Consider the following 57671-nt stretch of genomic DNA (forward strand, 5'->3'; position numbering starts at 1 on the left):
TATTGGTTATTGGTTATTGGTTATTGGTTATTGGTTATTGGTTATTGGTTATTGGTTATTGGTTATTGGTTATTGGTTATTGGTAGGGGCGAAGCATTTGGGGAGCAATCTGATGATACTTGTCCAAAATGTTTGACCCAAATGCTTCGCCCATTCAAGGGACGTTGTTAAAGATAATGTTTTGATAAAAAAACCGTCACCTCCGCATTCCCGGACTAGGACTAAAGTCCTACCTCAAATCAGGACGTTTGCCTCAAGTCGTTTAACCCCTACAGTTTCTAGGATAAAGACATCAAACACCAAATCGTTGACCACCTTAACATCATGAACATCAAAGTCTTTCCTCTATTCGCCACCATCGCTGCAATTACCCTCGCGGCTGCACCCATGGCAGCATTTTCCCAACCCAAATTCGCGGAGGAACTCAACCTAACAACCGACCAACAAACGCAGTTAGAACGCATCCGGGATAACAAACACTCGCAAATCGAACAAATTCTCACCCCCCAACAACGGGAACAGTTCCAAGAATTGCAGGGACAACGCCAGCGACACCGGGAAGGGATGCGGGCGCTAAATCTAACTGAAGCACAACGAAACCAAATGCGGGAGATTCACCAATCCGCACGGGAACAGATGCAGAATGTCCTAACCGAGGAACAACGGGAACAAATGCGTCAAATGTGGGAAAATCGTCGGGGTCAAAGAGGAATGGGACGCCCAAATCAAGCCCAATAGATAAAAAGTAACCCGAAATCCCCGTAGGGGCGCACTGACCTGCGCCCTTTGTCACGCTCCGTGCGTCCCAACACTGCTCGGTTAAGAAAAATTGTAGGTTGGGTAGAGCGCAAGCGTTACCCAACAAACCCAGTAAAACGTTGGGTTTCACGAAACCTTTATATAAAATTCACATCAACTTAATAAAGCGTCAAAATTATACGGTTATATTTAATTTGTAAACCAATAAATACAGTAAAACCACACCTAAAATACTATTCAACGTTTTAACCAAGGATAAACACCTATGGCAACTTATATCGTCAATCAACTCGGTGACATCGATGATGGTAATCTTAACAATGGTCAAACCAGTTTACGCGAAGCCATTAACGCCGCCAACGCCTCAGCAGGAGACGATACCATTCAGTTTGCTTTGGGTGGCGGTGCAAAAACCATTCACCTCACCGAAAGGCTCAGGATTACCGATAACCTGACAATTGTTGGTTTAGGTGCAAACCAATTAACCCTTCGTGGCGACTCAACCTTCGACCTATTCTCAATTAGTCCTGGAGTAGCCGCAGAATTTAATGGACTCACTTTAACCAACGGATTAGATGGAATTAATCTCGAAGGAGATAATAGCCTCACCGTAACCAACAGCGTGATTTATGGGAACAGCGATGATGGGATTGATGCGGGTGACGAGGATGGTAGTGATCCGCTCAGTGATAACAATACTGTAATAGTAACGAATACGACCATCCGTGATAACGCGGATGATGGCATTGATCTAGAAAACAATAGCACGCTGACCCTAAATAACAGTACGTTTACCAGTAACGGTGATGATGGCGTTGACCTAGAAAACAATAACACTGTTACCGTAAATTACAGCACGTTTACAGGTAACGGGGATGAAGGCATTGACCTAGAAAACAATAACACTGTTACCATAGATCACAGCACTTTTACCGATAACGACGCTGATGGCATTGACTTAGAAGACAATAATACCCTGACCGTAAAAAACAGCACGATTATAGATAACGATGCTGAAGGCATTGCGCTGACCGACAAAAACACGCTGATAATAGAAAACACCATAATTACAGATAACGGTGATGATGGTATTGACGTAGAAGACAAAAATACAATCACCGTAACCAACAGCACAATTACCGATAACGGCGATGATGGCATTGGTGTGGATGACAAAAATAATCTAACCGTAACGAACAGTACAATTATAGGTAACGACGCAGATGGAATTGATGCAGATGACGAAAACAAGCTAACAATAACCGATAGTACGTTGAGTAATAACGGTGATGATGGCATTGACATTTCTGGAGACAACACCCTAACCGTAACCAATAGCACGTTTAGTGATAACAATTCTCAGGGAATTGAAATCAGCGACGGAAATACTGTGATGGTGACTGACAGTAACATCAGTGGTAACGGTGCCCCTGCTGTTACTCTCACCGGAACTTCAAATAATGACATGCTTGTCGGTGGCGCAGGCGACGATATCCTAACTGGACTCAATAGTCAAGATACTCTCAAAGGTGGCGCCGGTAACGATACCCTCGACGGTGGTAACGGTGATGATCAACTTTATGGTGGTGCGAATAATGACCTCCTAAGTGGGGGTCAAGGTCAGGATATCCTCAAAGGTAGCGGAGGTGAGGACTACCTCGATGGGGGTCAAGGTGACGATAAGCTGTATGGCGGTGCTGATGATGACACTCTCCTCGGCGGTCAAAGTAATGACCAACTCTGGGGTGGTGCTGATGATGACCTTTTAGAAGGGGGTCAAGGTGACGATAAACTGTATGGCGGTGCTGATGATGACACCCTCCTCGGCGGTCAAAATAACGACCAACTCTGGGGTAATTCTGGAGATGACCTCCTCTATGGTGGTGCGGGGGATGACCAGCTAACCGGTGGGATTGGTAGTGATACCTTTGTTATTGTCGCCGGGGAAGGTAAGGATATGATTACCGACTTCAGTTTAGGTCAGGGTGATGTGATTGGTTTATCTGGCGGTTTAGGATTTGGAGATTTGTTCTTCCAAGGAAACGAGATTCGGTTTGGCGGTCAAACTTTGGCAACACTGACTGGGTTCGATACAACCACTCTCACAACGGAGAATTTCGCAACTGTAGTCGTGTGATACGCTTAATGCTTTGTAATCAGGGCTTTAGTCTGAGATTTGGTTAAGTTTCCTGGCATCCCAGTAATTATAGCAACCGCCAAAACGGTTAGGACACATCAGAATTTAGTAGAGACTCCTCCGGCGGAGGAGTCTCTAGCACAGTTCGTTTGCTCTCAGGTATGTGTCTACACAAAAGTCCAACCAAAGCAGACTAATATCAGCATATTGGCAATGTTGGACAACTTAACCTAAATATGCATCGACTTAATTTCCTCAAAGCATTCCGAATTCCCCTAGGCGCAGGAATTATCAGCTTTTCCTTTGCCACAGGTAAACTTCTCCCCCAAACTTTGCCTCTATCCCAGGATTTGATTAACCTCAACTCCCAGGATGGAGAAGTCTTACTGATTGAAAGTAATGCTCGCCAGGACTATTTTCCCTTAAGTATTCATTTTGAAACCCAGGATAATTTAGCTTACTGTGGTGTTGCCAGTATGGTGATGGTACTCAACGCCCTCTCTATCCCTGCACCCCCAACCGCTAACTTCGGGGAACATCATATTTTTACTCAAAAAAATGTTTTAAATGAACAAACCGAAAAAATTCTCCCCGCCGCCGTCATTGCTCGTCAAGGAATGACCCTAGACCAATTGGGTCAACTCTTAGAAACCTATCCCCTCAACGCCGAAGTTTACCACGCCAGTGAGGTGACTCTGGCGGAATTCCGCCAGATGGTGGTAGAAAATTTACAGGACCCCAATAATTTCGTCTTAGTCAACTACTTAAGAAAAACCATAGGTCAGGAACGCGGTGGACATATTTCGCCGATCGCGGCTTATAATCCACAAAGTGATCGCTTTCTGATTTTGGATGTGTCCCGCTACAAGTATCCGCCCATTTGGGTCAGGGCTGAAGAAATCTGGCAAGCCATGGGAACAATAGATTCTACCTCAGAAAAGACAAGAGGCTTTGTGGTGATTAATCGCCGTTAGTCGGGGTAATTCATGAATTGCCCCAACAAATGAGAATCTGCTAAGATTGCCCCTTGGCATCTTAAATTCCTCCCGAATGTCTATCCATTCTCCCGTAACCGTTACCGTTCCCGCGACAACCGCCAACTTAGGTCCCGGATTTGATTGCATTGGCGCCGCCTTGACCCTGTACAATCGATTTACATTTACTCGCCTGAGTTCGGATACCCCCTGGGAAACGGAACGGGCGGTGAGAATTCGGGTGTCTGGTGTTGAAGCAAAACAGGTGAAAACTGATGAAACGAATCTGGCTTACCAAGGGTTTCTGAAATTATACGACCATATTGGTCATACACCTCCCCCAGTCCAACTCAAGATTGATTTAGATGTCCCCCTCGCCAGAGGGTTAGGAAGTTCCGCCACGGCGATTGTCGGCGGATTAGTTGGCGCAAACCAGTTAGCCGGGGAACCCCTGAGTCAAACGGAAGTGATGCAATTAGCGATCGCGCTGGAAGGACATCCAGATAATGTCGTCCCCGCCTTGTTGGGTGGCTGTCGTCTGGCGGCGCGGGGGGATGCGGTTCTCAAGGAATGGGAGATTTGTGATATTCCCTGGCATGATCAAATTGTCCCCGTTGTCGCTATTCCTAATTTTGAACTCTCCACCCAAGAGGCGCGACAGGTACTCCCCACCCAAGTGAGTCGGGCGGATGCTATTTTTAATATTGCCCATTTCGGGTTATTGGTACGCGCCTTGACAACGGGACGCCGTGATTGGTTACAAACTGCCCTCCAAGATAAGTTACATCAACCCTATCGACAAGGGTTGATTCCGGGGTATGAAGCCGTAAAAAGCGCCGCCTTAAAAGCTGGCGCTTATGGAATGACGATTAGTGGCGCAGGTCCTACTCTGTTGGCGCTTGTCGATCGGATGCAAGCCGCAACCGTAGCCACCGCCATGGCTGAGGCTTGGCAACAAATGGGAATTTCTGCAATAGCGCGATCGCTAGCGATTGAAACTCAGGGAACCCAAACCGCAGTAGCACCCACTATTTAACACCCCTGATGTTGAAACTGACTCCGCAGAGACGTTGCATGCAACGTCTCTACAGTCGGGGCGGGTTTCCAATCACCAATCCCCCAATTTATCGCTATGCCATAGATAATCCTCTATGTTTTCACCAAGCATTTCTTATCCGATAATCTGAACAAGGTCTTAAAGTTTTGTTACATTGATCGATGAAACCCCTATTTGTTTAATCACCCATTTCTAGCATAAACTCAATGTTAGTCACTTAATTCAACAGCAATCACAGCAAATTTTATGACTCCAACCAACTTTAGTGTTACCCCCTGAATCATTCAGAAAATTCTGATATCAAAACGATACTTAGACCAAGTTTAAATTGGAGGAGTCATACAAAATGGCAAATACGAACGATATACTTGTCCTCAAACAAGGTGTTGAAAATTGGAATCAGTGGCGACTGCAAAATATTAACTTCAATCAAAATCCGAGTAAAGCTAATGTCCTCAAACTTAACTTTAGCAAAGTTGATCTGAGTGGCTCTAACCTCAGTGAGTATAATTTGCAAAACTTCAACCTGAGTCGAGCTAACCTGAGTCGAGCTAACTTGAGTCGAGCCAACCTGAGTCGGGCGAATCTCTGTGAAGCGATTTGCCATACGACAAACCTAAATCAAGCCATTTTAATTGATACCAACCTTATCGCTGTTTTCTTAAGAAATGCTGACCTCAGAGGCGCAAACTTGAGAGGAGCGGATTTAACCGATGCGAATCTCAGTGGTGCTGATTTGACAGGTGCGAATCTCAGTGATACAAATTTGAAAGGGGCAAACTTGAGAAATACCAATTTAAATCAGGCAAACCTAAATGGTGCGAATCTGAGTGGGGCAATTTTGAAAGGTGCGATTATCTCTCAAGTCTAGGTTGATTGATAAATTTTGAATTTCTAGTCCCCCATTCCCTGACCAATAGCACTCCTCACCGTGAACTTTATTCGGTAAGCTCCTGAAGATAAATTTCTTTAACCAGCATTTGCCAAAACAGAGACTGTATCGGTAAAATGCTGGTTATATTCACAGACCCTGAAAGCGAAACTTATTTCTCTGCATAGAGAAATAAGAGCATAGTTTTGGCATGATTTTTCTCTGAAAAAATTAATTAATACCGATTTTAGTTTGTCAAAAAATATCATTATTTTTTAAAATTTCGGACAAATATAAATTATACCTGAATAAGTATTTTACAGTTTAACACGAATCAGAGTTTTTCCAGTTAAACTCTACCCTTTATGATGAAATTATCGATACAACAAAAAATCGTCGTAGGATTTGGACTAACCTCTAGCCTTATCGTTATCGTTAGCTTGAGTGGTTATTATAGCGCATTTCGCCTGAGAGAGGCAAATCACAAAGAACTCCATGCCAAAAAAGTATTAACTAAACTTGAAGAAGTCTTAGCTGAAATTACGGATGCAGAAACGGGACAACGGGGTTATCTCCTAACTGGCAAACCGCGCTATCTCGAACCCTATAAAAAAGCCATTGATAAAGTCGAAGATGATCTCAAGCAGCTACAAGCATTGACAGCAGACAACCCTTACCATCAAAAAAAATTAGACATCGTGGTTCCTTTAATTGATGAAAAGTTTACCGAACTTCAGCAAACAATTAACGTAAGAAACCAGCAAGGATTGGACGCGGCTTTAGAGATTGTCAACACGAACCAAGGTAAACTGATCATGGATCAGATCCGCGAAGTCTTCAGTAAGATGAAGGCTGAAGAAGAGCGGCTATTTCAGGCGCGAGCGCAGCGAACTCAAGGAACAGTCCATACGACAATCTGGATTTTCTCCATTGGACTGGCTTTTGATTTAGGTATTCTTGTTTTTGTCTATTCTCATATTTATCGAGAAATTCATCAACGGCTACAGGCTCAAGATCAATTAAGAGATAGTGAGAGTCGGCTAACGCAATTCTTAGAAGCGATACCCGTCGGCGTCTTTGTCGTTGATCACCATGGTACACCCTACTATGCAAATCAGACAGCCAAAAAACTTTTTGGTCAAGGTATTATCCCAAAAACTTCTGCAAATCTGTTCCCAGAGGTTTATCCAGTTTACTCTGCCAAAGCAGAGAAAGTCTATCCCCACAATCTTGAACCAATTATCCAAGCGCTTAACGGGAAAAGTTCTATCCATGATGGTATAGAGATTCATCAACCCGACAAAATAGTGCCAATTGAGATATTAGGAACACCCATCTTTGATGACAAAGGGAATGTTACCTACGCCATTGTCGTGCTGAATGATATTACTGAACGCAAATGGGCAGAAGCCGAACGACTTAAGTTTACCTGTCGTCTCAATCAACTCAATCAAGCTTTCTCTCGCTTTGTTCCCGGTCAATTTCTCCAGTTATTAAACAAAGAGAGTATTGCCGATGTTAAGTTAGGCGACCAAGTAGAAAAAGACATGTCCATTTTATTTTCAGATATTCGTGATTTCACGGCTCTTTCAGAAGGCATGACTCCCGAAGAAAATTTCAAGTTTATTAATTCATATTTATCTCGAATGGAGTCAATTATTATTAGAAATAAAGGATTCGTTGATAAATATATTGGCGATGCCATTATGGCACTATTTAGTGGTAGTGCTGATGATGCAGTTAAAGCTGGAATTGCTATGTTGCATCAATTAGTTGAATATAATCAACATCGTGCTAACTGTAATTATCGGGCGATTAAAATTGGCATGGGCATTAATACAGGAACGTTAATGCTAGGTACAGTGGGCGGATATAACCGAATGGATACAACTGTGATTAGTGATGCCGTTAATTTAGCGGCTCGTCTGGAAGGTTTAACCAAAAATTATGGCGTATCCCTGTTAATTTCTCACCACACGTTCAAGGAATTACAAAACCCCTCTGACTACGCTATCCGCATGATTGATCACGTCAAAGTCAAAGGTAAATCTGAATTAGTCACCGTCTATGAAGTCTTTGATGCTGACTTACCAGAGGTTCGAGAGGGCAAGTTAGCAAACCAAGATCAGTTTGCCTTAGCGTTGTCCCTGTATAGTCAACAGGCTTATGCAGAGGCGCTACAACTGTTTGAAGCCTGTTTGGGTCAAAATCAAGCGGATCAGGTGGCGCAAATTTACCAGCAACGCTGTCATCTGAGTTCTAATACCAATGCTGTCTGAAGTTGCACTTTATCTACCCCACCGCCTACAACACCTCCCCTGGCTAAGAGGAGGTTGGTAGGGGTGAATATTAAGAGGCAAACATCACAATCTCCCTTTGTTTCACTCTATTTTCCTGTTCAACTTGCAATACATGGGCATAAAGATTGGCAATAATCTGTTGACCCGTTACAGTTACCTCTAAGTAACGCAAAGCAGGTTGAATATAGGGCAAAACAACTGACCAGAAAAAATTAGGGTAGTTTTGTCGTAGTTGACCAGGATTGTGATAGCCTAAAATTTTACTCGCGCCACTTTCTTCAAACTCGCCAAACAATGCTGGAATCTTTTGTAAGTAACGCGGATCACTGAGTTGACCAATCAAATCAGCCGCACGAGTCAAACCCGGATAATTAATCGTATCCTGATAAGCTTCATCAGCAGGTACTGGGAAACGGGTTAACTCAATATTGCGTTTGACGGTAGCACAATCAATGAATGAATGAGCGCTAAAATACTCGTCCACAAACCGCTTTCCTCGGTCAACATGATACGAGGTCAAACTCGCATCGGTTGCGCCCCGGGGTAAGGAGATCATCATATCATCTAGACCAATCACGTACAATCCTTGATCGGGTTGGTCATCTTTGCAAATCCCCTTAATATAGCCAATGTCATGGCATAACCAAGACACGATTAAGGTGAGCCAGTCTTGAGGGGTAACGCTCCCTTCTAGGATATGTTTCCCTCGGAGGGTTTCTTGTCCGACTAGGGCGACTAAGATAGTATGTTCAACATTGTGGTATAGAGCATCACTCTGGGCAATCCGTTCTAGAGCCACTTGAGCCACCCCAGCAATGACTTCAGCATAATCAGGTTGACAGTTGCCGTAAGTTTGGCGGTAGCCGGCTTGTAGACGTTCAACACAATCGTGAACTAGCACCCCTGTTAAATTAAACATTGTTCTTCCCCTGTAACACAATCTAAATTTATATCCGAGTTGGGTATTACCACCCGGATTGGCGGCTTCACCCTGGTAGATTCACAGATCAATCGGTGGGGAACACCTATTTATTAGTTTCGTTGATAATTTGGGTAATGTAAACCATAAAACCTCACAAAAATGAAATCATTGTTTGGTGGGAGTCAAAATTTAGATATATTTTATTTTGTAATTAACAAAAAACCTCATGAAACCTCAGGACTATAAAGTTTAACTTGACAAATAGGTTAAAAACTTATGAATTATCAGGTAAAATTTTCCAATTGCTACAGTAATAAAAAAGAGGGTATGGATTATAAAGACGCCTTGAATTTCATTGATCGCTTGACCTATCTGAAGACGGGAAAGCACCTGAATGACCTAGAACGTCAGGTATTTGTTGGCTCATGGGAAGGACGCTCCTATAAGGAGATTTATCCGCAAAATCCAGACTATGTGGAAAAATATGTGGGCTATAAGTTATGGCAAAAGCTTTCCCAGGTATTGGGGGAAAAAGTGAGCAAAAAAAAGATTCACGGTGCGATCGCGCGAGCCAAGACGCAGCAGCCGCAAGTGTTTCTCAGTTACCGCAACCAAGAGCCTGACGGGAGTTTAGCGATTCAGTTAGAGGAGGCGATCGCACAAGCGGGATATCCAGTCTTTAGAACAGGGGTGGGAGAGGGTTCGAGCCATTCCTCTGGTGTAGCCCAGGCTGAATTAGCTCAGATTGATCGCCAACTGGCGCAATGTGATTATTTTATCCTGCTCTTGTCTCCCCAAGCCGCTCTGAGTGAAATGGTGATTGAAGAGTTACGACGGGTTCAGGAGTTACGGGATGAGAGTCAAAACGCCAAACCCGTTGTCTTAGCAATTCGGGTGAATTGTCCTCCCCATACCCCTCTCAACCACGATTTACGCAACTATCTCCAGGGAATTGGCTATCAAGAATGGAACGCTCCCCCTGATACACCAACTATAGTTCAGGCGGTGTTGCAACGGTTGTCGGGGAGTGAGGATTGGGAAACTCAAGCTGGGGAAGCGAGCGATGTAGCGGAGGACATCAGAAGCTATCAAACTCCGATCAACCCCTTACCCCCTTTACCTGTGGCTGAACCGGAATTACCCAAAGGTCAAGTTCGGTTAGCTTCCGCCTTCTATGTCGAACGAGTTCCCGATGAAGCCCAATGTTATCAAGAAATCCTCAAACCGGGAACCTTGATTCGCATCAAAGCGCCGCGACAGATGGGAAAAACATCGTTAATGGCGAGAATTTTGTATCAAGCTAGAGAACAAGGCTGTCGCACCGTTCCCTTAAGCTTTCAACATGCGGATAAAAGCGTGTTTACCAATCTCAATCAACTCTTACAGTGGTTATGTGCCAAAATTACCCGCAAGCTGCGTTTACCCCATCAAGTTGAGGCGTATTGGACGGATACATTTGGCAGTAAAGATAACTGCACCGCTTATTTTGAGGATTTTTTATTATCCGAAACCGATTCACCGTTAGTATTAGGATTGGATGAAGTGGATCGGGTGTTTCAACATCCAAAAATAACCGATGACTTTTTTGCCCTCTTACGCGCTTGGTATGAAGAAGCAGGCTATGGGGATAGCGACAGTGATTTGTGGGCAAAATTGCGTTTAGTAGTGGTTCATTCGACGGAAGTTTATATTCCATTGGATATCAATCAATCCCCGTTTAATGTGGGTTTACCGATTGAATTATCAGAGTTTAGTCGAGAACAAGTCACGGATTTAGCCCAACGTCATGGACTCAATTGGCAAACTGATCAGGTTGAGCAATTAATGACAATGGTAGGTGGACATCCTTATTTAGTCCGAGTGGCTTTTTATTATATTGCCAGAGGCGAGTTAACCTTAGAGGAATTGGTGGAGATGGCGCCGACAGAGGCGGGAATTTATGGGGATCACCTACGCCGACATTTATGGAATTTGCAACAGCACCCAGAATTAGCAACAGCATTTGCTCAGGTGCTAGTAGCGCAAGAACCCGTTGAGTTAGAGTCAGTGCTGGCGTTTAAGTTACACAGTATGGGGTTAGTACAGTTACGAGGAAATGCGATCGCACCCCGCTTTGAATTATATCGCCAGTATTTTCGCTGGCGGGTTAGATGACTTGTAGCGATTCCACCTGGGGAGCCTCGCGATCGCGCCTACATAGAACAGTTCTACTATTATATAGAGAGACGTTGAGGTGGGAAAATCATGATGCCAGTGCCAGAAACGAACCAACAGACAGCAATACCTACACCCAACCTCTACGAAACCGATTTTTATGCTTGGACGCAGGAACAAGCATCGTTACTCCGCCAACAGCAGTGGAGTCAGCTTGATTTGGGCAATCTGATTGAGGAGATTGAATCCTTGGGAAAACAGCAACGCCAGGAATTGCGAAATCGGTTGACGGTGCTGATTGGACATTTGTTGAAATGGGAGTACCAACCGCAACGCCGGAGTCGGAGTTGGCTGGCGACGATTCGCGTACAGCGCCGTGATACGTTAGAGTTGCTCAAAGACAACCCAAGTCTAAAGCCTTACATTGAGGATGCACTGGTTTTAGCCTACGAAAATGGCAGAGATATAGCAATGGGAGAAACTGACTTGCCAGAACAAACCTTTCCCCAGACGTGTCCCTACAGTTTGGCGGAAATTTTAGAGGATAGCTTTTATCCAGGTGAACCGAGTGAGTTGGTTAATGAATTGGAGAGATAAACCGACTCCTAATTATAATTCCCGTAGGTTGGGAAAACGCAAGGAAACCCAACATCTATTCCCGTCCAACATCAACACCAAATGTTATCGCCTCCTCTGCACCCCAATCCGCCGCATAAATACCATCTCTAACATAATAGTGAAAACTTGAATACGCCCAATCTTTTGGTGCTTTTACTACAATATAAGATAATATGTCACCTTTGTAGCCATTTTTGTAGGTTAGTCCCTTGGAACGTAGGCGAAGTTATCTTAGTAGGTTGGGTTTCGCTGTCGCTCAACCCAACCTACTTGTACTATCAACGCCTGAAACCGCTGATCTTCCCGAATACTATTAAAAACTGAGTCGGTTTTAGCTATTTCTCTGCATTTGTCAGGATTTAGATAGATTCGTTGAGTGTTAATTGTGTAGGGGCGGGTTTCACGACTATCTTTTCGGTTGCACCCAGATGTGACTAAACCCGCCCCGACTCATAGACTTCCTGTGAAGAGTCAGATGGTGTTGGGTTTCGTTCCAAGGACCCAACCTACTTCACTAATCGAAATTTACAGGAGTTGCGATCGCGTCAGATTGATACACCTCAAGTTGAGAATGTGTTATACAGCTTTTCTGGGCGCAAGACGAGACGCCCCTACAAGGTTACTAAACGAATATTAAAATGGATTGAAACTCTTATCCAGTCGTCTTTAGACGACTTGAGCTTTTAGCCTTGGGTTTAAACCCAAGGCAGTTTAATTCAAATCCCTAATCTGGTGTCTTCTACCTCCTCTTGCAATCCCCATGAGTAAAGCCCAACCCATCACCTCCCCCTACAAAGTTGGGGGTCATCTCCCACTCAACGCCCCTAGCTACGTGGTGCGACAGGCTGACACGGAACTTTATCAGGGGTTAAAGGCGGGGGAATTTTGTTATGTTCTTAATTCCCGCCAGATGGGTAAAACCAGCTTGCGGGTGCGGGTGATGCATAAGCTGCAAGGGGAGGGTTTTGCTTGTGCGGCGATTGATTTGACTAAAATCGGTTCCCAGGATATCACAGCCGATCAGTGGTATGCGGGGATGATGAGACGGTTGGTGACGAGTTTTCCGGCGCTACGGGGGTTTAACTTAAGGGGATGGTTGCGCGATCGCGAATATCTACCCCCGATCCAACGCTTGAGTGAGTTTATCGAACAAGTGCTGCTGGAGTCTATCCCCCAAAGGGTGGTAATTTTTATTGATGAAATTGATAGTATCCTCAGTTTAAACTTTCGCACCGATGATTTTTTTGCGGTACTGCGGGCTTGTAATGAATATGATCGCCTCACATTTGCCCTGTTTGGTGTAGCCACTCCTTCAGATTTAATTCAAGATAAAAAACGTACCCCCTTTAACCTGGGTCATGGGATCGAATTGCATGGGTTTAAATTGGCTGAAGCTCAACGATTAGCCGCTGGATTAGCTGATAAATATAACCAAGCCCCAACTATCTTAGCGGCTATTTTAGAGTGGACGGGGGGACAACCCTTTCTCACCCAAAAACTCTGCCATTTAATTATCAATAGTGACTCATCCCCCACGCCCGGAAAAGAAGATGAATGGGTAGCGCAAATAGTCCAGCAGCGCATCCTGGAAAACTGGGAAGCCACCGATGAACCGCCCCATCTGAAAACCATCCGCGATCGCCTGTTCCGAATTGGACAGCGGAATCGGGGACTCTTGGGGCTTTATCAGCAAATTTTACAACAGGGGGAGCTTCACGCCTCAGATAGTTCTGAACAACGGGAATTGTGTTTATCTGGGGTAGCGATTAAGCAGGGGGGAAAACTGAGAGTCTGTAATCGCATCTATGCCGCCATTTTTAATGACAGTTGGGTAAACAAAGCTTTAGCGGATTTGCAGGCTAGCTTTGAGCAAATTGTTACCCAACAAGAGCAAAAACTCCTGTCTATGCTGAGTTTTATGGAGGGGAAGGATTTTGCCGATATTCTCCATGAAATTTTAGGCTCAGTTACCCTAAAAATGGGAGAAGCCTTAAGCGTGGATCGGACGACGATTATCTTTATTGATGATCAGCAAAATCAGATTTGGTCGATTATTGCCCGGAATGAAGGAAAAACCTTTCCTGATATTCAAATCCTCACCAATAAAGAAACAGAAGCCCGCCTGACTAACTTTAAGAAATTTAGTGAGATTCCCTTTAACTTTCGCCAAGAGAACCCCGACACCATTCCCGATAAACTCAATCAAACGAACGGCTATGCAATTTACAATGAATTGGTCTATCCCATCGCCAATCAACAGCATAATTTGATTGCTGTGATTCAACTGATCAATAAACTGAAACGGTTTAACAATCCCCAAGCGCCTCTATCGGAACGCATTGATCAACAGGGGTTTACCCTCACCGATCAAACTCAGTTAGATGAATATGCGCCAACTATTTTACGCATTTTAGAGCGATGCCAATACTGTTATAAATTAACCCAACGGTTACAAGCCGCTGAAGCCCTAACTGAAGCCACTCATTCCCTGTCTCATAGCAGTTTAAATTCCGAAGAAATCCTGGGACGAGTTATGGATGCGGCGAAGAAATTGATGAATGCTGATCGCAGTACCCTCTGGTTATTAGATGCAGATAAGCAGGAGTTGTGGACAAAGATTCCCTTTGAAGATGGTTCGATGAGGGAACTACGAGTCCAAGTCGGTCAAGGGTTTGCGGGGAAAGTTGCCCAAACTCAGGAACCATTGAATATTGCCTTTGATTTGTACGATCATCCTGATTCAACCACCGCCCAGGAAACGGATCAAAAAACAGGCTATCGCACCTGTAGTTTACTCTGTATGCCTGTCTTTAGTCCCGATGGGGAGTTACTCGGTGTAACCCAGTTGGTCAATAAACGAAAACCGGGACAATTTCCCGATTATAACCCCGCCGATTGGCCCCAAGCACCGGAATGTTTTCAGGCAAGTTTTGACACCAATAGTCAAAAATATATGCAGATTTTCAACTCCCAAGCGGGGGTAGCGCTGCAAAATGCCCAGAAATTTGAGCGGATTATGCAAAAAGCCGAGAGTCAGCAGCAAAATGTGGTCAGTCAAACCCTGGCGATGCTGAATGCGGTGATGGATAATCAGGGGTTTGATGATATTCTTGATGGTACGTTGCGTTCAATTACGTTAAAGACAGGGAAATCCTTATGTGCCGATCGCACGACTATCTTCTTACTCGACGAAGAAAAGAAAGAATTTTGGTCAATTGTTGCTGAAGATGAAGGGAGTGGTTCCCTGGAAATTCGCATGAGTGCAGATAAAGGAATTGTCGGGGAAGTGGCGCGGTTACAGCAAACCATTAACATTTCTTTTGACTTCTATGATGATCCGCGATCGCAGATGGCAAAGGAACAGGATAAAAGAACCGGATATCGTACTTATACCATGCTGGCTATTCCCCTTTTAAATGAGCAAGGGGAGTTAGTCGCCGTTGTTCAGTTACTCAACAAATTAAAGCGGGTGGCTAATCCCACGGCGGCTTTATCTGAACGCATTGATAAACAGGGATTTACCAGAACCGATGAAGAACGATTTGCCGAAAATGCGCCCTTGATTCAAATGATTTTGGAAAGCTTCCGTTCCTATCATAAAACAGCACGCGGACAACGAGTCGCCGCCGCATTGATGGCAGCTGCCCGTTGTGTTCAAGGTTCTCTAGAGATGGAAGATATTTTACAACGGGTAATGACAGCAGCTAAACAATTATTAAATGCTGATCGCAGCACGTTATGGTTAGTTAACCGTTTAGCGGGAGAATTGTGGACAAAAATTCGTTTTGACGACGGTGAACTCCGAGAATTACGTGTACCAATTGGACAAGGGTATGCGGGTCAAGTTGCGATGACGGGGGAACCTTTGAATATTCCCTTTGATTTGTATGATCATCTTAACTCGGAAACGGCAAAGAAAACCGATCAAAAGACAGGGTATCGCACCTGTAGTTTACTCTGTATGCCTGTTTTTAGTCCCGATGGGGATTTGCTGGGGGTGACGCAATTGGTGAATAAGCGTAAACCGGGCGAGTTTTGGGAATTTGAGAATAATGGGTTCTCCCAAGCCGCCCCGGAGTATTTCCAAATCAGTTTTGATGAAAGTGATCAAAAATATATGCAAATCTTCAATAATCAAGTTGGCGTTATTCTGCAAAATGCTGAACTTTTAGCCGCACTCAAGCGACAGGAAGAAAGTTTACGAGTTAAGCCCTGACACCCACCCGAAGTTTAAACTCCGGGCTTATAGCTCAAGCAAGAGGAGGCGATTGAAATCGCTGCTATACAAACAAAGTCCGCCTGCGCGGACTGGTTGATAACGGGGTTAGCTAACCCGGATTTGGTATGATAACCTACCACCAAATCAAGCGTCGGGGTGGAAAGCCTGACTCCTCCCACGAGTCCCCAGCTTCGTTCAAAACAGCCTCCAGTTCAACCACGGTAAACTCATAACCATCAGTAGCCGCCATTTCTACAAACTCTTCCTTGGTTTTGAGTGCGTCGTACTTAGCTCGCAAGGTTTTATCTTTTCCGCCTGCTTCGAGTAAATTGATCACATTGTCTTGAGACATCTTGGCTGACCTCCATTAGAAACCTGGGTAATACCAATTCTGGATAAAGTTGCACTTGCTCTACCCTACCGCTTACGCTACCTACCCTGACTAAAGAAAAGTTTGCCGGGGTAAATATTCAGTGCAATGTTCCAAGGAAATGGCATGAGATAGCTCATCTCATGGGTAGTATCTCAGCCTCTCCTGTAGTTTTTTGTATTTGAGATATCTTTTTCGGATGATTTTTTCCTGAGAACTGTTGCAATTTATTACTATAAAATTAAAAAATTTTACAATTAATGAACTAGAGACGCACTAATGCAAACAAGCTGCTCAAAAATTAACCTCACGACTCCTCAGGCTGAATCACTTCAAAGTCAGATTCATCCAGAGACACAATCAAAGGAACGTCCTTCGGATTAACTAAATTTTTTTCTAAACAGACTACCCAACGTCCTGACTCTTCACGACCTTGGATAATCCCCTGAATACCCGCAGCATATTCAGGGTGGATAACCCGAATTAAGGTTCCTACCTTGAGCATTAGCCAAATAGTATCTGGTTTCCCGTCCCTAAGCATGAGGGACGTTCTGTAATTTTAACCCTATTTTAACCTTTTGTTATACAGAAGAATACCTAGGGTGACAAGTATGCAGATCCCAGTTTTTGTCAAGGTTTCCGGACATAATAGTTAGCTATTATTCCATCAAGATTAGTCGCAGCGCATCTAAACAAACATACCAGGGAAAGGGGCGGTCTTTGAGATCTGCCCATTTTTCCTTGTAGACTTCAACTTGCAGGTGGTAGTGTTGGGAATGATCAGGAGGATGATGTAGTTTGATATATAACGTTGTCCGGTGTTGTGTCTCACTGGTCATAACCAGCCAACAGGGAAAGGTATTCTCTGCATCGGGATGGCTGGGGAAGGTGAGGTGGTGGGCGCGAATTCCCACATAAGTTAATGAATCAGGAATCGGTTCAACCACCTGAAGCGTACAGCCCCAATCTTGCGCCTCAATTTTTTGGGGTTCAATCCTCCGGGCGGTGGAAAAGTTTTTACATTCAGTAACCTGTGCGACTTCAAAGCTAGGAGGACGCTCGAAAATATTCTCTTTGGCATCATTAGCAATAACCTTTCCTTGGGAAAGAATGAGCAAATTATGGCAGATTCGATAGGCTTCTTCTAGCTTATGAGTAACAAATAAAGTTACACCATCATAAGTAGACAGGGTTTCAATCAGCAATTTTTCAATCCGGCTGCGTAAATAAGTATCCAGGGCGGAAAGAGGTTCATCTAAGAGTAAGGCTTCTGGATGAATTGCCAAAGCCCTAGCTAAAGCAACTCGCTGCTGCTGTCCGCCAGAAATTTGCTCAGGGTAGCGGTTTTCTAACCCTTGCAACTGCATCATATCCATATATTTGGCAACACGCTGTCTGCGTTCAGCCTTGGGCAAATCTTGCAGACCAAAGGCGATATTTTGGGCGATGGTTAAATGGGGAAATAGGGCATAGTTTTGAAACACAAAACCAATCCGGCGTTGGCGACTGGGAAGATTAATCCCACGTTGTGAATCAAATAAAACTCGTCCATTGAGAACAATCCGCCCCTGGTTGGGTGAGTCTAACCCCGCAATGCAGCGCAGTGTCATACTTTTGCCAGAACCGGAAGCGCCTAAGAGTCCTAATGGCTGTCCATTGGCTTCTAATTGAGTTTCTAATGTAAACCCAGGTAAGTGCTTTTTCAGGTTGACAAAAAGTCCATTATCGCCATATCTGACCCCCCTGTAATCCTCCCTTAGCAAGGGGGGACGGCGATAGCCGGGAGGGTTTTTCGTGGCATAATTAAAGAATGAGATTACATTTGCCACACGATCTGTGGCGATGGATAACCAATGTGCGATCGCGTGCCACTTGGCGGAGTGCTGTGTTCCTGACCAGTAGTTGATTGCAGCAATTACCAAGAGTGCGATCGCCACCATCAGCAACACCCAATTCAACGCCTCTCCCATCTTACCCGCTTCCGCCGCAAAGAAGATCGCGATCGGCATAGTTTGAGTTTTACCCGGAATACTACCGGCTAACATTAATGTGGCACCAAATTCTCCTAAAGCCCTGGCAAACGCTAAAATCGTTCCCGAAACAACGCCAGGTAATGCCAAAGGTAAGAGAATCTGCCAAAAAATCCGCCATTCTGATGCCCCTAATGTCCGAGCGCAGTGAATCAAATCCTTGTCAATTTGTTCAAAGGCACTCAGTACCGTTTTATACATCAAGGGAAACGCCACAACTGTAGCCGCGATAACCGTTGCTGACCAGGAAAATATTACCGTAATTCCTAATTGCTTTAACAGTTGTCCAACGGGACTATTTCTGCCTAGTAGTAGCAGTAGGAGAAAACCGATAACCGTCGGCGGTAGCACCAAAGGAAGGGTAAACAAACCATCAATTAATCCTTTCGCTTTACCGCCATAGCTATACATCCATCGGGCGGCGGCAATTCCCACTGAGAAAGCGAAGATTGTAGCGACAAATGCAGTTTTTAGAGAAATCCACAGCGGAGATAAATCTGAATAGGGCATTCCACCAGTCCAGTAATCGAATTATGGCGAGAAGGTTGTGGGATGGTTCGATTGATAATATCTCAGCTTTTCCTGGCGTTTTCTGTAGTTTAACTATCTTTTTATACCTTAGGTCCGTAGTAGGGAGCTTTAGTCTATAAACTAAACTTATGAACTCGCCTTGATTAAACGGTGAAATGGCAGGATTATTTTTTTAACGCAGAGGTACGCAGAGGTAAGCGCAGAGGTACGCAGAGGGAGTTGGCTGTTGGGGAAGGACATTTACAATAGTAGGGGCGCAAGGCTTGCGTCCAAGGCATAGTATCTCATTCGATCAGGAAACTCTATATTTGAAACCGTTAATCGCTAGCCAAGCTGAAACCATATTCCTTAAACACAGTTTTAGCAGGTTCAGTTGAGAGAAACTGCACAAATGCTTTCGCTGAATCTTGATTTTCACTCTCTTTTAATACCGCAACTGGATAAATAATTGGTGCGTGAGACGCTTCTGGTGCTGTGGCGATAACCTTGACATTATCTGATACGTTAGCATCCGTGGCATAGACTAAACCTGCCTCAACATTTCCGGTTTCTACATAAGAGAGAACTTGGCGCACATCTTTGGCAAAAACCAGTTTACCTTGGATGGGTGCATATAACTTCAGTGAAGTGAGGACTTCCTTTCCATATTGTCCAGCGGGTACACTTTCCGGGTCGCCAATTGCCACTTTGTTCACTTTATCGGTACTCAATTCTTTGAAATCAGAAATATCTGTCTTATCCTTTGGTGTAACCAGAACAATTGAATTTTTCAATAAGTCTTTGCGCGTATCCGTTAACAGCAAATCTTTCTCTTGCAAAGCGTTCATCTGTTTCGGCGCGGCGGAGAGAAAGACATCTACAGGCGCTCCTTGTTCGATTTGCTGTTGCAGAGAACCCGAAGAGCCAAAGTTATAGGTAATGGTAACGTTAGCTTGTTCTTGAGTATACAACGGCGCGATCGCTTTCATGGCATCCTGGAGGCTAGCCGCTGCTGATACCGTGAGTTCTACAGATTCGGGTGACGTTGCAGAAGGGTTTGGAGGTGTCATTTGAGAACAACCCACGACGATTAGGAATGTCGCAACCATCCAAACCATTGAGAGAACACGTCGTTTTTTCATTTCCCTGTTGCCTCAGCTAATGACTGAGGTGTAGTAAAGGTACAAAAGGTGTTGATAGGATCATCGTACTAATGATTGCCAAACATTGATTGCACAGAAGCGCCATGGCACATCTGGGAACAGCTTTGTACAGACGTTCCGCCGGAACGTCTCTACTTGTTACTTCGGCTCAATTTCCACCTGGATATCAGCAGGCTTGGCATAATAGGGAGCAGTTAACACCAACCCATCTACGCCCGTTGCCGCATAATTGGCAATATTGGCGTCATTAATCCCGCCAGCAGCCAGAGTAATCAGCGTTGGATTCATGGACTTAATCTGGGGAATTGCCTCCGCTAATGCCTCAACATTTACTTTGTCAAATTGAATCCCATCGATGCCTGAAGTGGCTAGGTTAAAGGCGGTAGCCATATCTTTAACTTCAACAATGACTTTCTTTTCCTTAACCTGGCGCTTAATGACGGGTAGTTGCTGAATTAGTTGGTCAATTGAACCCAAAAAGTTGAGATGCTGTTGGAAGATTAAAACAGTTTCCGAAACTCCCAATCGATGGGGATATGCTCCACCCGCTAAGATGGCTTTCACGGCGATGGGTTTAGTTGCTGGGATAACTTTGCGAGTGGTATAGAGCATCACATCCTGATTCGCCGCTTGTGCTATCTGCACCAGATTGTAGGTTTTGGTGGCTACTCCGCAGGCATACTCAAGTAAATTCTGGGTAGGTTTCCAAGCCAGATGTAAGGCGGCGGCGTTTCCGGTAGCACTGAGAAAGGGGACTCCTGCGTCTAAGATTTGACCCGTTGCCAAGATTGCTGTCACGTCTGCCCCAGTTTGGCGTAAGATACTGGCGGCTTCTTCGGTGCAGGCTAGAACGGTTTTGGCGCGAGTGGTAAAGCGGATTGTCCCCGTGCGATCGCCAATTCCTAGCACCTGAGTGGTTAAATCAAAATAGGGAACGTCTTCTTGGATTAACTGCTGTAGTAACTGCTGTGAGATAAAAACCATTACTTATGCCGCATTTTTGCCTTCGGTAGTCTGTTTTGGCTATATCAGTTTTGCGAGGGTAAAAGTGAGTAAAATAATACAATTAGCTGTTTTTATAAAATTATTCAGCGAAATCAGCAAATCCAGTAATTTTTGGTATTATTAGCTGGTTAACCAATGACTAAATCAGGGATTGAACTATGGAAGTTAGCGCTCGCAATACCTTTAAAGGGACAGTAAAAAAGGTTATACCTGGAGCCGTTAACAGTGAGGTGACTATAGAAGTTGCTCCTGGGGTGGAAATGACGGCAATTATCACCAAGTCTTCTGCGGAACGGCTCGGTCTTGCCGAGGGTAAGGAAGCGTATGCTGTTGTTAAAGCGACAGATGTCATGGTGGCAACGGATTAAAGGGTGCGTGATTGAACACAGGTTGTCCCAAATTCTCAGTTTTCACCAATTAGCAGCCGCCCTGAATCGTAGGGGCGCACAGACGTGCGCCCTGACCGGCTTGTAGTAAGGGCTAAAGCCCTAGGTTTCGTTGGGTTTCCTTACGTCAACCCAACCTACAACCTATTCCACAATTTGTGAAAGAATAATTAAACCTTAACCACAACCTAAGCCACTCCCGGTACATTCTCCAACTTTACCAGCGGCAACTTGCCGTTTACCCTTCAACTTTGACAAATCACTCCCTTCATAAACCGCTTGCAATCCCGTCTCAATAAAACCGCTCATTTCCACGGGAAGCACACCGCACTTGGTCAAAATTTCTTTGGGGTTATCGCCAATACTACTCGCTAAAATCGCTCGACAATCTTTAAGCATATTAGCGACTTTTTGCCACCGTTCAAAACCACTTCCCCGTTCAGGGGCGAGGCGTTCTTCCACTAAGGTAAAGCCTTGATCGGTTTTCTGCCAAATCTGAAACTGATCCGCTTGACCTAAATGCTGATTCACCAGAATTCCTTCAACGCTTGCCACAGCCACATAAGGGCGTTCTTTTTCTTCAATGGGAATAACTTTCTTAGAACAAGCAATTAAACAACCGTGGAATTCCTCGGACTGATCCGCGCCCAAAAGTCCCACGGCATCTGCCCGACAGCGCGTGCAATGGCGCATTTGCGGTAAATATTCCTCGCATTCTTTGCGGATTTTCGCCATCATAATTGCATCGGGTTCAGTCAATCCCTCAAATGGCGTTTCTGCGGTGGGATACATCGCCATGGCATTAAATAAATCTGCCCCCAATTCTGCCATAGCTTTGGCGACTTCCACCACATGATGATCATTAATTCCCGGCATGACAATGCAATTAATTTTCACCGTAATTCCTGCGGCTTTCAGTCCTTTAACGGCGGCTAATTGGCGTTCTAAGAGTAACTGAGCGCCTTTTAATCCCTGATACACTGACTTTTCATCCCGCACCCAACGGTAAACTTTGCGAGTAATATCAGGGTCGATCGCGTTGATGGTAACGGTAACGTGACTGACGCCAATTTCGGCAATTTCTTCGATATACTCGGATTTGAGATTCAAGCCATTGGTCGCCAAGCAGAGAATTAAGTCGGGAAACTTTTCCCGCAGTAGGCGCATTGTGCCTAAGGTTTCCTCTGGATTCGCAAAGGGATCACCTGGACCAGCAATTCCAGCAACACTAATTCTCGGTTCTTTCTCTAATACCTTTTCCATGTAAAAAGCGGCTTGGGCGGGAGAAAGAATAGTACTGGTTACACCGGGTCTACTTTCGTTGACGCAATCATATTTACGATTGCAATAATTGCATTGGATATTGCACTTAGGTGCCACAGGCAAATGAACTCGTCCGAACTGTCCTTTTACCTTGACATTAAAACAAGGGTGATTTTCTAAGTTAACCGTAGCTGTCATGGTTTTATCTCCTGAAGTGATGAGTTGAATTTAGAGAAACACTCTCTAAACTAAGTCAGTAACAAATGGTTAAATCGTGACTCGTAAACAAATGACAAATGACAAAACTAGAGATAGCCATACCCCACAGGTGAATCGGTTTGCTTCTTCTCGATAATTGCATTCACAATCCGATCCAATAGGTTCTGAGTGCCGCGATAACCCAGATGTAGCATCCGCTGTCCGCCAAAGCGATCGTGAATTGGGAAGCCTACCCGGATCAGGGGAATTTGATGTTGTTTGGCTATGGAATATCCTTTACTGGTGCCAATCAACATATCGGGGTTTAGGCTTTCGATTTCTTCGGCAATTTCATAGAAATCAAATCCTTCTTTGATGATTGGCGGTTCGGTAACAATATCAGCAGTAACCGCGTGAATTGCTTCGGCAAAATGTCCACTATTTCCCCCTGAAGCACATAAGACTATCTTCATGCCAATTTCGGCTAAAAACGCCGTTAACCCGACACACAAATCCTCTTCCCCATAAACAACCACCCGCTTACCAAATAGATATTTATGGGAATCAACATAGGCATCAACTAACCGTCCCCGTTCTAGTTCATGTTTTCTTGGTGTAGCGCAACCAGAAACCTCTTCTAGGGCGTCAAAGAAGCGATCGCACTCTCGCAACCCAATCGGCATACCCAAGGCGTACAGGGGAACACCGCAGCGTTCAGCTAGCAGTTGACCCCCAGAATTACCACTACGCTGCAACACTTGACCGAACTCAATCGTGGCGCTAGAATGTCCCATACTTTGAATTGCTGCAATTGGCGTTCCCCCTTCCGGAATCTTTTCATAGTCCATTTGGGCGGGTCCGTCTAAGGTTTCTGAGATATCCGGTAGGATAATTCCCGGATGATTAAAATCATCGAGAACTTCTTTTAAATAACGGATATCGGCTGGAGAGACTAATCCAGGTAAAAGATTGACTTTGGACCTGTTGAGTGTGTAGGGGCGGGTTTCACTACTATCTTTTTCTGTTCGCCCAGATGTGACTAAACCCGCCCCGACTCCTGGGGATTGGGAAGACGTTGCGGGTTCGACTGTTTCCGATTCAACTAATTGATTAATAACTGCCCTTACTGTGGCATGAAAGCCTTCGATATGGGTGCCACTATAACTGGGGGTGGAGACATTCAATAAGGTTGGCAATTCCCTGTCACCAAATTCTTCCTTAAACTCTTTCAAAAATCCTGTGACATCATCACCAATGGTTTCAGTCAAGCAAGTGGTGGCAATTCCCACAACTTTTGCGCCATATTTATCCATGACATTGAGGATACCTTTTTTCAGGTTAGGTCCTCCGCCATAAACGGCGTGTTTTTCACTCAATGAAGATGAGGCGATGTCAATGGGTTCGCGAAAGTGACTAATGATATAACGCCTCATGTAGGTGGCGCAGCCTTGTGATCCATGCAGGAATGGCACAGTTCCCTCAATACCTCGAAACGCGATGCAAGCGCCGAGAGGTTTACACAGTTTACAGGCGTTAGTTGTGGAAACGTAAGCTTCTGTTTTTTGTTTAATTTTGAGTTTCTTAGACATGGGTCAATCGGTGGCAGCGAATTAGGTAACGGATGAGGAAGAGGCGGAATATTGAAGCTAAGAATGGTTTTTGCGCGGTACGAATCTCCATACCGGAGACATGACAGTGCTATGTACTTCTTTGGCAAAATTAACCATTCCCACAAACCCTTCTAACGCTTCTTTGCGTTCGTGGTTGTGGTCGCAAAACCCTAGCCCTAATTTATAGGCAATGGGTCGTTCTTTCACTCCACCCACAAAGATATCAACATCTTTTTCTTTTAAAAATGCTGATAGTTCTAAGGGGTTAGAATCATCAACAATAATTGTGCCTTCATCTGTGACTTCGTGGAGTTCTCGGTAGTCTTCGCTGGTTCCCGTTTGCGAACCAACCATAACCACATCCATGCCTAAAAGTCGGAACGCTTTAACTAAGGAAAAAGCTTTGAACGCACCGCCAACATAAATCGCCGCTTTTTTACCTTGCAAGTCTTTGCGGTACTCTTGCAGTTTAGTATACAACAGCGTTAATTCTTCACGCACTAATTCTTGAGCGCGTTTGAGAATTTCTGGGTCATCCTCGAAGAATCGGGCAACTTTATACAAGGCTTCTGCCATGTCTTCTACGCCAAAATAAGATACTCGCAGAAAAGGAGTTCCATACTTCTCCTTCATCATCTTGGCTAAGTCCATCGTCGCCCCAGAACACTGAACCACGTTGAGTGCAGCGCCGTGCGATCGCGCAATATCCCCAACTCTACCATCGCCTGTGATGTTGGCAACAACCTGGATACCCATGCGTTCAAAATATTCACGGATAATCCAAATTTCTCCGGCTAAATTAAAATCGCCCAAAATATTAATACTGCGTGGAGAAATTCCTGTAGTATCCCCTGTACCGACCAAGCGGAACATAGCGGTACAAGCGGCATTGTATCCCGCCCGTTTGTTGCCCTTAAATCCTTCTGATTTAACGGGAATTACCGGGATTTTTTTTTCTTGGCTAACTCGCTTACAAATCGCTTCTAAATCATCGCCAATAATGCCCACTATACAGGTAGAATAAACAAACGCTGCATTAGGGTGATGTCGGTCAATCAGTTCCGTTAACGCCTGATAAAGTTTTTTCTCACCACCAAAGATGACATCGCGTTCTTGTAAGTCAGTGGAAAAACTCAACCGATGCAATTCTGGACCCGATGAAAGCGCCCCGCGAATATCCCACGTATACGCCGCGCACCCGATAGGTCCATGAACTAAATGAACCGCATCAGCGATTGGGTATAAAACGACGCGAGAACCACAAAAGACGCAAGCCCGTTGGCTAACTGCACCAGCAAGGCTGTCTTTATTACATTCAAGGTCAAATGGTTGGTTCCCCTTGCGGTGAATTTGCTTTTCACGTTCTTGGAAAATAACAGGTTCCATGTCGTCAGGCTCAAAAATGTTGTACAAAAATACTGTTAGAAGAAGTGAAAAAGGCGAGTAATTTGGTGTTGAATTTTACTGGTATATTCGGTAAGCCCCGACACCCGCCAAGAACTCAAGTTCTTGGCTTATAGCACAAGTCGTCTAAAGACGACTAATGAATTCCAGTCGTCTTTAGACGACTTGTGCTTTTGGTTCCTTGGGTTTTAATCCAAGGCTGTTTAATGGGAGTGGTGCTAAAATTTAACTAACAAAGAGATAATCCTCTGCGGGTTTGCCGTCTTCTAAGGCGTCGAGGATTTCGTCAATGGCTTCTTCATCAACATTACCGTACCAGTAATTGTCTGGGTAAACCATCATCACGGGTCCGTTGTTGCACAGATTCATGCATCCAGTTGGAGAAACAAGAGCGTCTAAACCGCGATCGGTGATTTCTGATTCGAGATACTGGATTAAAGTAGTAGAATCCTTTTTCTGACAAACTCCTTTAGCGTCGCCATTAGCTCTAAAGCTGGAACAAACGAAGATATGGTGTTCAGGTTTTTGCATGATAAACCCCCTTAAAAAGGATAAAAAATTAAGGATGATTTTTGAGTTTTTAAGGAATAACTCAAACCTTTGGTTTAGGCGGGTTTAGTCTCATCAGGGTGACAACATAAGATAAGAGTTAAACCCGCCCCTACCTCTAGCGAACCAATTCAAACAGCTCATCGGGAGCATCCCGGTCTAGGCGTTCGAGTAAGGTGTTGCAAATATTAGACAGCAGGTAGATACCGCCCCAGTAGCAGGCTGTGGGGAAATAACTGTGACCGACGCGATCTAGAATGGGGAAACCGAAGCGCACGATCGGAATATCTTCATCACGACCGATATACTTGCCGTATTCATTACCCAAAAGCAAATCGACGGGCTCATTTTTAATCAGTTGATGCAGGTAGAATAAGTCTGCATTGGCAGCGACAACAGCATCAGGCACCGTATCCTTGAGGATATCTTTGACCCGTTCTTCAAAGCGCTTACCGACAGGGCTACCGGTAATCACGTAAACCGGTAACATACCGCAGTCTACGAGAAACTCAGTCGCTGAAAGAACTTGGTCAGGGTCACCATATACGGCAACCCGCTTACGATACAGGTACTGCTGCATATCCGTCATCACATCCACCAAACGTCCCCGGTCATCATTGAGCGACTCAGGTGGCGTAATATCACTGAATTCAATCAACGCTTGGACAAAGCGGTCAGTAGCGCGAAGACCGATGGGTAAGTCCAGGACACGAGACGGAACTTGGCACTTGTTTTGCAGTGCGGTGGCGGCGGCTTCAGAGGTAAAATTACCCAGGGCTAAGGTGGCGGTGCTATTCCCCGTGTCGATTAAATCGGGAATTTGCGTACCTCCTTTCGGGTACATCTGAAAATCGCCAGTTTTCGGCGTATCCACCACATCCGAGGTATCGGGGAAGACAATCGCTTCAATACCCATTTGGGTCAGCAACTGCTTAACCGCCCGCACATCAGAGGGTTCGACATAGCCAGGAATAATGTTGAGCTTGTTATTCGGCGTATCGGTTTTCGCAGATAAATAGGTCACCATCGCCTTGGTCATATTTGACCAGCCCGTGATATGAGAACCGACGTAGCTGGGAGTATTGGCGTGAATGACGTATTTTCCTTCTGGAACTGCTCCAGATTCACGGGCTTGGCGGATAAAGGTGGGAATATCATCGCCAATGGTTTCAGATAAGCAAGTGGTACTAACCGCCACCATATCCGGATTGTACACGGTAAAAATAGTGGTCAGGGCTTGCTTGAGGTTCGCACCACCGCCGAACACAGACGAACCCTCGGTAAAGGCGCTGGTTGCTGCCATGATAGGTTCTCTGTAGTGGCGTGTCAGGTGAGATTTGTGGAATGAACAGCAGCCTTGGGAACCGTGGGAGTTCGGCAAGCAGCCGTGAATCCCTAATGCGGCGTACATTGCACCAATGGGCTGACAAGTCTTAGCAGGATTGATTCGTAGCGCCTTGCGTTCAACGATTTCTTTAGGGGTTGCTTCTAACATGATTCTGGTTCTCCTTTGTGGGGATTGAGTAAGTGTTGAATATGTAGGGGCGGGTTTCACTATTAACGTTGCTTGTTCAACCCAGATGTGACTAAACCCGCCCTGCTCGCAAGAATTCACTGATAACTTTCTTGCTCTCAGACGCTAAAAGCGCGTCTGGAACATGGCTAGCTCTGCCAGGGAGCTTTAACCAACTTCCAAGTGGGGTTGTTAATCCGCATATCGATATCTTTGGCGAAATTAACCGCACCTTGGAATCCGGCAAAAGGACCGCCGTAGTCGTAGTTGTGAAGTTGCTTACAAGGAACGCCAAACTTCTCAATTACATACTTGTCCTTAATCCCGGAACCGACGATATCGGGCTTGAGGCGCTTGATTAGAGTTTCTAGCTCATGATGGGAGATGTCATCAATCATCAATGTATCTTCACCCATCTCCGAAATCATCCCCTCGTACCGATTGAGGAATCCTTCTTCTTTAAGCTGCTCCACCCATGCCGGGTCAGCAGTTAGTTTGTAGCGTTCGGGGTCTTTTTCGACACGCAACTCTTCGATGTTGCGGGAGTCGGCGTCTACTTTCAACGGTAGGACTTGACGACCTTCGTAGTCATCCCGGTGGGCGAACTCATAGCCGGCGGCAATGGTTTTGATGCCCAAGTCAGCAAACAAATCTTGGTAGTGGTGAGCGCGAGAACCGCCTACAAACAGAATCGCACTCTTGCCTTGCAACCGTTCCCGAATCGGTGCAATTTCCGCTTCTGCGGCAGCCACTTCTTCGGTAATCACCTCTTCAATGCGCTGGGTGAGTGCCTCATCATTAAAGAATCGGGCAACCTTACGCAAGGACTTGGCAAAAGCTTGAACGCCGATGAAGCTGACCTTCGTCCAAGGAACCCCAAACTTGGTCTCCATCATCTCCGCCATGTAGTTAATTGAGCGGTGACACATGACCAAGTTAAACTTAGCTAAATGGGCTTTTGTTGCTGCATCGTAAGTGCCGTCACCACTAAATGTGGCAATGACTTTAATCCCACACTTCTCAAGCACCCGCTCAATTTCATAGGAATCGCCGCCGATGTTGTACTCACCCAAAAGGTTGACGGTGAAGCCTTCAATTTCTTCGTCTTCTGCTTCGCCTTCACCAACCCAATTTTTAAAGAAGCCATTGTTAGCGATGTGGTGACCCGCAGACTGGGAAACGCCTTTATATCCTTCGCAGTTAAAGGCGACAACCGAAATGCCCAGCTTTTCTGTCATCTCTTTGGCAACGGTTTGGATATCGTCACCAATTAACCCGACTGGACAGGTGGCTGTGATGGTAATTGCATTGGGCTTGAAGATGTCATAGCCTTCCTGAACTGCCTGACGCAGCTTTTTGACACCGCCGAAGACAATATCAGAGTCCTGCATATCAGTGGTGACGCAGTAGCTCATGTAATTCTTGCCATCTTCACGAGTCCGATACTGATTACGCCGTGTCATCCAGGTGTAGTAAGAACAGCCCACGGGTCCGTGAACAATGTGAAGCACATCACCAAAGGGACCAACAACCACCCCTTTACATCCGGCAAAGGCACAGTGTCTGGTGTTGAGAATGCCAGGAACCGTCCGCACATTAGCCTGAATTTCCTGTCCTTCGATGGACGGGTCCCGCATAACGATATGCTTTGCCCGTTTTCTGGCAACTTTGGCTGGGTAGGGCGCCACCATCTCTTTGGTAACGTCTTTCGGGTCTACTGTATACGTAGCCTTTTCTAATTTCAAGGTATCTGAATCATGGGGAGTCATAATCGTTTTCTCCTGTCTTAATTGCTTTCCTGGAAGGGCGGATTCAATCAAGTTATTGATAAAACCAGCCCCTACATCGGGAGTTCCCAGACGTGCCATGGCACGTCTCTACATGGCTGGGAAACCTTAGCCCGTCATTTCATCAATTGCGACTAAACCTGTTTCTTGGGTTCTAACTCGGACACTATCGTCAACGGGCAAAACAAAGATTTTTCCATCTCCTGGGTTACCGGTTTGATTCGCTTCAATCAGGGCGTCAACCACTTGCTGAACGTTGTCATCGGGAACAACCAGACTGAGCATCCGTTTGGGAATTAAACGGTGTCCTTTAGCGAGGAGGGGCAGCAAATCACTGCTATCTTGGGGATTTTCGTTAATCGCTTTTACTAACTGAAAGTCCACAGGCTGCCTGCCTCGACCGACCACTTTTACCGCTGTCAATGAAGGAAAACCAGCTTCACTTAATGCTTCTTTCGTCTGGTTAATTTTGTTCATCCTGATGACAGCAAGAACTTCTTTCATAACCTTCAACACCGAGATTTAGTCTCGTGCCTCCTAACATAAACCGGGGAGTTCTCTTGTAGAAACCGTTCTTAGCGATTTCTACAAGAACAACGGATACAAAATGGGTCTCATCTTTAGCGCGTAGCCAGCGCAGGTTCTTTCGTACTCGACTCGTTTTTTCCGGAGCTGATGGTGTAGACTTCTTCCACAGGACTGACAAATATCTTGCCGTCTCCTGCTGCTCCTTCTGCTCCCGTGCGAGCGCTGCCTAGAATTGCCCGAATTACAAACTCTTTTTCGGCATCGGGAACCACCACCATCAAAAGGACTTTAGGCAGTTCATTGTAAAGCACGTTGCCAATTTTTAGACCCCGTTGTTTGCCTCGACCAAAGACATCAACTTTAGTAACGGCTGGATAACCGACGTCTAAGAGCGCTTGCATTACTTCGTCACTCTTTTCCGGTCGAATAATCGCTCTAACCATGATCGTCATGGGATGTTACCTCCAAACAATTGCGATTGTATTTCAGGGGTGGAAGGTATGGAATGTTTTCTAACCTTCCACCTACAACACACACTGCATCTTTAACCGTACAAGCCGAACTTAACAAGTAGTTTTTCCAACTCGTCATTCTTCATGGGTGTGGGAACGACATGATTGGTATTTTCATCAATCGCTTTAGCTAAGCTGCGATAGTGGTCAGCTTGCTCACAATCGGGGTCATATTCAATCACTGTCTTGCGGTTAAGTTCTGCCCGTTGAACCATATTGTCGCGGGGTAAGAAATAAATCATCTGAGTGCCGAGGGATTCAGCCAATGCTTCGATAAGTTCAGCTTCGAGATCAACCTTACGGCTGTTGCAAATCAAACCGCCTAAACGAACACCGCCAGATTCAGCGTATTTTTGAATGCCTCGGCAGATGTTATTGGCGGCATACATTGCCATCATTTCGCCAGAGGTAACGATGTAAATTTCTTGGGCTTTACCTTCCCGAATTGGCATAGCGAAACCGCCGCAAACTACGTCGCCTAGTACGTCGTAGAAGGCATAGTCAAGACCTTCACTTTCGTCATAAGCGCCGAGTTGTTCGAGCATACTAATTGAGGTGATAATGCCTCGACCCGCACAGCCTACGCCCGGTTCTGGACCACCGGATTCTACGCAGAGGGTTTTGCCATATCCTTCTTTGCGAATTTCGTCGAGATCGACGTCGTCGCCTTCTTCGCGCAAGGTATCTAACACACTCTTTTGGTGCAAACCACCGAGCAACAAGCGAGTAGAGTCTGCTTTGGGGTCACAACCAACGATCATAATTTTGCGACCAAGTTCGACAAGTCCAGCCACTGTATTTTGTGTGGTTGTGGATTTACCGATTCCACCTTTACCGTAAATAGCAATCTTCCTCATTTCAGACCTCCATTAGGATCAATTATTTGAGGTGTCGAATTCATTTCGACTGACAAAATTAACGTTTAATTGAAGTTAATTCGGGAACATTTTTTCTATGTAAGTATCCGAAAGCTTCAAGTTAATCAGGAAGACATTGAACTTTTATCGAGGTAGCCTTTTTTGTTTTCCTGATGATTTAATAATAGAAGTCAACTCAAGCTATAAAAGTGCGCTTTGCTACAAAAACCGAAGTTTATTAGTTTAGTTTTTATTCGGTATTTTTCTGTTTGTAACAAACCCTAGATCTTTCTATGTGAACGATAAATTAATTGCTTAAAGACAATTGATTGAAATCTTTATTTATTATTAAATAGTGACTATTAACACTGTTTTAAATTCAGGCTTATTAAGGTAAATGTTAATTATTTGTAGAGTCAATCTGACCTGTTATAGGTCAAAAAAAAACCTTGGCAATTTACCAAGGGTTATCACGGAGTTAAGTTAAAACCTGTTCAATCAGAAACTGAAGTCAAAAGTTACACATTAAATTTAAACAACGGCTTCAACAATAAGAGTAGGAGACACTCGTTCCTGAAGCCGCTTTTCGATCGCCATCTTCAGTGTAATCATCACACTGGGACAACCATCGCACGATCCTTTGAGAACCACCTTGACGCGATCGCCCTCTACGTCATACAACTCCACATCGCCACCGTCATAGGCTAATGTTGGACGCACTTCCGCCTCAAGTACCTGCTGAATCAAGGTAATTTTTTGCAAGTTCGTGAGTGTGCTAGGGGTTTGAGATCCTCCCTCGCCCGCATTTCTAGGGGAAGTAGATGGAGTGGATTGAGTAGCAGCGACAACGGAGGGTTGAGGAATCGGAGATGACAAGGATACCGCTGTATTTAATTTCTCCTGTTCTTGAGTAACATCGATCACCAGATCATCGATATCTGCCAAACAAGACCCACACCCCCCACCGGCTTTAATATAGTTGGTAACTTCTTCGGCGGTGGTGAGGTGATTTTCCCGAATCAGTCGCTTAATCTTGGCGGAACTGACGCCGAAGCAACTACAAACCAGGGGACTTTCGTCCTCTTCCTCCGGTCTAACCGGAACCCCTTTATAATTAGAAATCGCCGCTTCCAGGGCTTCTTGACCCATCACCGAACAGTGCATCTTCTCCTGAGGTAAGCCACCCAAATAGCTAGCAATCTGGCGATTCGTCAGTTGCAGAGCCTCATCAACCGTCATCCCCTTAATCAGATCAGTCAGCGCCGAGGAAGACGCGATCGCACTCGCACAGCCAAAGGTTTGAAAACGGGCTTCTAGGATGGTATCGGTTGTAGTATCAATCCTCAGATACAAGCGCAACGCATCGCCACAAACAATACTACCAATCTCACCAACCGCGATCGTTTCTGTCGTACCACAATCTTGAGTCGCGATCGCGCCCATATTATGAGGATTATGAAACAAATCCATTACCTTGTCAGTGTAGTCCCACATCGCTTATTCTCCCGTTATTTGTCATTCGTCTTATGTCATTCGTCTTATGTCATTCGTCATTCGTCATTACGTCAAGTCGGGGCGGGTTTAATTACATCTAGGTGTAACCGAAAAGATAGTAGTGAAACCCGCCCCTACAATTCCCCTGATGTAGAGACGTAGCATGCTACGTCTCTACAGCACCGTCATCACCCCTCTACCCTTTTGCTCCCTGGCTGTTTGCAGCCAACCTTGTTCTTCGTCCGCTTCATTCTTGAAGGGGGAAATACTTCGCAAACGTTCTACAATTGGTGGCATTACTTCCAACACCCGATCAATTTCCGCCGAGGTGGTATATCGGGACAAACTAAAGCGAATCGAACCATGGAGAAGGGTATAAGGTAGTCCCATCGCCCGCAGTACATGAGACGGTTCTAATGATCCAGATGTGCAAGCAGAACCCGATGAGGCGCAGATACCGAAGCGATCGAGGGAAAGTAAAATCGCTTCCCCTTCAATGTACTTAAAACCAATATTCGTCGTATTCGGTAGCCGCATCGACGGATGACCATTAAGCTGACAATCGGAAATCCGACTCAGTAATCCTTGTTCCAAGCGATCGCGTAATTCCTTCACCTGGGTAACTTCTTCGCTGACGTGCTGGATTGCCAATTCCGCCGCTTTCCCCAGCCCAATAATTCCTGGAACATTGGGCGTACCCCCTCGGCGTCCCCGTTCTTGATGACCGCCAATTAACAGAGGACGGAAGCGCACACCTTTGCGAACATAAAGTACGCCAATGCCTTTAGGCGCATGAAGTTTATGACCCGAGAGAACCAAAAAATCAACAGTACTCTCGCTCATATTCAAGGGAACTTTCCCCACCGCCTGCACCGCATCAACGTGGAACAAAATGCCCCGTTCTTTAACAATTTGCCCAATCCGTTCAATCGGGAAAATCGTCCCCGTTTCATTATTGGCGCACATCACCGAAACCAGCGCCGTGTCGTCGGTGAGAGAGGCTTTAAGTTCCTTGAGGTCAATCAACCCTTTGCCATTAACGGGTAGGTAAGTCACCCGATAGCCTTCTTTTTCCAGTCGTTTGCAAAGACTGAAAACGGCTGGATGTTCCACCGCCGTGGTAACAATGTGCTTCTTTTCCGGTTGGGTGATCAAAGCAGCGCGAATCGCAGCATTGTCCCCTTCAGTACCGCAACTGGTAAAGATAATTTCTGTCGGTTGAGCGCCCAATAATGCCGCAACTTTTTCTCTTGCTTGCTCTAAGCTGCGGGATAATTGTCCACCAAACGTGTGCATGCTGGAGGGATTTCCATAATATTCACTCAGATAAGGCAGCATCTCCTCCAGCACAGCTTCGTCTACACGAGTAGTGGCATTGTTATCTAAATAAATTACACTCATAGGTCTACCTATAGAACATCAGTCTCGCTTGATTGATAATGGCGGATTTAATGTAGGGGCGGGTTTGACTACTATCATTCAGGGTTGCACCCAGATATGAGTAAACCCGCCCCGACAAAGTTTTTGTCAAACATTATCGATAAAACCCACCCCTACACCATTTGATATTGCTCATAGAAGTCCAACACCACGTTTTCAATCACGTCATACGCCTCAACACATTCAATTCCCTTTGCCTGCAATTGTTCTTTGGGACAAGTACCAATCTTGGAAACCAGGACAGCTTGGCAATCACAAAGCGTTTGAATGATGTTGTCGAGTACCTCGGCTTCGCCATAACCGCCTTGGCAATAGGGAGTCACCGGACGACGATCAATACAACGCGCTTGTTCGCAATCGACTTCGTAAATCTCGAATTCTTTGGCATGACCGAAGTGTTGATTAACCAAGCCACCCCCTTTACTGGCAACAGCGACGCGGATTTTAGTCCGATTGGCGATAGAGGAGGTATGGCTCGTTCGAGTGGCTTGCAGGAATTCTTTAAACTGCTCCTTGCCAGTTTGTAGTTCCTGATGTCGTTTAAGGTCGTATTCTGATTTCATCTTCAGATTGTTGATTTTCATGAATTCCTTCCTCCTCCGGTGTCCGCCAATCGCCTTTCTTCAGGTGGTTGTCTAAGGAATTAGCAAATAAATGCACCCTTTAAACCCAACGCCAATACTTAAACAGTTAAGTATAAAGGAGTTTAGCGGTCATCCTTCATACTTTCCTTAATTCCGGCGACATTGGTTTTTATAGCAGTTCTGTCTAAAAATGATGCTTTGTTCGATTCGGATTAAGAGTTATTAGATTAATTAAGTATGAACTCATTACCCTAAAGTCTTAAGATAGGGGCATTTCAAATTTCTTTGGGGGTAGGGGTTCTAGTTTTTTGGGGATGGGGTGCAAGTATTTAAAGGGTGGGGCGCGAGGATTTTTGTACTCAAGCTCAAAGCCAATTGCAGTGCGGGATTGAGCCAATTTTATTCGGTTATTCCTTTGAGTACAAAGCTGTACTCAAAACCCTTATCGGATTAATCTCCAGTTTGACCTTAAATCGAACTTCTGTATCTAAATTAGCATTTTTTGGATAAGTCTGCATTTCTATGGATTTTTTTTAGAATTTCCCGGTTTTTTCATCACCTATCATCACTAATGGTAATATTCTGAGTCCATAAATACTAGAACCTCGACCCAAAAATATTCGTATCCTGGACAAAAAATACGAGTACCCTTATCCCTACAGGACTTTGAAACGCCGATAAAATCAGAACCTAGAGCCTTGAGTACATGATTAATTAGAGGATAAATCTAACCCGTGGCTGATTTTAAAGTTAGCCATCATGCATCTGGTATAAGCAAAAAAAGAATAGATAAACTCCTTTCGAGGGGGGAACGCAATGCTACAGTCCACCACAAATTGCCCAATGACGCGATCGCAGCTTGCCACCCCGGTTAAATCGACGTCATCATCTCCCGTATCCCACCCACTCTCTAGAGTCAGAACACCGTTTCAGGTGATCAAGCAAGGCTGGCGAACCCTCTTAACCGACTTTCAGATTATCTTTGAACGAGATCCGGCTGCCCGTAATCGGTTAGAGGTATTGGTTTGCTATCCCGGCTTACAGGCGCTGATCAGCCATCGCCTTGCCCATTGGCTGCATCGTCAGCGAGTACCATTCCTTCCCCGCTTCATGTCTCAACTGGCGCGATTCTTCACCGGAATCGAAATTCATCCAGGGGCGATGATGGGTAAAGGGGTGTTTATTGATCATGGCATGGGCGTGGTAATTGGTGAAACCGCGATTGTTGGTGATTACTGTTTGATTTACCAAGGCGCAACCCTGGGGGGAACAGGCAAAGAAACTGGCAAACGCCATCCCACATTAGGGAAGAATGTGGTGGTGAGTGCAGGTGCAAAGGTATTGGGGAATATCCAAATTGGCGATAATGTTCGCATTGGGGCGGGTTCAGTTGTGTTGCGAGATGTCCCCACCGATTGCACGGTGGTGGGAGTACCAGGGCGAATTGTGCGTCAGTCTGGCAAACGCATTGATCCGTTAGAACATGGGCAACTACCGGATACACAAGCCGCCGCGCTTCAGGTTTTACGCGATCGCATCACCGAACTTGAACAGCAATTGGAATCATTGAGTAGGGGTTTGGTTACCAAACCCCTAGGGCGTGGTGAGGATGTCAAATAAGCTATTCGGCATTTAATCCGTAATGTCAATAATGGCAAAATTCTTTTTCTGTATTATTGCATATATTTTTGGAGTTAAATGTATATTCCCCAACTTTGTGATCGACTGACATTAGTTACTTTGTGCATCTAAGTCTTGAAAGACTTCCCTAGCAACAACCATGGCATTGATCGCCTTGGGAAATCCCGCATAAACTGACATTTGGGTAATCAGTTCGATGATTTCCTGACGAGTACAGCCAACATTTAATGCACCTTGAATGTGAAATTTTAGCTGGGGTTGGGCATCACCTAGTACAGTGAGAGCGGCAACAGTTGCAATTTGTCTCAATTTTATATCGAGTCCTGGGCGTGATAAAACATCCCCATAACCAAATTCGATGGCAAATCGCATCAAGTCGGGTGAAATGTCTCTGAGACTGTCGCGAGAGCGTTCATATCCGGCTTGATTGACTTGCTCGATCAGTGATAAGCCTGTTTGAAATCGGTTTGGGGTTGCGATCGCGTCTTCCTGAGTCAGTGCGCTTTCAGGAAAGACACTCAGACTGGATTTGAAGCCGCCACCAATCCAGATGCTGGTGATTAAAGCTGTGCTGATCAAAATCGCCAAAACTCTCTGGAGTTTCATTTGCATCTCCTAAACCGCAGATTTAATTGATTAAGTAATGACCTCATTCTATATTCATGATTAAAATAATAACAATAGCGTGTTTAATCACGACTCTCGTGCCAAAAAAGCAATAATCCATGAGCCGCCAACAAGATTTAGACGTGTTTGTGCAAGTCGTCAAAAGCGGCAGTTTTGCCAAAGCTGCTGATGAACTGGAACTGAATCCATCGGCTGTGAGCCGCCGCATCAGCCATCTGGAAAAACGACTGGGGGTGCAATTGTTGAATCGCACGACTCGCCGCTTAAGCTTAACTGAAGTAGGAGAGCGCTATTTCAACCGTTGCCTTAGCATTTTGGCAGACATTGAGGAAGCCGAACGAGAAGCACGACAATACAGTCAGCAACCGCAAGGTAGTCTGTATGTGAGTTGTTCTACCTATTTTGCCTATCGCTTTTTACTCACAAAAATTCCGCCGTTTCTCGAACAATATCCCCAGATTTCTCTCAAATTAATCCTGACCGATGATGTTGTCGATTTGGTGACAGATGGAGTTGATGTTGCCATTCGTATTGGCGAACTTGCTGATGCGTCACTGATTACCCAAAAATTAATCAGCTCTCGTCGCATTATTTGCGCTGCGCCCAAGTATCTTGATCGTTATGGTATACCCAAAACACCTGACGAGCTAACCGATCACAATTGCCTCAGTTTAAATGCCCAAAAAACGACCCTGAACCAGTGGCGATTTCGCGACGCCTCTGGACAACGAGAAATTCGAGTGCGGGGAAACTTTGAAGTTAATAGTGGTCAAGCCCTTTACGAGGCGATTTTAGCAGGAGGAGGTATCGGTCGGGTCATACAATATTTATCTCAACGGGAACTGACATCGGGTCAGCTAGTGCATCTGCTCAAGGAGTATGAGGAGGATAATGATATAAACTACCCAGACCTGCTAAGAGCTGAGGTCTGGGTTTTCAGTAGCCCTGAAGTCATCAAACAAGCTAAGCTGGACATACTCAACAGTTCGGCTTAACTTGCACGATAACCCCGTGCCTCTAGGCTGGTTTATAGACAGCCCCACAAGTGCAATATTATTGGCTCCATTAAAGTCAGCATCCCCATGCCAACCACAATGCCCACACTTAAAAGTCTTGCCACTACGGTAAGACTTTCCCTTTACTGGGTGAATGTGCAGACATTTGTTGCATATTTGAGAAGTATAGGCAGGGGGGACTGGGATAACTTGAACGCCAACAGAAGGTGCCTTATACTCAATAAACATTCGTAACTGATAAAATGCCCACGAGTTTGAGCGTCTACGCTCTGTCTTGCTTCTGGGTTGCTCGTTGGTTCTTTCCCTTATGCCTGTTAAGTCTTCTATAGCAATTGAGGCACTTAACTCAACTGCTCGTTTGACCACTAACTTGGAAATGTTGTGGTTGAGCCACTGCTGATAGCGTCTCTCCCTCCCCGACAGCCGTTTCAAAACAACTCGACATCTACGTCGAGTTGTTCTTGTGCCTTTCGAGGCTTTTTTCTGGAGAGATGCTCTAACCCTGGAAAACTTATCTCGCACCGACTGGATATGCAAGCCGTCCCACCTTTCATCCTCTGATGTAACAGCAATGTCGCGACGCCCCAAATCGACACCAATCACCTTATCAGTATTTTTTTGGTCTGGAGGAGTGTCCTTAATCTGAACATGCAGATAGAACTGACCGTCGCGGTGTTTACATATTTGAGCTGAAGTTGGCTTCCTCCCTTTGAGCTTTCCTCTCTGGTAGTTACCCGGCTTCAACTCAACTCGCTCTCTACCCTGAACAGTAGCAAGGCTTACCGTCCAGTCGTGTTCACGAAATCGAAACAAATCCTTATCACAATCCATACTGCTTGGTATAAAGCCTTTAACAGGCTTGCCTTTTTGCTTAGCTACCTTTCGGTTAGCCGCTACTCTTGCACAAGCTCTGACCGCCATATTCGCTACCAAATTGAATTGGCTTTTAATGGTTTGATAGGTCAAAGATTGGATGGCTATCTTGTTGGTCAGCTTTGGATATGTATGTTCGTTCACGTAGTTGCAAGCATCCGCAAACGCCTGAAGGGTTGCCTCCAATTTGGCTACCTGTTCAGGTGAGGGTTGAAGTTTTACAACTATCGTGAGAACTTGTTTCATGACTACTATCATACCACCTAGCTAGCGGGAAATATTGGAAATACTTCGGGTGTTTAACGTTGGCATTTCCCGCTCTCCCCCAAAGGCTTACCTCCACTTCGTGAAGGTTGAAGCCGTAGCCCCTCGCGATTTAGGTGGGAATTTATGCGGTGTTTCCTGCTCAACGTTATCTGCTGCCCAAAGTTCAATGTTTTGTGGAATTTTTAGCCAAGAGTTTTTCCCATGATGTGACAAGCTTGAGCATCCCTCTGGCATAATCCTTATAGGCAGGCAAGGCAGATACGTACCTGAGATTTCCGGCTGGGGTGTGTGACAGTTTTTGGCGATCGCTCCCACGATTACTGACTCAACCATGCGATCGCGCGTCGAATCCATTCCTCGGCGTTGGGATTTTTCGCCAGCAGCGCATCCTGACTGATCGCATTCAGCGCCTGCGTAATTTCTGCGGTTTCATACCCTAGGGCTAATAGGGTCATTTCCACATCTTCTAAAATTGAGGGGGAGGGTCCCGTTGCACTCGTCGGCGTTTCCACACCCGCCAATTTTCGCCATTCGGATAACTTGGTTTTCAGTTCCAAGGCGATGCGTTCAGCGGTTTTGCTACCCACTCCCGGTGTTTTGGCTAAGGCGCGAGTATTCCCGGTGACAATGGCTTGAACCAGATTTTGCAGTCCCAGGGTATCGATAAGCGCGATCGCTAATTGTGCGCCAATCCCACTCACACTCACCAACTGGCGAAATAAATCCCGTTCTGCGCCGGATGCGAAGCCATAGAGGATTTGTTGGTCTTCCCGGATTTGCAGGTGAGTAAAGACTTGTACCACTTGTTCAGATCCGATCTGAACCTCTTGGGATAGCTGTCGAGTAATTTGTACCTCATACCCAATTTGGTTAACCTCTAAAATCAGAGTAACTCGATTCCCATTCCCTTTCTGAATCGTCGCGACTGTTCCTTTGAGATAACTAATCATTAATTATAAGTATCCAAATTTAGACTGACCGTTACATCAGTAGAGACGCGCCATGGCGCGTCTCTACACCATGGCGCGTCTCTACACTGTTGGTGATCTTCCCTGTTCCCTCTTCTCCTATCCCCAATTCCTAAGCCAGAAATCCCAAATGATGCAGACCTTCTAATATACCATCTGCATAATGTGCCTGAGCGAAATAATGGTAATCTTTTTTGTTCTCCTCATACCATTGACGCAGTTCTGGTCTAGCATTTCCCACAATAATACCCCGTTCTTCCCCAGCACTAAATAGAGCGATATCATTGCCCGAATCACCACAGACGACTGTTTTTGTGGCGTCCATGTCCCATTTTTGCCGCAGGAATTGTAAGGCTAAACCTTTATCCCCTTTTTTAGGCAGAATGTCTAAATCTTGACCTCCACTATAGATTACCTTGACATCTAACCCTTTTTCTTTTAGAGAGGATTCAAGACGGGGCAAAAGTTCTGAGGAAATTTCTTCACTTAGCACATAACTGGCTTTAAACGGGCGCTGTTCGGTGTCAGGTTGAGGAACTAAGTCAGAATAGTGGGCAGCTATAGCCACAACTGCGTCCCGATTCCACCCCTGTGACAGCATATCCGCCCATTCTTGATCAATGATTTGTTCCTGAGGATCGAAGCAAATTTCGGTGCCAACTGAGGTAATCAGCGCATCCGGTGACAATAGGGACTTTTCCCTCGTCAGTTTCCGGTAGAGGGCAGGCGATCGCCCCGTACTATACACGATTTTAGTTCCGTGTTCCTGGCGATGCTGATCTAAGTGCTGATTAAGTTCCTTGAGGGCAGCGTCATCGCCGATTAGGGTGTTGTCTAAGTCGGTTACGAATAAAAATGCAGTCATCGCAATCTCACTGATGATTAGAGTTTGCCTCTGCATTATTTCGCAAAAGCGCCGTATTAGCCAAGGGCTTTTGGATAAATAATCTTAAAAGTCGTTAACTCGCACCAGCTTATCCGTATTATAAACATCAATTCTTTACTTGAGAAACGATTGATTAAGGAAATCGTAACATCAGGTAGGGGCGCAATGCTTGCGCCTAGAAAATCCGTAAAAATTCAACTCTAACGACTATTCTATTTCCGGTGGCAAGGGTGGTATCAAAGGTTCTAATTGAGCAATCAGCGTGGGAATATCTGAAGTCACTACAGACCAAATTCGTTCTTGCCTAATCTCCTCATACTGATGGGCAATAACATTCCGTTGTCCGATAATATCACTCCAGGGGATTTCCGGATGTGCTTGACGGAAATCATCTGACATTCGTCTCGCCGCTTCGCCTGTCATTTTGTTTGTCCTAAGGGCTGAACGCTTAGATTCTATAATAGAAGGCTCCAATGCTCTAAGACAGAGAGAGGGCAAAAAGTTATTTGAGGAAATGACCGGCTATGCTAAAGTGACAACAGATGCGCGTACCTACTGTTTCTATGTCCCTCTCCACCTCGGTTCCCATCATCTATCCCGAAAGTGACGGTCAACCCTTGGCAGACAATACTATCCAATTTCGCCTCATTGTCACGATTCAAGGTGGCATTGATGCGTTGTTTATTGACAATCCTAACGTCTTTGTTGCTGGAGATTTGTTCTGGTATCCGGTGGAAGGGGAACCTTGGATTAGACAAGCTCCGGATGTGATGGTGGTTATGGGACGCCCCAAGGGAGATAGGCGTTCCTATAAGCAATGGGAAGAAGAAAATATTCCTCCCCAAGTTGTCTTCGAGATTGTCTCTAAAAGCAATACCCGGCAAGAATTAGAAGGAGCCAAGCGGCGATTTTATGAACGCTATGGCGTAGAGGAATATTATCTCTTCAATCCGGACAAAGGTATCCTCAAAGGGTGGCGACGGGACAGGGAAGTCGAACTCTTACAACCCATTCCCCAGATGTTAGGCTGGGTAAGTCCCCGTCTGGGAATTCGATTTGAAGTTGTCGAAGGAGAATTACAGTTATACCGACCCGATGGTGAGCGATTTGTTACTTATTTAGAAAGTATTGAGTATAGAGAATTAGAGCGACAACGCGCCGAACAAGAGCGTCAACGAGCCGAACAAGAGCGTCAACGAGCCGAACAAGAGCGTCAACGAGCCGAACAAGCAGAACAGGCGCAACGAGAGGCTATCCCGAAGCTGTTAGCAATGGGTTTGAGTGTGGAACAAATTGCTGAAGCATTATCGTTACCTGTTGACACTGTGCGTGTTGTGGCAAGGATTAAATAGGCGTTGCTAAATTAGTTGAGTGTGAATTGTGTAGGGGCGGGTTTCACCACTATCTTTTCGGTTGCACCCAGATGGAACTAAACCCGCCCCGACTCAGGTTTTTAGACTGATGCAGCCAGCCCCAATAAAGGGCGCACGTCGGTGCTCCCCTACAATGTTAATCCATCTTGTTTAATTGACTATTTGTTAGTTTTATGAATCCTTGAGGCAAATTTGCTGGCATTCAATAAATGTTGAATTGTCCGTAAATATTGTACTTTAAAGTAGGTGGACACCATTAAACCGTCACCCCCTCTAATTCCTCATCAGTCAACTCATACAACGCCTGCAACTTCTGTAACTTCTCATCACTCGGTTGCCAGAATCCTCGTCCATTTGCCTCCAACATCCGGGCTACAATATTCCGAAATGCTTCTGGATTTGCTTGTCTTAACCTCTCTGCCATCTCTGTATCTAAGGCATAGGTATCCGCCGCTTGCTCATACACCCAATCATCTGTAAAATCTGCGGTTCCACCCCAACCAATTAATGCCGTCATCCGTTGCGAGATTTCATAAGCACCACCTGAACCCTGACTTGCCATCGCTTCTGCCCATTTGGGATTCAGTAACTTAGTGCGATATTCTAACCGCAGTAAGTCATCTAATTTGCGCGGGGTTGTATCTTTAGAAAAGCTTTCCACAAAACTGGCACTCACTTTTTTCCCCCGTTGTTTCTCAGCCGCTTTTTTCAATCCCCCAGTATTGGCATAATATTCCTGAATATCGGTTAAACCGTATTCCACGGAGTCAATTTCCTGAACCACCTGGCTCGTTGTTTTTAATAGCTGATTTAGAACTTCCGGACGCGCTTGTCCTTTATCTTGACGCCCATAACTAAACGAATTGCGACTTTCCCAGGTTTTGCCTAATTCCTCTCCCGATTCCCAGTTTCCATCCGTAACTTGGTCATTGACTAAGGAACCAAAATCACCAGCGGGGTTAGAAAATAATCGGGCAGAATTATTCTTGATTCCTTGCGCTTGTAAGGCTAAAGCATGTTTACGGATAAAATTCTGGTCTTCCGGTTCCTCAGCCGCCGCCGCCCGTTTAAATAAATCATCGAGTAATTCAATGATATTCACAAAACTATCCCGGAAAATTCCAGATAGATTTGCCAATACATCAATTCGGGGATGTCCGACTTCTGCTAAAGGCTTTAACTCATAGCGGACAATTCGCCCCGTTCCTTCTTTGATGGGTTCTGCACCCACTAATTCCAGTAAAATTCCCAAGGATTCACCTTTGGTTTTAATCGCATCTAATCCCCATAACATAACCGCCACCGTTTCCGGATAGTCTTCCTGTTCTTGGAGGTGTTGGGCGATAATTTTTTGGGCAATTTCTCGTCCTCGCTGATATGCCCCTGGTGAGGGCATCCGATAGGGGTCTAAGGCATGAATATTTCGTCCTGTGGGTAATACGCCTACACCATCTCGTAATAAGTCACCGCCCGGTGCTGGGGGAATGTATTCTCCATTTAATCCCCGTAATAGGTTGGTCACTTCATCCGTGTTTTGCTGTAATAATTGGGCAATTGTTTCTATTTCAGTGGCAATGGATTCTGAATTGCCATTTTTATCCTTAACCAGAGAAGATAATTGAGTGGTTTGAGCATCTCCGAGTTTATCTATTACCTCCTTAATTAAATCCGCTGCGCCATTATCGCCAAAATAAGCATTTAAGTAGCTAGCCAACGCTTCTGAGTTCGGGGGTTCTCCCAAGGTATGTAATCCGGATGAAAATAGGCGTTGTTCTACTACTTGTAAGTATTCATACAACTTAACCAGATAATGATTAAATGCATCAGCACTGAACAAGCGCACATTATCCGGTGTGAAAGGAATGCCTAATTTTTTTGCCTCCTCAAAGGGACAATCGGCGTCTAAGCCACTGTCCACAATTTTCTGACAAATGTCAGGTTTCAGGGCATAATTCTTTTCCGGGTCTTCCCGATACTCAGCAATTAAATCTCGCAGTGCGACTAATTCTTTATACAATCCCGCCCGACCATAAGGGGGTACATTATGGGATATCAGTACGCCATATCCGCGCCGTTTTGCTAAAATGGATTCCGAGGGATTATTGGCAGCATAAATATAGAGATTAGGAATATCTCCCAGCAAAATATCTGACCAGGAATAACCTGTATTGCCTAAAGGAGAACCCGGTAACCATTCCACGGTGCCATGCATACCAAAGTGAACTATAGCATGAGGTTTAAACTCATGTTGTAGCCATTTATAGAATGCGGCATATTGAGGATGAGGGGTCATATCCCGTTCAAACATTAACCGCATCGGGTCACCTGAAATACCTAACGGGGGTTGTACGCCTATCCAAATATTTCCTAATTGAATTCCGCCAACTTGGAAGTCATCCCCGTAAGTTTTAATTCCGGTTCCGGTGAGGGATTTCCACTGCTTTTCGATGCGAGTGGTGAAGAGGTAGCCGAGCCATTTTTCTAGGGTTTTAACGTTGACGGAGTTTGGCGTTAAATCATCATGGCTAATCGCTTCATCGGCTTCTTTAACCCGACGGATAAGTTCTTCGCCATCGTCAGGTAACTCGCCAACGGTATAGCCTTGCTGCTTTAGGGCGTGGAGGACTTTCAGGAGCGATCGCGGTACATTGAGTAAAGCTGCTGTTCCTGTCGCCCCATATCCGGGCGGGAAACCATAGAGAATGATGGTAATTTTCCGTTCTGAGGCGGGTGTCTTTCTCAGTTCAATCCAACGCTTCAGACGCCCAGTCAGGCGTTTGACTCGTTCGGGAATCAGATAAATATCCTCTCCCACCAATCCCCCCAAGGGAACCGTGTCAATTGCCCCATCTAATTCGGGTAATGCATATAATACCACCGATTGCAAGCCGCCAATTCCTTGTCGCGTCCAAGAGTGAATATCCTGAATCAGTAAAGGTGCGGCGACAATATAGGGAACATTTTTCGCCGTGAGGATGCGTTTTGCTACCTCAACTTGACGCCCCGCTTCCATAGAACCGGCGGGTCCTCCGACTAATGGAAAGCCAATTGTAGAAACAATGGCGTCAACTTCTACAGCTTCTTTGGATAAAGAGGGTGTGTCAATTTTACCCAATTTTCGTCGGGCAGTTTCATCCACTGATGTCATCCAGTCTCGCACAGCCACATGTCCTTCCACACCATTAATAAAGATAGGAACGGGGATTAATCCAGCGTTCTCGAAATGGCGAATTAATTGCGGAATATACGGTTGTTTAGAGACAACATGCTTGCGATAAAGGAGAATACCAACAACGGGAAGAGTTTCCTCCCAGCCCCCCTTATTAAGGGGGGTGTTAGACATGGATGAGGAGGAAGAGTTTTTATGTTGCAGATACCACTCCAGATACTGCCGTGGCGAGGTCAAGTACCCGTCATAGTCGGGATGCAATAATCCCATGTTGGGGGTTTCCACGGGCGGTGGAATGTCTCCAACTTGTAATCCTAAGTATTTTTCCGCGAGTACCCAAAACATTGAAGCGACGTTTTCGGAACCGCCAGCATTCCAATACCCATAGATAATCAACCAGTTGCGTAAATCTTGAACTTTTTTCGCCGGAATATATTTCAGCAGCTTGGGACCCGTCTTCAAAAAGCTAATATAACCCGCGAGTTTATCTTCTTCTCGTCCATTGCTAAATTTATCCAGGATAAACTTAATCGGCTTGGGCATTCCTTTGGGGTTATCACCAATTTTAAACGCCCCTAGCTGAGTCAAACTCATTAATTCTAGGGCGGATTCAAAGACAAGGCGGATGGGGATATGTTGAGTTCTCTCCCGCAGCCAGATAACTTGGTCATAATCAAAAAGCAGACTCGCGAAGAAGACATCAGCATCTTGGAGGGCGGCGGCGACGATATCCGGTTCTGTGGTCAAGGATTGGTCACTAAATACGCGAATATCTAAGTCTGGACAGCGCTTTGTCGCCCAATCAGCCGCTTGGCGGTACAAGTCGGCGTTGAATGATTCAAACCCAGCAATTAAGACGATGCGTTTCATAGTCCCCAGCCCGAAAAGTTTCTGTATACTTCAATCTTAGTGTTGCATCTGGGTAGTTTCATGTTAAAGGACTCATAACAAGACAGGCTTATGGTAAATAGGAGTATAGTTTGGCACGATATGAACACAGGGTTCAGTAAGCCGCAGGGTAAGCGCTAGCCGAACTTGACCACTGGTATTGCGAACCGAACGATGCATGAGTTGATTGGTAAATAAAACAAATTCTCCAGGACGCAAAACCACAGGAACGGCTTGCTGTTCTAAGTCTTCTGTCAAATCAAACAAGCAATTGCCACTAAAAGGGTCTTTCATTTTCACAGAGACATCCGGAGTGAGTTGAGAATTAGGGATGTACTCAAACCCATTCCATTCATTAACTTCTGTTAGCGCAATGTAGACATTGATAGTTTTGCCTTCTCCTTGAAGCAAATTAGGATAGGAGTCTTGATGCCAAAAAGGAATCAGTTGTTGAGAGGGATAATTAACCCAAATTTCAGAACGCCACAACACCAAATCTTCACCCAAATACTCTTTTAACTTCTGTTGTAATTTTTTATCCTGACAGATAGACCAAACAGCATCCGAATCAAGATGTCTTTCCATGTAAAATTCTTTCTTTCGGACTTGGTTTAAAAGCAAAAAAATAGCTCCAAATTTGCCTGTAAATAAAAAGCGTATAAGATGATAAAAAAAATGTTTCGGTGCTTTAGGCAACACAGTTTCAAAAACACTCTGGGTAATAGAAGCAACTTTAGTGGGACTTAAGGCAAGAGAATAGGGTCTCAAAATTCCAGCAGCATTATCATGTTCTGGGGTTGTTGTCGGATTGTATCGGTTATACCCTGTCCACAAGCAACTCTGTTCCCATAACTGTTGAGCTAGTTCAGTATTTTTTGCCAGATCAGGAAGTTCGATTTCGTTCTGTTTGTAGTCAAAAAACTTACCCTTCACATCTGCAAAAGCAGAAGAATTTGCCAAAGTCAGCAAACCCGAAGCACTTTCCTGAGGTGAAATACCTATACCTAAATACTTGCTTAAGCGATGCACTACTGTTATATTAGACTGCACAAATCCGGGATGAATCGCATTAACAGTTACGTTAGTATTCTCTAAGCGTCGCTCCAGTTCTTTAGTCAGGATCAACAAGCACACTTTGGACAATGAATACAGTTCCAGGAAATTTAATGGCGTCTTCCTTATAAAGCGCTCCCATTTGATAGAAGTGGGGCGTAATGCCAAGTCAGAGGAAACCATGATAATTCGACTGGGCGCTGAATGTTGAAGGGTTTCCAGCAGCAAGTTTGTCAGTAGAAAGTGTCCGAGATAGTTAATCCCAAAAATGAGTTCAAACCCTTCTTGAGTTGTGCCTCTGGCGTTGAATACACCCGCATTATTCACTAATACATGAAGTGGCAGATGCCGTTCCTGAAAAAGTTTCGCAAATGTGCGAACCGAATCGAGGGATGCTAAATCGAGTGGCAGAAACTCAACATTTAGATTTCCGGTAGAGGAGCGAATATAATTGACAGCTTTCTCAGCTTTGCTTGCACAGCGACAAGCGATAAATACATGATGACCGAATTGGGCGAGACCAACAGCACTCATCAAGCCTACACCTGAGTTCCCACCGGTGACAATGCAGACCTTCTGCTTCTTAGACGGATTCATAATTTCTCATTTTCTATTGATATTAGCGAAATCTTTGTATAGAGGTTGGATAAATTGAATGCCCATCTAAGTTTAGCTCAAAACTCTCCAAAGCATTGAGACGGAACCCCACCCTAACCCTCCCCTTCTCAAGGGGAGGGAACCGGTAACTCGAAGGGCTAAAATCGTGGCTAAACAAACAAAGTCCGCCTAGGCGGACTCAGGAAAAATTAGGGGATTATTCACCATTTACAGAAGTTTGACATTCGAGAAGTTAAACTCCTCAACGGACTCTTTTCCATCGGTTTCTGTGCGAATAATGCGTTGGGTTAGGATAAAATAGTCGCCCACTTTTTCGTAATTATCTTCAAACACACTTTTACCGCCCTTTTGTTCACCGGTTTTGGGGTCATGGTAGACGGAATCATAACTGTGAGAAAGATAACCTTCACCTGTGTTGTGGGAACTAAAGGTGTTAATCGTGACGACAACACCGTGAATGTGACGGTGGACGTGGGTTACTTCATTATCACGGATTTTATAGCGATCGCCTTCTGCTTTACCACCCATTAACAGTTCCACAGCACCCGTCTCATCGGTATCCCCGAAGGAGAAGGTGTTCTTCCCGTGGGTGTCTTCAAAGGAACGGCGAACCCGGTGAATTGCGGTTTCCCAGAGTTGAGAGTGAATCGCTTGCTTGGCTTGTTCGTCTTCAACATCGAAGACTTCTGCTTTCATATCCGAGTTAACCCGAACCTTACCTGTAACAACCTGATCATCCTGTTTAAATGTCACATCTGCGGTATAACCGGGGAAGTTGTTATCCCAGGTGTAGCGGTTTTCATACGCCGCCCGAAAAAAATCACGAGCTGATGTTTGAACTCCAACCATCTGCCTCTCCTATCATTTTAGTTGCTGTAAACTAGCATAGTCGGGACTATCTAGCCTGTATAGACCCCAAGTGGGTACAGTCGGCGTCAACTACGCCACTGGGGAGCAGGGGAAAATAGTGAGTGGTGCAAGATGTGAGTTAAACGGCAAAGATTTTAACATCAACCCCGTTTATTGACTTACAACTTCTAATTTATAGGTGAGACAACTTTTAACGTTTTAACCACAGGAATTATAGCTTCAGTTGTCAGGATAAATTGCTTTCTAATAAAAGGAGAAGTCATCGCGGACAGAAGACCCCCGTAATCCAGGTTAAAATTCACTTCATCTCCAACTTGTAAGTTGTGGTTCTTGCCGTCGAGAATAATATGATCACTGCTAGCTCCTAGTATTTCTAGCTTTTTCTTCGATTTCAAGCTAGATACCAGAACGTCCTGTCTTCCCAAAGCAATAATCACTCTCTGGCTAATTCCTCGATCTGAGAAACTAGGAACGTTTCCAAAAGCATCTTGACAGATCTCGCCAAATGGTATGGAGGGCTTTGTCTTGGACTCAATAACTTCGGCAACGAGTTTGAATGCCTCTGTGTGTAAACCTGGAATCGCTTTCCGGTTCACAGTTTCGCACCCTAAAAAGATGGATTCACCCAAGCGAAGATTGTTGATATTGCCGATATATTGAGCAGATTTATACCATTCATAATTAGCCGAATTACCGCCGGATATTATTTCCAAATCAATCTGAAATTCTTTTTTGATGCCATTAACCAGTTCAGACAATTTATGCATGTTTTTATTGTCTGGCTTTACTCCACCATAACAAGCCAAATTGCAGCCAATACCAACAATTTTTATATGGGATAGAGAAAGAGTTTTTCTGATAAATTGAGAAAGATCACCAGGAAGTACCCCTTCCCGCAGATCTCCCAACTCTACCATCACAATTATTTGATGATTTCTATTATGTAGTTTTGCATAATAGGAAAGTTGCTTAATCGTCTCGATTTCAGTGTTTAGACTAATGTCTACACTTGTAACTACAGCTTCAGCCTGACTTAAAGGAGTGCGTAGAAGCACAAACTGAGTGGATATCCCAGCATTTTTCATTTTTTGAATGTTTTCAATGCGAGAGTCAGCAATAAATCTGACTCCACCTTGAATCATTGCCTCGACAATAGAAGGTTCTCCTAGCACTGCTTTGGAAACTCCCATCAATGAAATCCCTCTTTGCCCATAAAGTTCACATAGCATTCGGGCATTGTCCCGTATTTGAGATAGAGAAATTTCTATCCTTGGCATAAACAATTTCATTGATTATTTCCAGACGATTACGTCTACCTCATTCCCAATACAGGCATTTTTTCTAAAGTCTTCCGCTTGATGATTTGATTCAGGTTGGGAAAATGATCACCTAAGGCTTGAATGATTTTTTGGCATCCATGATTCAAGACATCCATTGTCGGCAATTGAAACTGCCTCTCATAATCCTCTATGATTGTCAAAATCTCTTCATCTGCTAGGTTTTCATGGCTTAATGCAATTGCCATAACTTTAGCTTGAGAAATCGCTTCAATCAGTTTAATTTCGCTCTCAACAGTTGGCATTGGCAAATGAGGAAAATCGCACCGAAATTTCCTAGCTGGTGGATGTTGAAGGATAATACCATCGGGCATACTTCCTTTCAAGATGCCGAGAGAACCCATAAAAGCGGGATGACTAACGGCACTCTGTCCCTCAACTAAAATGATGTCGGGACGTTCGTTTTCAAAGGCTTGAATAATAGAGTTTTCTATTTCACCAATCACAAATTGGGAAATCAGAGCATCAATCGATATGCCATACATTGCTCCCTGCATCAAACCAGTTTGACCCGTCGCTACCAATACTGATTTTATGCCGAGAGTCTTGAGGGACTTGTTGAGTTCTATTGCGGTTGTCATTTTGCCGCAAGCACAATCTGTACCTAATATGGCGATTACAGGAACATTAATTTTAGAGAGTTGACCCGTAAAGACGTGCAAATCTTGTAATTGTGGAGGTTTTCTGATATCTTTAATCTGGATATTATTTTGGGTAGCCATCTGGGTAAACTCTTGATCTTCAGAGAAAAACTGATGAAGACCGTTAATGATATCCATTCCTTTTTCCATGGCTTCTAAGATAAGAAACCGTTCTGCCTGGGATATAAAGGCATCTAAAGGAGCTTTGCCATAAATGTAACAGTTGGGAACCTCTGAAAGGTTAATTAATGCTTCATTTAAATTAGCAAAAATGGGTATACCATTCTTTTCTTGCCCTAATTCTTCCCCTGCGTCTTTACCCGCTCGTGAACTATCAATCACCCCAACAATTGTATACAGTTCAGAGTGTCGAACCAACCCAGCGGCAGTTTTTCCGTCTGCTAAACTAAATTGATTTTCGCAGTAAATTAAAGCCGTTTCTTTTTTGATTGTCATTTCAATTAGTTTATTTCAATTTTTTTCCCACTCATCAGGATACTTTTTGGTAATTGCCAAGCCTCTCGATAATTTATAATTTCATCTACATACTTGCAATCCTTTCCTGGTAAGCTTCCTGTTAAATCGTCTTGGATAAACTTCTGTTTAAGCTAGCCATTTCAACCACAGCCTCTCGGTGAAACTGAATCACACAAGAGGCTGATTCCCGATAATGGACACGGGTACAGGTAGATACTTTTAGTGTGATCGTGTTGGGCGTCGAATCCAGTAACCGTTGCACCGTACAGGGTTGAATTTTATTCTTGCAGTAGGCAATGATGCGATCGCCAACTTTAATATCGAGTGCTTTAATGTTCATTAATACTCCTCCTTTGGGTCAATGAATTGGCTGTGTCAGTCGTATCCAGCACGAAAAAAGGTTTATCGGTACGACTCAACCGAGATACCATTAATTGTCTTGGAGGTGTCATGATTAGCTACGGCTTTTATCGTTCAAAGCCCGTCAGATCATCAAGAGTAGATTTCTTGCTCCTAGCTACTCTACTGTTGTAGTACCTCTTCAGAGTAGCATATAAAAATGGCAAATTATATCAAAGTCAAAATTTTATCGTCAAGATAATGTCGCTATACTGTAATTACTGTTCACCCCGATAAAAAAATGGGCTCTCCTAAGCGTTCAGGTTAAACCATGGTGACTTATTTAATAATTCGTTCAAAATGATAGATTATGACCGTGCCAAGTACAATGAACCGTTCTCTGCACAGTTTCTTCCAAGCGATCGCAGATGCTCGTGATGAGCAGGAACTTCGCCTGCACATTATGGACGAATTAGGGGAGTATTTTCAGGCGCAGTATTGGGGGCTGTGTCTGCTCAACGAAGACTCTCACGCGGCTGAGGTGCAAATACAAGGGGGAGCGGATACGGAGGGGTTTGTCGCCGATTACAATAAGTTGGCGCGAAAGGTCGATCCGGTGTTACGCTATGTCATCGAACACCATGCTCCCGCCCATGAACAACTGATATTCTCTCCAGAGGTTTGGAAACAATCTGAACTGTACCAGAATTGTTATGCTCGCTACGATCACGAGCATGTGATGATGGGTCCGATTGTTAGTGGGGGGCGTTTGATGGGTGGGGTGTATTTTGCCCGCGCGAGTGACGCACCTGCGTTTGATTATAAAGATTTGGCTGACTTAACCGGATTATGTCTACATTTATCCTCCCGTCTGGCTACCTTGCGATCGCAACCCAAAAAATCCCCGTCTCTTGTCGCCAATCGCCTTACCCCACGGGAACGGGAAATTGCTGATTTAGTTGCTAAGGGGTTGACAAATGCAGAAATTGGTGCTGAACTTTGGATTACCCGAAATTCAGTAAAACAGGCGCTGAAACGCATGTTCCGTAAGCTGAATGTATCGGCGCGTGCGGAGTTAGTGGCGCGATTGCAAGATACTGTGTAGAGACGTTGCATGCAACGTCTGAAATAATCATCAAAACCTATTCTTATATCGATCGCATATTGAATTATGGACGCACTAATTGAATATCTCCCCTACAAAGCCACTCGAAAGATAAAAATATTAGCAGAGTCGGAGCTATAAAAAATCCGACTGCCAAATGTGAACAGCACGTTGGGCAAAATGCCTCTGGCGTGCAGCGATTGCATCCGGATTCCATTCTTCAGCCGTAATTCGTTGAGTGAGCTGATAGACACTCTGCTGATATTTTTCTTGCTTACTCTGATAGTTTTTTTGTCCGATATCCCGATTAAATGAGGGTTCTAATAGCGTCAGATTTCCCAGACGATAAACCATTTCCTCTATTTGCCGCTCCGTAAAATATTGCCGCCATTCATCGGTGGGCACTTCCGGGAGAATATGTTCGATAGAAAAACTATTTTCCTCCACCTGTATACCTGACGCATCTACCTCTAACTGACTGAGGATATAACGAACCAGTCTACGCTTTTGCCCTTTTGTCGAGATTGAGAGTAGAGAAAAATCCTGTTTAAATTTTTCGTCGGTGACATATACCGGACGGAGGGTATCAAATACTTGTCGAGGCGTTGTGATAGTTCCCTCAGCAATATTAGTGGCAACAGTATTGTAAACTGATTCCAGTTCATTCGGATTTAAGTGGCTAACAATACTATAGCGGAACGAGATGACAACGATGAGCTTTAGTAAGCGCGTGAAATTTTCCGGAGAAAACTGCTGATAGGCAGCAAATAGAGTCGGATAAGCCTGTTTGACTCGAAACAAATTCAACTCACGGATGTAAGTTTGGTTCTCCGGAGTATCACGCCAGAATTCATCATTGGGATTGCTGAGGGCGATATATAAACTACTGAAGTTCTCAAGCTGATCCAATAAATCAAAGGCTTTGGTTGCATCGTTGACCGATGATCGAACCAGCTTGAATAAGCGTTCACGCCGCACTCGAGTATGTTTCAAACTCAAATAGTAACGCAGAAATTCTGGGAACTTCTCCATTTGAACTGTATTGATAATGCGCCGCCATTGGCGCTGTGCTTCTTGTAAGTCATCGGGTCCTCGAAAGAGTGAGAAGAGGTAGTTTTTTAACAGATCAGTGGAGGTTAGCTCGATTCCTCTGGCATTTAATGTCTCAAAAACGGTATAAGCATTCAGTTCGTCTTCAACGCTGATTTGGATTAACAGCAGTCCTTGAGCCACTGTATCGGTAATAAACATTGCCAGTTTTTCTCCATCTTGAGTCACCTCTGGTAGTTTTTCTAATTGAGTGAAAAAGTATTCAAAAGCTTGCCATAGGAGTTGATTGGATTTCGAGAGAGAACGGATATTCAGGGGTTTCCTCAGATTAACTAAATTACTTTGATAAAAATCATTATTATTTTCATTCAAAATCAGTTTACTTGAATATCGTAGAGAACGAGGGTCTCGATCACCGAGATAAGTCCGCTTGAGAATTTCTTGTCGTTCTTGGTTGGCTTGAGGCTCAATACCTTTCTCGACAAGCTGCTGGAGCATTTCAATAACAGCAACGGCAATAATACTGAGTGTGGCTAAGCGTTGCTGACCGTCAATAATGGTAAACGATTGATCAGTCGTCCCAGAACGTTGCAGGACAATTGCTCCCATATAATGACTGACGCTAACATTATTATGCAGCATTAAAATATCCTGCCAAAGGTCTTCCCAATTCTCCTCCGTCCAGGAATAATCCCGTTGAAATGGCGGAACTCGATAGATTTTTCCGTTGCTAATTAAATCGCCAAAGCTAGTCGTGCGAGTATCTAGGAGGTTAATCCGAACCATAACAAAAAGGCAGAAGGTAAACGACAGAAGGATGTGCGGACTAGATTATAAAGGGAGTAGTAAACCCGGATTCGGTATTACTGGCTTGGAGGAGATGGGGTATCCTGAACAGTTTGCTAAACTAAGGTTAACAAATAGATAGCAACAGATGGTTACGGGTGTAGGGATTACAGACACGATAAAAAGCTTAAATGATCTGCGGGTGCGCTGTAATTTGCGTCAGGCGGATGATCATAACTTTTTCTGCGAGTGGGTTGATAATTTACCTGAACTCGATGAACGAGAACAGGCTGGTGTTGCTCGAATTAAGCAACGCTATGATTATCATCACGGCGATGGTTTGTTATTGGAAGGTACGATTAATCTGGTGGTGGTTTCGCCACTATTGGAACTTGCAGGGTTTCTTGATCCGCCTTTCCGCATTCGTTCGCCTTATGGGGTTGGGTTAGAACTTGATGATCCTGAAGAAACGATTCGCGGTTTTATTGATACGTTGGTTGTACAAGAACAACTTTGGATTTTGGTGATTGAGTCGAAGCGAACCAGTATTCCGGTTCCGGCGGCTTTACCGCAGTTATTGGCTTATATGTTAGCGAGTCCCCAGAGGGAGCGTCTAGCATTTGGTATGGCGACAAATGGGGATGAGTTTGTGTTTTTAAAGCTTAGTCAAGGAGATAGTCCAGAGTATGATGTATCGCGGACTTTTTCGCTGTTTCCCAGGCGACATGAGTTAGGCGAGGTTCTACGGATTTTGAAGCGGTTGGGACAAGCGGTGGTGGAGTGAGAGTATTCTTCGTAAAACGGCAAAAGTAATAAATTGTGCTACATTGGTATAAATGTACTATAAAAATGGCTCTCTGAAAAATGGCAGTCTACGATCTTTTCTCAAAACGTCAAAAAAGACTGAGGGGAGAATTACCTGATGTCTATCAGTATGACAATATCCCTCGTCCGCTTCGTATACAAATTCAGTATATTAGGCAAGATGCCATGGGTGATCCCAATAGTCAGCGCACTTTAAATAAATTTCAGTTCATTCATAATATATTGTGTCGTGAACATGGTAAATTTCATTTGTTTGATGACTTTGATTTTAAGAGAGGTCGAGTTTAATACAAGGTAGATGTATTGGATTTTTTGATTAAAAGCAATAATGTGGAGCAAGTTTTGGATGTTGTAGAGCTTAGCTTTCAAGTAATTGACGAATTTTATCGACAGGAAGAGTTAAGACAACATACTCAACCCAAAATAACCCCCGATAAAGCAATTGAGGAGTTAAACATCAGGTTTAGGGAACATGGCGTAGGCTATCAGTACGAGTCGGGCGAAATTATCAGAGTTGATTCTCAGATTATCCATTCTGAGGCGGTAAAACCCGTTTTGCGTTTACTGAGCGATCCTAGATTTCAAGGAGCAAACGAGGAATTTTTGCAAGCACATGAACATTATAGACATGGGCGCTATAAGGAATGTCTTAATGATTGTCTCAAAGCTTTCGAGAGTACGATGAAAACGATTTGCGATCAGCAAGGTTGGAGTTATCAACCTACAGACACGGCAAAGAAACTTATTAGCGTATGCTTTGAGAATGATCTAATCCCAACTTATCTACAGAATCAAGTTACATCACTCAGGTCAAGTCTTGAAAGTGGTGTTCCTACTGTGAGAAACAAGCTTGGAGGTCATGGTCAAGGTTCCCAGCCTTGTATTGTGCCACAATATTTTGCAGCTTACCAACTTCACATGACGGCGAGTACAATTTTATTTTTGATTGAAGCGGAGAAGGCACTACCTTGAGGATATTGGCTATTACAAATAGCTTCTTGTTTGCACTAACCAACCACTGCGATCGCGTATCTATTATACGGTGACTAATGACTTATCTTCTTCCCACGATAGCAATGAATCAAGTTTTCCTGATTCTGAAAATGTTCGCGCCGCTAGCAGACAACGCAGCAAATCAACAGACATCTTTGTGGAATAAAGACCTTCTTGTCCGCCAATAACGAGTTTTTCGGTTGCTTCAGGTTTGGATAAATCAACTAAATTATAAAAATCTAGATTATCGAAGGTGACTGAAACGACATATTTCCCAGCATAACCACCGCCAATCGTCATGTAAGTCTCATCATCGGCGGCTAAGGTAACTAACGTGTGATTTTTTCCATTTAACTGGCGGATAGCTGCTTCTATCTGACTCCAATCCGGATTTTAGATTAAGTCACCTTGATTTTTGTTGTCAACCCATTTTTATATTGATAGGTTTGATAAAAACATCATGCGGCTAGTTTGTCAAGGAAACCAAAAACTATTAAGAAACACGTTCTGACACAGGGGGTTGAGTAAAGGGCGACCCGATCAAATTGAGTGGATAATGTTGTGGATTTGTGCAAGCGGGTCGCCCCTACGATAAACTATATTCCGGAGCGATCGCCTGAGTTTTCATGGCATAGATCCTTGGCAATGCTTGTCG

49 protein-coding genes and 1 pseudogene (1 of these 50 running past the window's edge) are annotated in these 57671 nt (G+C 44.6%); 16 read left to right on the forward strand and 34 right to left on the reverse strand.

Annotation, left to right across the window (positions count from 1 at the left end):
• Window positions 1-324: 324 nt before the first annotated feature.
• The 6 genes from ACLGGO_RS05695 to ACLGGO_RS05720 all read left to right on the forward strand — a co-directional run bounded on the left by ACLGGO_RS05695 (window position 325) and on the right by ACLGGO_RS05720 (window position 8077).
• Window positions 325-738: a Spy/CpxP family protein refolding chaperone gene (locus ACLGGO_RS05695; RefSeq protein ID WP_446418574.1), complete on the forward strand. Its 414-nt coding sequence runs from the start codon at window positions 325-327 to the stop codon at window positions 736-738.
• A gap of 286 nt (window positions 739-1024) precedes the next feature.
• Window positions 1025-2896, forward strand: a complete 1872-nt coding sequence (locus ACLGGO_RS05700) for a right-handed parallel beta-helix repeat-containing protein (protein ID WP_446418575.1) — start codon at window positions 1025-1027, stop codon at window positions 2894-2896.
• A gap of 236 nt (window positions 2897-3132) precedes the next feature.
• Window positions 3133-3870, forward strand: coding sequence for a phytochelatin synthase family protein (locus tag ACLGGO_RS05705; protein ID WP_446418576.1), 738 nt, complete (start codon window positions 3133-3135; stop codon window positions 3868-3870).
• 76 nt (window positions 3871-3946) lie between these two features.
• The gene (thrB, locus tag ACLGGO_RS05710; protein ID WP_446418577.1) at window positions 3947-4906 is read left to right on the forward strand and encodes a homoserine kinase; all 960 of its coding nucleotides are present in this window, start codon (window positions 3947-3949) and stop codon (window positions 4904-4906) included.
• Window positions 4907-5273: 367 nt separating this feature from the next.
• Window positions 5274-5798 (forward strand): pentapeptide repeat-containing protein, encoded by a 525-nt coding sequence (locus tag ACLGGO_RS05715; RefSeq protein ID WP_446339985.1) that lies wholly within the window; start codon window positions 5274-5276, stop codon window positions 5796-5798.
• A 365-nt stretch (window positions 5799-6163) separates the two neighbouring features.
• Window positions 6164-8077: a CHASE3 domain-containing protein gene (locus tag ACLGGO_RS05720; protein WP_446418578.1), complete on the forward strand. Its 1914-nt coding sequence runs from the start codon at window positions 6164-6166 to the stop codon at window positions 8075-8077.
• A 70-nt stretch (window positions 8078-8147) separates the two neighbouring features.
• Here ACLGGO_RS05720 and ACLGGO_RS05725 read toward each other — a convergent pair whose 3' ends face one another.
• Window positions 8148-9017: an Npun_R2479 family HD domain-containing metalloprotein gene (locus ACLGGO_RS05725; RefSeq protein WP_446418579.1), complete on the reverse strand. Its 870-nt coding sequence runs from the start codon at window positions 9015-9017 to the stop codon at window positions 8148-8150.
• Window positions 9018-9296: 279 nt separating this feature from the next.
• On the opposite strand from ACLGGO_RS05725, the gene ACLGGO_RS05730 reads away from it, so the two are divergent.
• Together ACLGGO_RS05730 and ACLGGO_RS05735 are read left to right on the forward strand one after the other, a co-directional pair.
• Window positions 9297-11174: an AAA-like domain-containing protein gene (locus ACLGGO_RS05730; RefSeq protein ID WP_446418580.1), complete on the forward strand. Its 1878-nt coding sequence runs from the start codon at window positions 9297-9299 to the stop codon at window positions 11172-11174.
• A 93-nt stretch (window positions 11175-11267) separates the two neighbouring features.
• Window positions 11268-11771 (forward strand): DUF29 domain-containing protein, encoded by a 504-nt coding sequence (locus tag ACLGGO_RS05735; protein ID WP_446418646.1) that lies wholly within the window; start codon window positions 11268-11270, stop codon window positions 11769-11771.
• Window positions 11772-12023: 252 nt separating this feature from the next.
• Here ACLGGO_RS05735 and ACLGGO_RS05740 read toward each other — a convergent pair whose 3' ends face one another.
• A complete protein-coding gene (locus tag ACLGGO_RS05740) occupies window positions 12024-12176 on the reverse strand; it encodes a TPR end-of-group domain-containing protein (RefSeq protein ID WP_446418647.1) in 153 nt (50 codons plus the stop codon).
• Between the two features lie 376 nt (window positions 12177-12552).
• Between ACLGGO_RS05740 and ACLGGO_RS05745 the strand changes: the two genes are divergently transcribed.
• Window positions 12553-16008, forward strand: a complete 3456-nt coding sequence (locus tag ACLGGO_RS05745; protein ID WP_446418581.1) for a GAF domain-containing protein — start codon at window positions 12553-12555, stop codon at window positions 16006-16008.
• A gap of 136 nt (window positions 16009-16144) precedes the next feature.
• Here the strand turns inward: ACLGGO_RS05745 and ACLGGO_RS05750 are convergent, their stop codons facing one another.
• From ACLGGO_RS05750 to modD, 5 genes are all read right to left on the reverse strand, one after another.
• The gene (locus ACLGGO_RS05750) at window positions 16145-16363 is read right to left on the reverse strand and encodes a Nif11-like leader peptide family natural product precursor (RefSeq protein WP_446339995.1); all 219 of its coding nucleotides are present in this window, start codon (window positions 16361-16363) and stop codon (window positions 16145-16147) included.
• 325 nt (window positions 16364-16688) lie between these two features.
• Window positions 16689-16922 (reverse strand): hypothetical protein, encoded by a 234-nt coding sequence (locus tag ACLGGO_RS05755; protein ID WP_446418582.1) that lies wholly within the window; start codon window positions 16920-16922, stop codon window positions 16689-16691.
• A 118-nt stretch (window positions 16923-17040) separates the two neighbouring features.
• The gene (modB, locus tag ACLGGO_RS05760; protein WP_446418583.1) at window positions 17041-18921 is read right to left on the reverse strand and encodes a molybdate ABC transporter permease subunit; all 1881 of its coding nucleotides are present in this window, start codon (window positions 18919-18921) and stop codon (window positions 17041-17043) included.
• Between the two features lie 338 nt (window positions 18922-19259).
• Window positions 19260-20063 carry a molybdate ABC transporter substrate-binding protein gene (modA, locus tag ACLGGO_RS05765; protein ID WP_446418584.1) on the reverse strand — a complete coding sequence of 268 codons (804 nt, stop codon included), beginning with the start codon at window positions 20061-20063 and terminating at the stop codon, window positions 19260-19262.
• Window positions 20064-20222: 159 nt separating this feature from the next.
• Window positions 20223-21068: a ModD protein gene (modD, locus tag ACLGGO_RS05770; protein WP_446340003.1), complete on the reverse strand. Its 846-nt coding sequence runs from the start codon at window positions 21066-21068 to the stop codon at window positions 20223-20225.
• Between the two features lie 179 nt (window positions 21069-21247).
• Here modD and ACLGGO_RS05775 point away from each other — a divergent pair, with 179 nt between their 5' ends.
• Window positions 21248-21457 (forward strand): TOBE domain-containing protein, encoded by a 210-nt coding sequence (locus tag ACLGGO_RS05775; protein ID WP_446340005.1) that lies wholly within the window; start codon window positions 21248-21250, stop codon window positions 21455-21457.
• Between the two features lie 195 nt (window positions 21458-21652).
• On the opposite strand, the gene nifB is transcribed toward ACLGGO_RS05775, so the two are convergent.
• The 12 genes from nifB to ACLGGO_RS05835 form a co-directional block, all read right to left on the reverse strand.
• Window positions 21653-22936: a nitrogenase cofactor biosynthesis protein NifB gene (gene nifB, locus ACLGGO_RS05780; protein ID WP_446418585.1), complete on the reverse strand. Its 1284-nt coding sequence runs from the start codon at window positions 22934-22936 to the stop codon at window positions 21653-21655.
• A gap of 107 nt (window positions 22937-23043) precedes the next feature.
• On the reverse strand, window positions 23044-24525 hold the full coding sequence (locus ACLGGO_RS05785) for a nitrogenase component 1 (RefSeq protein ID WP_446418586.1): 1482 nt from the start codon (window positions 24523-24525) through the stop codon (window positions 23044-23046).
• Between the two features lie 57 nt (window positions 24526-24582).
• A complete protein-coding gene (nifE, locus tag ACLGGO_RS05790; protein ID WP_446418587.1) occupies window positions 24583-25932 on the reverse strand; it encodes a nitrogenase iron-molybdenum cofactor biosynthesis protein NifE in 1350 nt (449 codons plus the stop codon).
• A gap of 243 nt (window positions 25933-26175) precedes the next feature.
• Window positions 26176-26481 carry a (2Fe-2S) ferredoxin domain-containing protein gene (locus ACLGGO_RS05795; protein WP_446339403.1) on the reverse strand — a complete coding sequence of 102 codons (306 nt, stop codon included), beginning with the start codon at window positions 26479-26481 and terminating at the stop codon, window positions 26176-26178.
• 136 nt (window positions 26482-26617) lie between these two features.
• Entirely contained in the window at window positions 26618-27994 is a 1377-nt protein-coding gene (gene nifK / locus ACLGGO_RS05800) for a nitrogenase molybdenum-iron protein subunit beta (RefSeq protein WP_446339404.1), read from the reverse strand.
• Between the two features lie 167 nt (window positions 27995-28161).
• Window positions 28162-29781, reverse strand: coding sequence for a nitrogenase molybdenum-iron protein alpha chain (nifD, locus tag ACLGGO_RS05805; protein WP_446418648.1), 1620 nt, complete (start codon window positions 29779-29781; stop codon window positions 28162-28164).
• A gap of 126 nt (window positions 29782-29907) precedes the next feature.
• The gene (locus ACLGGO_RS05810; RefSeq protein WP_446418588.1) at window positions 29908-30303 is read right to left on the reverse strand and encodes a P-II family nitrogen regulator; all 396 of its coding nucleotides are present in this window, start codon (window positions 30301-30303) and stop codon (window positions 29908-29910) included.
• A 116-nt stretch (window positions 30304-30419) separates the two neighbouring features.
• A complete protein-coding gene (locus ACLGGO_RS05815) occupies window positions 30420-30779 on the reverse strand; it encodes a P-II family nitrogen regulator (RefSeq protein WP_446418589.1) in 360 nt (119 codons plus the stop codon).
• A 92-nt stretch (window positions 30780-30871) separates the two neighbouring features.
• Window positions 30872-31696, reverse strand: a complete 825-nt coding sequence (gene nifH, locus ACLGGO_RS05820) for a nitrogenase iron protein (protein ID WP_446339407.1) — start codon at window positions 31694-31696, stop codon at window positions 30872-30874.
• 531 nt (window positions 31697-32227) lie between these two features.
• Window positions 32228-33190 (reverse strand): Fe-S cluster assembly protein NifU, encoded by a 963-nt coding sequence (nifU, locus tag ACLGGO_RS05825; RefSeq protein ID WP_446418590.1) that lies wholly within the window; start codon window positions 33188-33190, stop codon window positions 32228-32230.
• Between the two features lie 174 nt (window positions 33191-33364).
• Entirely contained in the window at window positions 33365-34591 is a 1227-nt protein-coding gene (nifS, locus tag ACLGGO_RS05830; RefSeq protein ID WP_446418591.1) for a cysteine desulfurase NifS, read from the reverse strand.
• A 152-nt stretch (window positions 34592-34743) separates the two neighbouring features.
• Window positions 34744-35214: a NifB/NifX family molybdenum-iron cluster-binding protein gene (locus ACLGGO_RS05835; protein WP_446418592.1), complete on the reverse strand. Its 471-nt coding sequence runs from the start codon at window positions 35212-35214 to the stop codon at window positions 34744-34746.
• 816 nt (window positions 35215-36030) lie between these two features.
• On the opposite strand from ACLGGO_RS05835, the gene cysE reads away from it, so the two are divergent.
• Entirely contained in the window at window positions 36031-36834 is an 804-nt protein-coding gene (cysE, locus tag ACLGGO_RS05840; protein WP_446418593.1) for a serine O-acetyltransferase, read from the forward strand.
• Between the two features lie 111 nt (window positions 36835-36945).
• Here the strand turns inward: cysE and ACLGGO_RS05845 are convergent, their stop codons facing one another.
• Complete coding sequence (locus tag ACLGGO_RS05845) at window positions 36946-37335, reverse strand: carboxymuconolactone decarboxylase family protein (RefSeq protein WP_446418649.1); 390 nt, start codon at window positions 37333-37335, stop codon at window positions 36946-36948.
• Between the two features lie 245 nt (window positions 37336-37580).
• Between ACLGGO_RS05845 and ACLGGO_RS05850 the strand changes: the two genes are divergently transcribed.
• The gene (locus tag ACLGGO_RS05850) at window positions 37581-38477 is read left to right on the forward strand and encodes a LysR family transcriptional regulator (protein WP_446418594.1); all 897 of its coding nucleotides are present in this window, start codon (window positions 37581-37583) and stop codon (window positions 38475-38477) included.
• Here the strand turns inward: ACLGGO_RS05850 and ACLGGO_RS05855 are convergent.
• The 4 genes from ACLGGO_RS05855 to ACLGGO_RS05870 all read right to left on the reverse strand — a co-directional run bounded on the left by ACLGGO_RS05855 (window position 38397) and on the right by ACLGGO_RS05870 (window position 41990).
• Window positions 38397-39617, reverse strand: coding sequence for an RNA-guided endonuclease InsQ/TnpB family protein (locus ACLGGO_RS05855; RefSeq protein WP_446418595.1), 1221 nt, complete (start codon window positions 39615-39617; stop codon window positions 38397-38399). The genes ACLGGO_RS05850 and ACLGGO_RS05855 overlap by 81 nt on opposite strands.
• A 338-nt stretch (window positions 39618-39955) precedes the next feature.
• A complete protein-coding gene (gene ruvA / locus ACLGGO_RS05860) occupies window positions 39956-40588 on the reverse strand; it encodes a Holliday junction branch migration protein RuvA (RefSeq protein WP_446418596.1) in 633 nt (210 codons plus the stop codon).
• Between the two features lie 130 nt (window positions 40589-40718).
• Window positions 40719-41471 (reverse strand): sucrose-phosphate phosphatase, encoded by a 753-nt coding sequence (locus ACLGGO_RS05865; RefSeq protein WP_446418597.1) that lies wholly within the window; start codon window positions 41469-41471, stop codon window positions 40719-40721.
• 228 nt (window positions 41472-41699) lie between these two features.
• The gene (locus tag ACLGGO_RS05870) at window positions 41700-41990 is read right to left on the reverse strand and encodes a HepT-like ribonuclease domain-containing protein (RefSeq protein WP_446418598.1); all 291 of its coding nucleotides are present in this window, start codon (window positions 41988-41990) and stop codon (window positions 41700-41702) included.
• A 65-nt stretch (window positions 41991-42055) separates the two neighbouring features.
• Here ACLGGO_RS05870 and ACLGGO_RS05875 point away from each other — a divergent pair, with 65 nt between their 5' ends.
• Window positions 42056-42844, forward strand: coding sequence for a Uma2 family endonuclease (locus tag ACLGGO_RS05875; protein ID WP_446418599.1), 789 nt, complete (start codon window positions 42056-42058; stop codon window positions 42842-42844).
• A gap of 277 nt (window positions 42845-43121) precedes the next feature.
• Here the strand turns inward: ACLGGO_RS05875 and bchH are convergent, their stop codons facing one another.
• From bchH to ACLGGO_RS05910, 7 genes are all read right to left on the reverse strand, one after another.
• On the reverse strand, window positions 43122-46904 hold the full coding sequence (gene bchH, locus ACLGGO_RS05880) for a magnesium chelatase subunit H (RefSeq protein ID WP_446418600.1): 3783 nt from the start codon (window positions 46902-46904) through the stop codon (window positions 43122-43124).
• Between the two features lie 72 nt (window positions 46905-46976).
• Complete coding sequence (locus tag ACLGGO_RS05885; protein WP_446418601.1) at window positions 46977-48572, reverse strand: SDR family NAD(P)-dependent oxidoreductase; 1596 nt, start codon at window positions 48570-48572, stop codon at window positions 46977-46979.
• 228 nt (window positions 48573-48800) lie between these two features.
• On the reverse strand, window positions 48801-49442 hold the full coding sequence (locus ACLGGO_RS05890; RefSeq protein WP_446418602.1) for a DUF3386 domain-containing protein: 642 nt from the start codon (window positions 49440-49442) through the stop codon (window positions 48801-48803).
• Window positions 49443-49630: 188 nt separating this feature from the next.
• On the reverse strand, window positions 49631-50752 hold the full coding sequence (locus ACLGGO_RS05895; protein ID WP_446339632.1) for an alanine/ornithine racemase family PLP-dependent enzyme: 1122 nt from the start codon (window positions 50750-50752) through the stop codon (window positions 49631-49633).
• A gap of 23 nt (window positions 50753-50775) precedes the next feature.
• Window positions 50776-51897: a DUF1611 domain-containing protein gene (locus ACLGGO_RS05900; RefSeq protein WP_446418603.1), complete on the reverse strand. Its 1122-nt coding sequence runs from the start codon at window positions 51895-51897 to the stop codon at window positions 50776-50778.
• Window positions 51898-52018: 121 nt separating this feature from the next.
• Entirely contained in the window at window positions 52019-52258 is a 240-nt protein-coding gene (locus ACLGGO_RS05905) for a hypothetical protein (RefSeq protein WP_446339634.1), read from the reverse strand.
• Window positions 52248-52370: a hypothetical protein gene (locus ACLGGO_RS05910; protein ID WP_446418604.1), complete on the reverse strand. Its 123-nt coding sequence runs from the start codon at window positions 52368-52370 to the stop codon at window positions 52248-52250. The genes ACLGGO_RS05905 and ACLGGO_RS05910 overlap by 11 nt, the downstream gene beginning before the upstream one ends.
• Window positions 52371-52627: 257 nt before the next feature.
• On the opposite strand from ACLGGO_RS05910, the gene ACLGGO_RS05915 reads away from it, so the two are divergent.
• Window positions 52628-53362 carry a LuxR C-terminal-related transcriptional regulator gene (locus ACLGGO_RS05915; protein WP_446418605.1) on the forward strand — a complete coding sequence of 245 codons (735 nt, stop codon included), beginning with the start codon at window positions 52628-52630 and terminating at the stop codon, window positions 53360-53362.
• A gap of 135 nt (window positions 53363-53497) precedes the next feature.
• On the opposite strand, the gene ACLGGO_RS05920 is transcribed toward ACLGGO_RS05915, so the two are convergent.
• Window positions 53498-55198: a DUF262 domain-containing protein gene (locus tag ACLGGO_RS05920; RefSeq protein WP_446418606.1), complete on the reverse strand. Its 1701-nt coding sequence runs from the start codon at window positions 55196-55198 to the stop codon at window positions 53498-53500.
• A 148-nt stretch (window positions 55199-55346) separates the two neighbouring features.
• Here ACLGGO_RS05920 and ACLGGO_RS05925 point away from each other — a divergent pair, with 148 nt between their 5' ends.
• Both ACLGGO_RS05925 and ACLGGO_RS05930 read left to right on the forward strand, forming a co-directional pair.
• Window positions 55347-55982 carry a type I restriction endonuclease subunit R gene (locus ACLGGO_RS05925; RefSeq protein WP_446418607.1) on the forward strand — a complete coding sequence of 212 codons (636 nt, stop codon included), beginning with the start codon at window positions 55347-55349 and terminating at the stop codon, window positions 55980-55982.
• An 80-nt stretch (window positions 55983-56062) separates the two neighbouring features.
• A pseudogene (locus ACLGGO_RS05930) lies at window positions 56063-56995 on the forward strand (STM4504/CBY_0614 family protein).
• A gap of 63 nt (window positions 56996-57058) precedes the next feature.
• Here ACLGGO_RS05930 and ACLGGO_RS05935 read toward each other — a convergent pair.
• Complete coding sequence (locus ACLGGO_RS05935; RefSeq protein ID WP_446418608.1) at window positions 57059-57316, reverse strand: hypothetical protein; 258 nt, start codon at window positions 57314-57316, stop codon at window positions 57059-57061.
• A gap of 286 nt (window positions 57317-57602) precedes the next feature.
• Window positions 57603-57671: the final stretch of a hypothetical protein gene (locus tag ACLGGO_RS05940; RefSeq protein WP_446418609.1), read on the reverse strand. 120 nt of this gene lie beyond the right edge of the window; the window shows 69 of its 189 coding nt (coding positions 121-189); its start codon lies beyond the right edge, outside the window — the gene reads right to left on this strand; its stop codon occupies window positions 57603-57605.

This window comes from Coleofasciculus sp., assembly GCF_046565525.1.
Classification (GTDB): domain Bacteria; phylum Cyanobacteriota; class Cyanobacteriia; order Cyanobacteriales; family Coleofasciculaceae; genus Coleofasciculus.

What these genes read in the sequence shown, in the direction of transcription:
- ACLGGO_RS05695 (WP_446418574.1), top strand. Translation starts at nt 325, where the DNA reads ATGAACATCAAAGTCTTTCCTCTATTCGCCACCATCGCTGCAATTACC.
- ACLGGO_RS05700 (WP_446418575.1), top strand. Translation starts at nt 1,025, where the DNA reads ATGGCAACTTATATCGTCAATCAACTCGGTGACATCGATGATGGTAAT.
- ACLGGO_RS05705 (WP_446418576.1), top strand. Translation starts at nt 3,133, where the DNA reads ATGCATCGACTTAATTTCCTCAAAGCATTCCGAATTCCCCTAGGCGCA.
- thrB (WP_446418577.1), top strand. Translation starts at nt 3,947, where the DNA reads ATGTCTATCCATTCTCCCGTAACCGTTACCGTTCCCGCGACAACCGCC.
- ACLGGO_RS05715 (WP_446339985.1), top strand. Translation starts at nt 5,274, where the DNA reads ATGGCAAATACGAACGATATACTTGTCCTCAAACAAGGTGTTGAAAAT.
- ACLGGO_RS05720 (WP_446418578.1), top strand. Translation starts at nt 6,164, where the DNA reads ATGATGAAATTATCGATACAACAAAAAATCGTCGTAGGATTTGGACTA.
- ACLGGO_RS05725 (WP_446418579.1), bottom strand. Translation starts at nt 9,017, where the DNA reads ATGTTTAATTTAACAGGGGTGCTAGTTCACGATTGTGTTGAACGTCTA.
- ACLGGO_RS05730 (WP_446418580.1), top strand. Translation starts at nt 9,297, where the DNA reads ATGAATTATCAGGTAAAATTTTCCAATTGCTACAGTAATAAAAAAGAG.
- ACLGGO_RS05735 (WP_446418646.1), top strand. Translation starts at nt 11,268, where the DNA reads ATGCCAGTGCCAGAAACGAACCAACAGACAGCAATACCTACACCCAAC.
- ACLGGO_RS05745 (WP_446418581.1), top strand. Translation starts at nt 12,553, where the DNA reads ATGAGTAAAGCCCAACCCATCACCTCCCCCTACAAAGTTGGGGGTCAT.
- ACLGGO_RS05750 (WP_446339995.1), bottom strand. Translation starts at nt 16,363, where the DNA reads ATGTCTCAAGACAATGTGATCAATTTACTCGAAGCAGGCGGAAAAGAT.
- ACLGGO_RS05755 (WP_446418582.1), bottom strand. Translation starts at nt 16,922, where the DNA reads ATGCTTAGGGACGGGAAACCAGATACTATTTGGCTAATGCTCAAGGTA.
- modB (WP_446418583.1), bottom strand. Translation starts at nt 18,921, where the DNA reads ATGCCCTATTCAGATTTATCTCCGCTGTGGATTTCTCTAAAAACTGCA.
- modA (WP_446418584.1), bottom strand. Translation starts at nt 20,063, where the DNA reads ATGAAAAAACGACGTGTTCTCTCAATGGTTTGGATGGTTGCGACATTC.
- modD (WP_446340003.1), bottom strand. Translation starts at nt 21,068, where the DNA reads ATGGTTTTTATCTCACAGCAGTTACTACAGCAGTTAATCCAAGAAGAC.
- ACLGGO_RS05775 (WP_446340005.1), top strand. Translation starts at nt 21,248, where the DNA reads ATGGAAGTTAGCGCTCGCAATACCTTTAAAGGGACAGTAAAAAAGGTT.
- nifB (WP_446418585.1), bottom strand. Translation starts at nt 22,936, where the DNA reads ATGACAGCTACGGTTAACTTAGAAAATCACCCTTGTTTTAATGTCAAG.
- ACLGGO_RS05785 (WP_446418586.1), bottom strand. Translation starts at nt 24,525, where the DNA reads ATGTCTAAGAAACTCAAAATTAAACAAAAAACAGAAGCTTACGTTTCC.
- nifE (WP_446418587.1), bottom strand. Translation starts at nt 25,932, where the DNA reads ATGGAACCTGTTATTTTCCAAGAACGTGAAAAGCAAATTCACCGCAAG.
- ACLGGO_RS05795 (WP_446339403.1), bottom strand. Translation starts at nt 26,481, where the DNA reads ATGCAAAAACCTGAACACCATATCTTCGTTTGTTCCAGCTTTAGAGCT.
- nifK (WP_446339404.1), bottom strand. Translation starts at nt 27,994, where the DNA reads ATGTTAGAAGCAACCCCTAAAGAAATCGTTGAACGCAAGGCGCTACGA.
- nifD (WP_446418648.1), bottom strand. Translation starts at nt 29,781, where the DNA reads ATGACTCCCCATGATTCAGATACCTTGAAATTAGAAAAGGCTACGTAT.
- ACLGGO_RS05810 (WP_446418588.1), bottom strand. Translation starts at nt 30,303, where the DNA reads ATGAAAGAAGTTCTTGCTGTCATCAGGATGAACAAAATTAACCAGACG.
- ACLGGO_RS05815 (WP_446418589.1), bottom strand. Translation starts at nt 30,779, where the DNA reads ATGACGATCATGGTTAGAGCGATTATTCGACCGGAAAAGAGTGACGAA.
- nifH (WP_446339407.1), bottom strand. Translation starts at nt 31,696, where the DNA reads ATGAGGAAGATTGCTATTTACGGTAAAGGTGGAATCGGTAAATCCACA.
- nifU (WP_446418590.1), bottom strand. Translation starts at nt 33,190, where the DNA reads ATGTGGGACTACACTGACAAGGTAATGGATTTGTTTCATAATCCTCAT.
- nifS (WP_446418591.1), bottom strand. Translation starts at nt 34,591, where the DNA reads ATGAGTGTAATTTATTTAGATAACAATGCCACTACTCGTGTAGACGAA.
- ACLGGO_RS05835 (WP_446418592.1), bottom strand. Translation starts at nt 35,214, where the DNA reads ATGAAAATCAACAATCTGAAGATGAAATCAGAATACGACCTTAAACGA.
- cysE (WP_446418593.1), top strand. Translation starts at nt 36,031, where the DNA reads ATGCTACAGTCCACCACAAATTGCCCAATGACGCGATCGCAGCTTGCC.
- ACLGGO_RS05850 (WP_446418594.1), top strand. Translation starts at nt 37,581, where the DNA reads ATGAGCCGCCAACAAGATTTAGACGTGTTTGTGCAAGTCGTCAAAAGC.
- ACLGGO_RS05855 (WP_446418595.1), bottom strand. Translation starts at nt 39,617, where the DNA reads ATGAAACAAGTTCTCACGATAGTTGTAAAACTTCAACCCTCACCTGAA.
- ruvA (WP_446418596.1), bottom strand. Translation starts at nt 40,588, where the DNA reads ATGATTAGTTATCTCAAAGGAACAGTCGCGACGATTCAGAAAGGGAAT.
- ACLGGO_RS05865 (WP_446418597.1), bottom strand. Translation starts at nt 41,471, where the DNA reads ATGACTGCATTTTTATTCGTAACCGACTTAGACAACACCCTAATCGGC.
- ACLGGO_RS05875 (WP_446418599.1), top strand. Translation starts at nt 42,056, where the DNA reads ATGTCCCTCTCCACCTCGGTTCCCATCATCTATCCCGAAAGTGACGGT.
- bchH (WP_446418600.1), bottom strand. Translation starts at nt 46,904, where the DNA reads ATGAAACGCATCGTCTTAATTGCTGGGTTTGAATCATTCAACGCCGAC.
- ACLGGO_RS05885 (WP_446418601.1), bottom strand. Translation starts at nt 48,572, where the DNA reads ATGAATCCGTCTAAGAAGCAGAAGGTCTGCATTGTCACCGGTGGGAAC.
- ACLGGO_RS05890 (WP_446418602.1), bottom strand. Translation starts at nt 49,442, where the DNA reads ATGGTTGGAGTTCAAACATCAGCTCGTGATTTTTTTCGGGCGGCGTAT.
- ACLGGO_RS05895 (WP_446339632.1), bottom strand. Translation starts at nt 50,752, where the DNA reads ATGAAATTGTTTATGCCAAGGATAGAAATTTCTCTATCTCAAATACGG.
- ACLGGO_RS05900 (WP_446418603.1), bottom strand. Translation starts at nt 51,897, where the DNA reads ATGACAATCAAAAAAGAAACGGCTTTAATTTACTGCGAAAATCAATTT.
- ACLGGO_RS05905 (WP_446339634.1), bottom strand. Translation starts at nt 52,258, where the DNA reads ATGAACATTAAAGCACTCGATATTAAAGTTGGCGATCGCATCATTGCC.
- ACLGGO_RS05910 (WP_446418604.1), bottom strand. Translation starts at nt 52,370, where the DNA reads ATGACACCTCCAAGACAATTAATGGTATCTCGGTTGAGTCGTACCGAT.
- ACLGGO_RS05915 (WP_446418605.1), top strand. Translation starts at nt 52,628, where the DNA reads ATGACCGTGCCAAGTACAATGAACCGTTCTCTGCACAGTTTCTTCCAA.
- ACLGGO_RS05920 (WP_446418606.1), bottom strand. Translation starts at nt 55,198, where the DNA reads ATGGTTCGGATTAACCTCCTAGATACTCGCACGACTAGCTTTGGCGAT.
- ACLGGO_RS05925 (WP_446418607.1), top strand. Translation starts at nt 55,347, where the DNA reads ATGGTTACGGGTGTAGGGATTACAGACACGATAAAAAGCTTAAATGAT.
- ACLGGO_RS05935 (WP_446418608.1), bottom strand. Translation starts at nt 57,316, where the DNA reads ATGACGATTGGCGGTGGTTATGCTGGGAAATATGTCGTTTCAGTCACC.